Origin of the sequence: Streptomyces turgidiscabies Car8 (assembly GCF_000331005.1) — a bacterium.
GTDB lineage: Bacteria > Actinomycetota > Actinomycetes > Streptomycetales > Streptomycetaceae > Streptomyces > Streptomyces turgidiscabies.
The window spans coordinates 1-46546 of record NZ_AEJB01000266.1 but is presented as its reverse complement, the minus strand read 5'-3'; the positions used below and the strand labels follow the sequence as shown (position 1 = coordinate 46546).

Below are 46546 nucleotides of genomic sequence, written 5' to 3'. Positions count from 1 at the left end.
AGGCGATCTCCTGCTGCCACTCGGCGGACGCCTGCGCAACCTCCTTGCCGCACCGATCCGGCAGGAGAGATCGTCAGCCGCTTCGGGCGAACGCCGCTGGAACGCGCTTCTTGCTGGGCGGGCTGGTACGACTGTCGGGGTCCGCAGCCGTCCCGCCCCCGTAACACCCCCTGCGATACCCCTTCCGCGGTCATTCGCCCAGCAGACGGCGCAGCCAGCGTACGCGGGCGGCGCAGGCGTCCGCCGAGAGTGCTGCCTGCGGAACGAGACCGTCGAACCCGTGAAAGCCGCCGGGCCACACGTGCAGTTCGGCGCTGCCGCCTGCCTGCCAGATACGGGAGGCGTAGGTGACGTCCTCGTCGCGGAAGGTCTCCGCGGAGCCGACGTCGATGAAGGCCGGCGGCAGACCGGAGAGGTCGTCAGCGCGGGCCGGAGCGGCGTACGGCGATACGTCGTCGGTGCCGTGTGCCTCACCCAGCAGCGCGTGCCAGCCGGTTTCGTTCGCGGTGCGGTCCCACACGCCTCGGCCTGCCATCTGATGGGCGGACGGTGTGTCGTTGCGGTCGTCGAGCATCGGGCACATCAGCAGCTGGCCGAGGATGCGTGGTCCTCCTCGGTCACGTGCGAGGAGGGCGAGCGCCGCTGCCAGCCCGCCGCCGGCGCTGCCGCCTGCCAGGATGATGCGGTCCGGGTCGCCGCCGATCTCCTTGGCGTGTCCGGCCATCCACGACAGTCCGGCGTAGCAGTCCTCCACCGGAGCCGGGTGCGGATACTCGGGGGCGAGCCGGTACTCCACCGACACCACCACCAGGCCCAGCTCTTCGGCCAGGTCGAGTGGGAGCGCGAGCCGGTTCGTGCCCACGACCATGCCGCCCGGGTGCGTGAAGTAGACGATCGGGCGCCGGTCCGGTACGCCGGTGGGGCGGCAGATCAGCAGGGACACCTCCGGCGCGCCCGGTGGGCCGGGTACCAGGCGCTCCCGTACGTCGAAGATCCCGTCGCGGCTCAGTTCCTCGTTCGTCATGAGCGCGAGCATGTTGTTGATCTGTTCCCGCGCGGCGGGGATGCCCTCCCGAGTGGCCGTGGTCGGCGCCAGGTCGCCGAGTGCCACGAGCGCGGCGGCCAGTTCCGGATCGAAGGGCGGAGGGGTTCCGGTCATCGACTACTCCTTGGGGATCGGTCGCGAAGGTGGGTGCGGGCACTTCACGACTCGTGGCGGACTCACGAAATGGTGGAGCGGTGTCGGCTCGTCGAGGATCGAGCCCGAGACGGGTGCGGGCACGGGAGCCTGCCGGGTGAACACACCATGTACGGCGATCGGAGCGACGCTTCGGTGGGCCGTCGAAACGGCCACCGCCTCGGCGCTCGAGTCACCGCCGACGGCCTTGGCCTGGAAGGTCGTTCACGGCCGCCGAGCCGGATACGGCCCGGGGGTGCTTCGCACCGAGGGAAAGTGAGCGGCACGCTAACCGGACTTCCCGGTCGCCGTCCAGTGCAGCTCTCTCGCCGCCGAGGTTTTCGGGGACGTTACCCAATGCGCGCCCGCCTCTTGTCGACGCCCGGTCAGGAGCGCCGACGCCCGGTCAGGCCGACTCCCTGAAGCGGACGCGCAGCGAATCCTGGAGGGGATCGACCGGGACCGGCTTGCCCTCCAGGGTGTCGACGACGCAGCGGACCTAGCCCCGGGCCATTGCCTCGGTGTCGCGGACAACAGTGGTCAGCGGCGGTTGGGCCAGAGCCGCGCCCGGGATGTCGTCGACTCCGATCACCGCCCGGTCCTGCGGGGCACGCAGCCCGAGGGAGCGCGGAGCGGCCAGTACGGCCATCGCGGCTTCGTCGTTGAACGCGCAGACAGCCGTCACCGGCGGGTCCGCGGCGAGCCATGCCTTCACCGCTGCCGCGGCACCGTCCGTCTCCAGAGGAACGGTTCGGACGTCCGGTTCCGGAAGGCCGAGTTCGTCGCAGACCTTGCGGACGCCGTTCAGCCGGGGCCGGACCAGGACATCGAGTCTTGTCAGGTCCGGGACGGCGTAGCCGAGCCGGACGTGAGCGGGGACGAGATGGCGTGCCTGCAACACGCCGATCGGTTCCTCGACACCGTGGGAAACCGCCGCTCCCCCTGTGCCGAGCCGTGCGCCGCCATGACCACCTCGATGCCCGCCGCCCGCATGGCGTCCGCTTCGACCTCGCCCTCGGGAAATCCGTCCAGGGCCAGTACCGCCGCCGGGGTCACCGCCTTCCAGATCTCCCGCAGAGGTCGAGCCGGAGGAGCCGACGAGTGCACCGGGAACGTGAGCTCGTGTTCGGCGAAGGCACTGGTCAACTGCTGGATGAGGCGCCCGAGTACGTGCTCGATCGGCCAGTTGGGCAGCAGGCCGAGCACAATGCTCGAGCGCCCCGTCCGCCCTTCGCTCCCGCCATGCGCCCCGCCCTCTGAGACACCTCTTGTCAAAGCCCACAGTCGCGGGCTAGCTTACGCACTCAGTCAACATACACGTTATAGTGACGCGATTAAGTAACTATGCGTAATCAGGATCCTCGCGGCGGTCCTCGCCGGCATGTCCGTTTCCCTGCTCGGCTCGGCGCTGACCGGCCTGGTCCGGGTCCCGCGGCTCCTTAGGGCCTTCCCGTTCGAACAGCCCCATGTACGTGCCGCGTCGGGCGACGCCACCGCCGCCCCCGCGATGACCGGAAAGGTCTTCCTGTGATCCGCCATCACGACTTCCAGCACGATGGACTGACACTGCGCTCCACGCTCCACATTCCCGACGGGCCGGCGGGGACCCGCCGGCCGACCGCGGTGTTCGTGCACGGCTTCGCCTCCAACCGGCTGGAACTGCCGGACTTCGTCGCCATGTCACGGCTGCTGGAGTCGCACGGCATCGCCTCGGTCCGCTTCGACCTCTCCGGACACGGAGAGAGCGACGGCGACTTCTTCGACGTCACCATCACCGGAGAGATCGCCGAGACCCGCGCCGTCCTGGGCATGGTCCGGACCTTCGACTTCGTCGACCCCGAGCGCATCGGCCTGGTCGGCATGAGCATGGGCGGCGTGGTCGCCGGCATCGTGGCGGGTGAAGAGCCCGAGATCAGCGCCCTGTGTCTGTGGTCCCCGGCCGCCGTCGCCCCCTTCGAGATCGGTGCCGGCCGGCTCAAGGGCCGCAGCCTCGCCCCCGAGATCGAGGCGAACGGCTACTTCGACACCGGCGGCCACCGGATGAGCCCCGCTCTCATCGCGGACATCGCCGGCCTCGACGTCTACGGACGCTCCGCCGCTTACCCCGGGCCCGTCCACATCCTGCACGGCGACAAGGACGACATCGCTCCCGTCGAGTACGCGCGTCGCTACCTGGACCACTACAAGGGCAGCGCGCAGCTGGAGGTCGTCGAGGGCGCGGACCACTCCTGGGGCTCGATCCCGCACCGCACCACGCTGCATCAGTCCACGCTGCGTTTTCTCCGGAGGCACCTCCAGCGATGAACACGTCGAGCATCGAGGCACCCGACGCGACGGACACCACCACGTCGGTCATCGGGTTGCGCACCTCGGACGACTCCGGTCTCGTGGCCACCCCGTATCCCGAACCACGCCTGTCATGGTCGCTGGCGAGCGAACGGCCGGACGTCCTGCAGCAGGCCTACGAGATCCAGGTGTCGACCGATCCGTCCTTCGGCGACAACCCGCCCCGCGAAGTGGTCAAGACCGACCTGGTGACCGATCACCCCTGGCCGGCCCCGCCGCTGCGCAGCCGTGAGGTCCGGTACTGGCGGGTCCGGGCCCACACCGACCTCGGGTGGACGGCGTGGAGCCGACCCGCCCGGGTGGAGGCCGCGCTCCTCGACGAGACGGACTGGACCGCCCGTCCCGTCCATCTCCCCAGTGACCGGGGCCGCACCTCCCCCGGCCCGGTGCCGTTGCTCCGCCGGGAGTTCGACCTCCCGGCGGAGCCGGTGTCCGCCCGCCTGTACGTCACCTCGCTCGGCGTCCACCACACCACCCTCAACGGCCGGCCCGTCTCCGACGACCTGCTGGAACCGGGCTGGACCAGCTACCCCAACCGGCTGCTCTACGCCACCTACGACGTCACCGACCTGCTCGTCCCCGGCCCCAACGCCCTTGCCGCAGCGGTCGGCGACGGCTGGTACCGAGGCCATCTCACCTGGCACAAGAACCGCGACGTCTACGGCGACACCACGGCTGTCCTGGCCCAGCTCGAAGTCACCCTGGCCGACGGCACCACCGTCACCGTCGACACCGACGACCGCTGGAGAGGTGGCTACGGCGCTCTGCTTGCGACCGACCTGTACGACGGCTGCGAGCGGGACGACCGCCACGAACCCGAAGGCTGGGAACTGGCCGGCTTCGACGACCACGGCTGGGAACGGGCAGCTCCACTCCCCCTGCCCACCGGACTGGCCCAGCGGGCCCACCCGGCCGTACGCGTCGTTCAGGTCATCCAGCCCGAGCGACGGACACTGCCCGACGGCACGATCGCCGTCGACGCGGGCGAGAACAACACCGGCTGGCTCCACATCCGCGCCGACGGCCCGCCAGGAAGCACGGTGACCGTCCGCCATGCCGAGGTCCTCGACGGCGATGGCCGCCTGCTGACCAGCATCCTGCGCGGCGCCCGCGCCACCGACCGGTACACCCTGGCGGGCGGCACCGTCGAGCTGGAACCCGAGTTCACCTTCCACGGCTTCCGGTACGCCGAGATCGACGCCTCCCCCGACGTCACCATCGAGTCGGTCGAAGTCCTCGTCGTGGCCAGCGACCTGCGCCGCATCGGCGACTTCCACTGCTCCGACGAACGCGTCAACTCCCTGTACGCCAACGTCGCGCGCTCCCAGCGCGGCAACTTCCTCGCCGTCCCCACCGACTGCCCGCAGCGCGACGAACGCCTCGGCTGGACCGGGGATCTCATGGCCTTCGCCCCGACGGCGTGCGCCACGTTCGACAGCGGCGCCTTCCTGGACAGCTGGCTCACCGATCTCCGTATCGAGCAACGCGACGACGGCGCGGTCCCCCTGGTGATCCCCGACGTCCCGCTCGGCGAACTGCCACCGACCGAGTTGCCGAAAGCCGGTGGCTCAGCGGGCTGGGGCGACGCCGCCACCGTCGTACCGGCCGCCCTCTTCGACGCCTACGGCCGGCAGAGCCAACTGGGCCGTCACTACACGGCGATGCGCGCCTGGGTCGAGTTCACCGTCGCCCACCTGGACGACGACGGGACCTGGACCGGCAACGCGCAACTCGGTGACTGGCTGGACCCGGCCGCACCACCGGAGGACCCGGCGCGGGCCACCACCGACTCCGGCTATGTCGCCACCGTGTTCGTCGCGCACAGCGCCCGGCTGCTCTCCGACGCGGCCAGGGAACTGGGACATGCCGACGACACCGACCGGTACGCCGACCTGCACCGTCGTACCGCCGAGGCGGCCTGGCGCAAGTGGGGCGACCACGCCCGCACCACCCAGACCGGGTGCGCGCTCGCGCTCGAATTCGGCATCGCACCCGACGCCGAGCGCGCCGCGGTGGGCGACGACCTCGCCGCACTGGTGCGTGCCCGCGACGGACGCATCGCCACCGGCTTCCTGGGCACGCCGTTCGTGCTGCCCGCCCTCACCCACACCGGCCATGTGGCCGAGGCCTACCAGCTCCTCCTCAACACCGCGTGTCCGGGCTGGCTCTACCAGGTCGAACGCGGCGCCACCACCATGTGGGAGCGGTGGGACGCCATCCAGCCCGACGGCACCATCGACGTCGAGAACGCGGGCATGATGCTGTCGTTCAACCACTACGCCTACGGTGCGGTCGCCGCCTGGCTCTATCAGTCCGTCGCCGGACTACGACCCACCACCCCGGGCTACCGGACGATCGAGATCGCGCCGCACCCCGGCGGCACGATCACCTCCGCCGACACGTCGATCATCACCCCGTACGGCATGGCGTCCGTGGCCTGGGCGATCAGCGGTGGCAGCCTCACGGTGGACGCCGTACTGCCGCCCGGCACGACAGGGCGGTTCCTCCCACCCGAGGGCTGGCACTCCGCACAGGCAACCAACCGGCTCGGGTCGGGAAACCACCGTCTGGTCCTGCGCGCCCGGACCAGTCCCTGAGTCACCCTTCCAGGAACGGCTCATGAAGATGAGCGAGGCGGCTCCGGAGCCCGTCGACGCCTGAACTCCCCTGCCCGGCCCTGATGACCGGGCTCACCGGCCGCGGCCCGCTGTGCCCTGACACACAGTGGGCCGCTCAGGCATGTCGGCCTGCGGCCGTATGCGCGCTACTTCAGCGCAGCGCGTCGGCGAAGAAGTCGAGTGACCGATGCACCTCGGTGAGCCCCGGGGTCCTGTTGAGGTGGCCGTGCGGCATACCGGCGGCCAGGTAGGTGCTGGCCTTGACCCCGGATGCGGTCAACTGCCGCCCCAGGAGCTCACCCGAAGGACGGAGGTCGTCGTATTCGGACACCAGCAGGTGAACGGGCGGGAGGTCGTGCAGCGCAGCCGCCCCGGGCAGTGCGTCGCGGGGAAGGTCGGTGAGGCGGCCGACGTAGTTCTCCACCATGAACTCGATGTCGGTCACGGAGAAGCGCATCATCGGTGGGAGGGCCGCCATCTCCGTTGCCGTGGCGCTGTCCAGGGCCGGGACGGGGAAGTGCGCGAACGGGTAGGCGAGCAGGAGGAGATCGGCCGGCCGCAGTGCTTCGTCGCGGTCCCGGAGGGCTGAGGCCAGGGCCAGGGCCGCGCCCGCGCTCGCTCCGCCGAGGGCCGTCAGGTCGGCATCGGCGGCGTACTCCGTCCTGAGCCACCGCCACGCGGCGTGCACGTCGTCCAGGGGTACCGGGTAGCGGACCCCGTCCGTCGCCAGCCGGTAGTCGACGGAGACCACCACCGCCCCGGCCCGCGCCGCCAGTTCGGCCGCGACGACATGCGCCTCCGGCATGTCGAGGTCGCCACCGCGGAAGCCGCCGCCGTGCACCCACAGCACGGCCGCGGAGCCCGGGTTCCGTGGGGTGTAGGTCCTGACGGGCACCGCGCCGTGCGGGCCGGCGATCTCGCGGTTGTCGACACTGACGTCCGGTGGTGTCCATTCCGCCGGATCCCGGGCGAACTCGATGAACCGCGCGAGGGCGTCCGGGTCGCCCAGATCGGCGAACGTCATACCGGCGAGGAGGTGCAGTCGATCCGCGAGACAGGGGTCGAGGGGCACGGAGTCACCTTTCTGTGGTGTCTGGGCATGGGGCCGTCGGGGCGTACGCCGACTCCGTCAAACCACGCCGGCCGACCGCGGGCCAAGCCGGTGTCGCCGCCCCGTCCGGCAGGGGGTTCGCGGCGTCGTCAGGCCGACTCGCGGGCCGCGAGCCGGATCTGCGGTTCGAACAGGTCGCGCGAGGCCTGTTCACCGTCGAGCGCGGCCATCACCGTGTTCGCGTACAGCTCGGCGACGGTGGGGAGGTCTTCGACGACGGTGGTCAGGGGCGGATGGGCCAGCGCTGCGGCGGGGGTGTCGTCGACGCCGATCACCGCCATGTCCCGAGGGGCTTCGAGGCCGAGCCGCCGCAGACCGGCGAGGACGGTCATGGCCACCTCGTCGTTGAAGGCGCAGATACCGGTCACGGGGGAATCGGCCGCGAGCCAGGTCCGGATCGCGTCCGCGGCCGCGTCCGCAGTCAGCGGGATGGTCCGGACGTCGGGCTCGGGCAGGCCCAGGTCGGCGCAGACGGCTCGTACGCCTTCCAGTCGCGGTCTGGCGAACACGGCGACCCGCTCGTCGTCGGGGTACGCGTAGCCGAGGCGCCGATGGGAGGCGGCCAGGTGACGGGCCTGCGCGGCACCGATCGCGTTCGCACTCGTGACGCTCGCCTCCGCCCCGAGCCCGCTGGATTCGTACAGGGCGACGATCACCTCGATGCCGGCGGACCGCATCGCCGCCGAGTCCGAGTCGGAGAACGGCTCGAAGGCCAGCACGGCGGCCGGCGTGAGCGCCTTCCAGATGTCGCTCAGCGAGCGGGCGCCCCGGACGCTGGAGTGGACGACGAAGGTGAGATTGCGCTTCGCGAACGCGAGTGTCAGCTCCTGTATGAGGTTCCCGACCGCGTGGCCGAGGGGCCAGTCGGGCAAGAGGCCCAGCACGATGTCGGAACGCCCGTAGCGCAGGGCTCTTGCCGCCGGCGAGGGTGCGTAGCCGAGCGTGGCGGCCGCGGCCAGGACGCGCTGACGAGTCGCGTCGGTGATCTTCTGATGCGCCGAGTTGTTGAGGACGAAGCTCACCGTCGCCCGGGACACACCGGCCTCACGGGCCACGTCAGCACTCGTCACCCTGCTGCTTCGCGGTGCCATCGATGACCACCTTCCACGAACCTCTTGCGCAACGCGCGAGACACAGTTAATTTACGGGCACTCACTATAACGTGTTAACGACACGTTATAGCTAACCTGGTCAGCCACGATGTGAGGTGGTTCGATGGGGCGGTTCCGCCGATTCGTCCCATCGCCGCCATTGAAGCAGACGACCTGTGTCGCGCACGAGACGGAGTGACCCTCCGAGCACGACGGCTGGTCATACCTGCACGAAACGGTTCGGCCTCTCCACGACCGCTCATGCGGCCCCTCCGGTCCGGCCACCACATCAGCGGAGAAGTCCACTTCGGCCGTCCCTCGCGCCGAGATTCCCATCTGAAGAGCCGCAAGCCCGCATAGCGGGCCATCCGCGTCGGTGGCTTCCACGCGAGCCCGCCCCGACCTCCCTTTCGCCCCTCCCCGGCACCCGTGCAACGGAGACCCTCAATGAAGAGCAGAACCGCAGTCCAGGCCTCGATCGGCGTCGTCGCAGCGCTCACACTCGCCGCTTGCGGCGGCGGAAACAGCAGCAGCAGCGCGGGCCCGGTGAACCTGACCATCGCCCTGTCGTCCGCGCCCAACAGCCTGGACCCCGCGCAGGTCGCTGTCGGCCCCTTCCTGAACTACATGGACCCTGCCTACGCCTCGCTGCTCGGCCGCAAGGCCGACGGCACCCTGGAGGCCGGTCTCGCCGACAAGTGGGGCTATGTGGGCAGCGGGAACACCAAGTTCCAGCTCAGCCTGCGCAAGGGGGCGAAGTTCTCCGACGGCACACCCATCACCGCCGCCGACGTCGTCAGCTCGTTCAAGTACTTCCAGAAGGGCAGCGGACCCACCGCCTCCTACTTCCGTCCGCTGACCTTCTCCACTCCGGACAGTTCGACCGTGGTGGTCACCAGCCCGACGCCGAACCCCGACATGGGGACGCTGTTCACGCCGTCGTACATGGGCGGCGCCATCATCAGCCCGGCGGGGCTGAAGACCCCGGCCAAGCTGGCCTCCACGACCTTCGGCGCCGGACCGTACGTCCTCAGCGCCCAGCAGTCGGTCTCGGGCGACCACTACGTCTACGTTCCGAACAAGAACTTCTACGACAAGGCCGCCGTCCACTTCAAGAAGATCACCGTGAAGGTGATGCCGAACGTCAACTCCCAGGTCCAGGCCCTGAAGTCCGGCCAGATCGACCTCATGTACGGCACTCCGGACGTGGCGCCGACCATCGCCGGCGACAAGTCACTCACGACGCTCACCAAGCCCAGCACCTGGGCGGGCCTGTACCTCCTGGACCGTTCGGGCACCATCGTCAAGGGACTGGGCGACGTTCGGGTGCGGCAGGCGCTGAACTTCGCCATCGACCGGGCCGCGATCACGAAGGCGGTCTACGGCGAGTTCGGATCACCGGTGTCCCAGCCTGCGATGCCCGGGTACGACGGCTACAGCCCCGAGGCCGAGAAGATGTACCCCTACGACCCGGCCAAGGCGAAGCAGCTGCTCGAGGAAGCGGGATACAGCAAGGGACTCACCATCCCGGTGAACTACGGGTCGTTCGACCCCTCGACGACCAAGATGCTGCAGGCCGTGCAGGACCAGCTCTCCAAGGTGGGCGTCACCCTGAAACTGCAGGCCGCCGCCAACTTCGGCGGCTGGATCAACGACCTCGTGTCGAAGAAGTACCCGGCCACCGTGCTCTCCCCCGGCGCCGGTGGTGAGGAGAACTTCTACGCGCAGCAGGCCGGCTTCACCAAGACGGGCATCATGAACGTCTTCGGCGTGGCCGACCAGGACGTCGATGCCGCGTTCAGCCGGCTCGCCACGGCCGACCCGAAGTCCAGCGGCACGGCGGCGAAGGATCTCACCGATGTGATCGTGCGGAAGGCGCTCGCGCTGCCGGTGTCCGGTACCGAAACCATCGCCATGTACAACAGCAAGCTCCAAGGCGTGCAGTTCCCGAAGAGCAGCGCCCAGCTGACCTCCAACACCACGTGGACCACTCGCTGATGTTCTCCATCGTTCTCCGCAGGCTGGCGCTGTCCATCCCGCTCCTGGTGATCGTCTCGGCGATCACCTCGCTCCTGGAGTCGTTCGTGCCGGGTGACCCGGCACGGACGGTCCTGGGGATCAACGCGACCAAGGAGCAGTACGACGCGCTGAGAGCCGCGCTCCATCTCGACAAGCCGTTCGTCGAGCAGTACTGGCTGTACCTGCGTGACATCCTGCACGGCGACTTCGGTGCCTCGCTGTTCAGCGGTGAATCGGTGGCGGGGACGATCGGTGAACGTCTGCCGGTCACGCTGACGCTGGTGATCGGGGCCACCGTCGTGTCGGCCCTGGTCGGCATCCTGCTCGGGGTGTACAGCGCGACGCGTGGCCGCTTCAGTCGCCGGCTGATCGACGTGGTGTCCCTGCTTGGCAGCGCCCTGCCCAACTTCTGGCTCGCCCTGATGCTCATGTCCCTGTTCGCCGTCAGGTTCACGATCTTCCCGGCCACCGGATACACCCCGTTCGCCGAGTCACCGGGGCAGTGGGCCAACGGCCTCGTACTGCCCGTGATCGCCCTGTCGATCGGGGGTGTCGCGATGGTCTCCAAGGTCACCCGCGACGCGATGCTGTCCACCCTGGCGCTCGACCACATCAGAACGCTGCGGGCCTGCGGTGTCCGGCCCGCGTCCATCATCTGGAAGCACGCCCTGCGCGGGTGCGGGCTGCCGGTGGCGACAGCGGTCGGCCTCTCCGCGATCGCGTTCATCCCCGGCTCGATCCTCGTCGAGAACGTCTTCACCCTGCCCGGTCTGGGGACGACGGTTGTCGACGCGACCAACCAGCACGATCTTCCGGTCGTGCAGGGTGCCGCCATCACCTTCACGTTGCTGGTGATCGCGGTGAACCTTCTCGTCGATGTCGTCTACAGCCTCCTGAACCCGAAGGTGCGTGTGGCATGACCGCAGCTGCTCCGCCCGTGAGCGTGCCGTCGCGGAAGTGGACCCGCTTCCTCGCCGGGATCTGGCACCGCCCTCTGGCCGCCGCGGCTCTGGCCGTGGTGCTGGCGGTCACCGTCGCCGTGATCCTCGCCCCCCTGCTGGCACCGCACCCGCCCCTGGCGCAGGACCTGCTCCACGCGCGCGGCGGTCCGTCGGCAAGCCACCCGCTGGGCACCGACGACCTCGGCCGCGACATGCTGAGCCGGCTGCTCTACGGCGGCCGGCCGGCCCTGCTGGGAGTGGGAGTGGCCGTGAGCGTCTACATCGTCCTGGGCATGTCCCTCGGCATCCTCGCCGGCTATCTGCGCGGCTGGACCGACCGCGTCATCGTGGCCGTCATGGACGTCATGCTCTCCGTTCCCGTGGTCATCCTCATGCTCGCCGTCCTGGCGATCTTCAGCCAGAGCAACGTGGCCGCCATGTTCACGCTCGGCGTGCTGTCCGCCGCGGGCCTCGCGCGGATCATCCGCAGTTCGTGCATCGCCCTGCGGGAGGAACTGTTCGTGGACGCGGCCAAGGTGTCCGGCCTCGGCCCGGCGCGGATCATGGCCCGGCACATCTTTCCCAGCCTGGTCGGTCTGTTGCTGGTGCAGGTGTGCCTGTTCTCGGGCGTCGCCCTCATGGTGCAGACCGGCCTGGGGTTCCTCGGTCTGGCCACGCCGGCGCCCGCCCCCAGCTGGGGCGGCATGGTCGGAGAAGCCTCCCAGGTCATCCAGCAGAACCCGTCCCTGCTGTTCATCACCGGCGGACTCATCGGCCTGATGTCCCTCTCCTTCGGTCTGCTCGGCGACGGACTGCGCGACCTCACCCAGGACCGCAGGCGGGGAACCAGCGGGCGCTCACCGCGTCCGGTTCCCCTGACGGTCGCCAAGGACGCCGTCGAAGGGTCTGAGACACCTCCGGAGACGGGCGTACTCACCGTGCGCGACTACTCCATCTCCTTCGCCACCGCGCAGGGCCCGCGCACCGTCGTCGACTCGGTCGGCTTCAGCGTGAACGCCGGCGAGATCTTCGGGCTCGTGGGCGAGTCCGGCAGCGGGAAGACGGTCACGGGCCTCTCCCTGCTCGGGCTCCTCGCCCCCAACGGGAGGGTGACCGGCGGCTCGGCCTGGCTGTCCGGCAACCGGATCAGCGGGCTGCCGGAGCGGCACCTGCAGCGCATCCGGGGCAGGGAGATGGCTCTGGTGTCGCAGGAACCCATGGTGGCCCTCGACCCCAACTTCACGATCGGCTCCCAGTTGGGCGAGGTCGTCCGCCGTATCGGTGACGTGCCGGGTGGCAAGGACGCCGTACGCGAGCGGATCCGCGAGCTGCTGACCAGCGTCCACCTGCGTGATCCCGACGACGTCGCCCGCCGCCACCCGCACGAACTGTCCGGCGGCATGCTCCAGCGGGTCGCCATCGCGATGGCCCTGGCCGGCTCACCGAAGGTGCTGATCGCCGACGAACCCACCACGGCCCTGGACGTCACCGTGCAGGCCGGCATCCTCGACCTGCTCCGGTCGCTCCGCGACGACCGCGGCATGGCGATCATCCTGATCACACACGACCTGGGAGTGGTCGCCGACACCTGCGACCGCGCCATCGTGATGGAGAAGGGCCGGATCGTGGAAGAAGGCTCGGTCGAGGACATCTTCTACCGGCCCCAGCACCCGTACACGAAGAAACTCATCGAGAGCACACCCAGCATCGCGACAACCGAGGGCAGGCTCGCGTGACCGGCACACCCATACTCCAGGTCGACGGGCTCGCCGTCCGCTATCCGTCCCGTGGCTGGCGCAAGCCGCCGACCACGGTCATCGAGGACGTGTCGTTCGAGGTCGGCCGGGCCGAGACGGTCGCCCTCGTGGGCGAGTCCGGCTCGGGCAAGACCACCATCGGCCGAGCCGTCCTGGGACTGACCCCGGTCAGCGGTGGACACGTGCTGCTCGACGGGCGGGACATCACCAGCCTCTCCGGTCACACCCGGCGTGCGCTGTCCACCGACATCCAGGCGATCTTCCAGAACCCGTACGGCTCACTCAACCCGGCCCTGCCGGTGGGCCGTACGCTGGCCGAGCCCCTGCTCACCGGTTCGACCCACTCCCGCGGCGAGGTCCGTGAACACATCACCGACCTGCTGCGTCGCGTGGGCCTCCCCGAGGACGCGGCCGACCGGTACCCGGCCCAGTTCAGCGGTGGCCAGCGCCAGCGCATCGCCATCGCCCGGGCGGTCGCCAGACAACCGAAGCTCATCATCTGCGACGAACCCACCAGCGCCCTCGACGTCACCACCCAGGCCGCCGCCCTGGATCTCCTCTCCGAGCTCCAGCAGTCCCTCGGATGCGCCTACCTGTTCATCACCCACGACCTCGCCGTCGTCAAGGAGTTCGCCGCGCGCACCCTGGTCCTGCAGAACGGGCGCATCGTCGAAGAAGGACGCAGCACCGATGTCTGTGACCAGCCGCAGCACGAGTACACACAGCGCCTGGTGGCGGCCGCGCCCGTCCCCGACCCGGTCCTGCAACGCCAGCGCCGTCAGCGGCGGATGAGTATGGAGACGGCGGCCTCCTGACCGACGGCACGATCACCGTCGTACCGCCGTCCACCGCTTGGCCGTCCCAGCAGGCAGGGGTGACGACCGAGCCGGCCGGGCGGGCGATTCGACCCACTCCCGCAGTCCCACTCGGGAGCCCGGGCGCGCGCACGGCACCGGCTCCGAGGCCGAAGGCATGCTGAACGGCGCCGAACGCGCCGTAGGCACAGCCTTCAGGCACGGAGCGGGCGCGTCTCACCAGGCGTCCGGCCGAAACGGCTCCGGAAGACCCGGGTGAAATGGGCCTGGCTGGCAAAGCCCCAGCGATGGGCGACTTCCGCGACCGTCAGGTGACGGGAGCCGGCGTCGGCGAGCTGCTCGTGGGCCTTGGCCAGCCGCTGTTCGAGGATGTGACGGGAGGGGCTCACACCGGTCGCCTGGAAGATGCGACTGAGGTGACGGGCCGACACTCCGATCGCCTCGGCGACCCGCCCCGCGCTCAGCCCGGGGTCGGTCAGATGCCGGTCCATGTAGTCCTTGGCCACGGCGAGTTGGGAGATCGCGGCGGGTGTCGCGGAAGCGCCACCCAGTCTCGGCGCGGCCAGCGTGCGGACGATGTCCAGCACGATGGCCTCGGTGCTCGCCCCGTCGTCGCTCCCGTGGCCCTCGGCCCAGTCGCCCAGGACCGCTCCCAGCGCCGACACCAGCGCGCCCTCGGCCGCGGATCCGCGGCCGAACAGCATGGGCGCCGACACCTCGCCGGAGGCGCACAGCGTGGCGAACACGTCGCGGGGGATGTCCACCAGCAACTGGCGCATGGGTGAGGGGAATCCGAACAGGTACGACCGCCGTGTGTCGTAGAGGATCAGGTCGCCCGTCTGCGGGGTGAGGCAGCCGCCCTCGTGGAAGAACACCCCCTGGCCGGCCGTCAGCAACGAGACTAAGACCGAGTCCTTCGGCAGCGCCTGACAGGTTCGCGGAGTCCGTTCTATGACGTGTTCGTTGCCGGCTATGTCGGCCAGTCGCAGGCCACCCAGCTCGACGTTCGTCTGCGTCGCCAGCAGACCCTGCTGGGAGTAGGAGGAGCAGGACAGGCCCACCAGGGCCCGCCGGTTGTACTCCTCCCAGAAGTCGATCCGGTCCTCCGGATCGACCGACTGCGTGGACACGCGCGAGACGACAGGTCGGCCCAACTGAGTGTCCTTTCCAACCCGTGCGGCCGTAGTCGGTGTGACGCGCCGACCCCGAGTCGGCCACCGCGAACGTGAGTCAAGTCCAGCCACCGGCAGGAGGACGAGCGATCGTGCGGCCGTGTCGCGGGCTCTGACGCGGGAGTGGCCCACGGTGTCTGACCCCTCGCCGGGCCACGAGCGTACCCCGTGCCGCAGACAGCGTCACGGGTCCGGCCGAAAGCCCGGCGGCGCACCCACCCGGCGGTGTCAGACGGTCAGGTAGCCGCCGTCGACCGGGAGGACCGCGCCGTTGACGTAGGAGGCGGCCGGCGAGCACGGGAAGGCGATCGCCGTCGCGATCTCCCGGGGTCGGCCGAACCGTCCGAGCGGGACGCGCGAGAGCACCCCTTGGGCGGCCTCCTGGTCGTCGAGCACGCCGCGGGCCAGCGGCGTGGTGACGAAGCCCGGCGCCACCGCGTTCACGCGGATACCCTCGGCGGCGTACTCGGCCGCCAGTGACCGGGTCAGCTGGGAGATACCACCCTTGCTGGCGCTGTAGGCCGGCCGGTCCCGGCTGCCGAAGAAACCGAACATCGACGAGACGGTGACGATGCTGCCGCCCCGGCGTGCGAGAAGCGGGCGTGCCGCCTGGCAGGCGACCATGGCCGAGGTGAGGTTGACCTCCAGCACCTGGTCCCATCGTCCGAGGTCGTATTCGTCGCGGTCCCGGCTGATGCCGGCGCACGCGACGAGGTGGTCGATACGGTCGTACGCCTCGATACGGCCGATGAGGGCACCCCGGTCCGTGACGTCCTGCTCCACGATGTCGACCCGCTCGTGACGGGGCAGTTCGTCGCTGTCGGCCGGGGGCAGGCCCAGGGCGTAGACCTCGGCTCCCAGGTTCGCGAGCAGATCGGCGGTGGCCGCGCCGATGCCGGAGGTTCCCCCGGTCACCAGGACGCTCTGGCCGGCGAACGCGTCGGGGGCGAGTCCGGTGGGCTCCGCGAATCCGCTGGTCATCTTCGCGATTCCGTTCGGTCGGCGGGTGGACAGGGCACCGGCGCCCGGGTGCGGTGTGGCGCCGGAGCGACCAGGACCTTGACCTGATTGCCCGGGCCGTCCGACAGCGCCTCGAATCCGTGGGAGACGAGGTCGTCGAGGTCGATGGTCGAGGTGACGACCGGTGTCAGGTCCAGGCCCTGCTCCGCGACGAGGCGGATGAGTTCCGGGTAGGTGTCGCGGTAGCCGACACTGGCGACGATCGACTGCTCGTTGTTGACCAGCGCGAAGGCGTCCAGGGTCACCTCCTGTGCCAGGCCGACGAGGACGACCCGGCCGCCGCGCCGCGTCGCGGCCAGGCAGGTTCGCAGGGCGGTCCCGGATCCGACCACCTCGAACGCGGCGTCGACGCCCTCCCCGCCGGTCAGCTCATGGATCCGTTTCCCGACGTCCTCTCGCCCGCCGGCGTCGATCAGATCCGTGGCGCCAAGACCGGCCGCGAGTTCCAGACGGGCAGGGGACATGTCGACGGCGACGATCCGCCGCACCTTGCGTTCCGCGGCGAGCAGGACGGTGAACAGGCCGACCGGTCCCAGGCCGACGACGGCCACCGTCTCGGGTGTGGTCCCGGCGCGACGCAGCGCGTGCAGGGCGACCGAGGCCGGTTCGAAGAGCGCGGCCTGCTCCAGGGACACGGTCTCGGGGAGGCGGTGGGCCATGTAGGCGGGGATGGCGGCGTACTCGGCCATGCCTCCGTTCCCCATCAGTCCGGCGAACCCGAAGTGACGGCAGATGTTGTACTCACCGGCCCGGCAGCGCGGGCATGCCCCGCATCGGTAGTTCGGCTCGATCGCCACTCGGTCGCCGACGGCGAGGCCGGCCACAGACGGCCCGAGGGCCGCCACCGTCCCGCAGAACTCATGGCCGAGGACGAGTGGAGCCGTGGCGCCGGAAGCCGGATGGGGCTCGGCGACCGGGATGGCGTGCGGCCCGTCGGCGTACTCGTGCAGGTCACTGCCGCAGATACCGCAGTAGGCAACCTCGATGAGCACCTCGCCCATCCGGGCTTCGGGGACGTCCACGTCGGCGATGCGGACGTCCCTGGCTCCGTACCAGACGGCGGCTTTCACGCGACCGTCCCGGGCCGGACCGCGGGCTCTGGTCCGACCGCCTCCGCCACGACCGCGCTCGAAAGCAGGGCCTCAGCATGTGCAACCCGGCGATCAGGCTCTCCCGGTACGGAGTTCAGCGAGCCGAGACCGGCCCACGACTCGACGGCGGTCACGCCGCCGGAGGAGATGAACCGCACCCCGCCAGGCGCCGTCTCGGCAGGGGACGTGGCCGTGCACAGGGGGAAGCTACTGATACGGGGCGTCGGAACGCCGGCACGCGGAAGCACCGAATGCACCGGGGTCACCGGGGTCACCGGAAGAGCGAGTTGATGTAGTCGGCGCCGATGCCGACCTTCTCGTAGTGCGTTCGGCACAGCTCGATGTAGTCGTGGACGTCGAAGTAGCCGACGGTCTCACCGTTCTCGTCCAGCCAGATCAGCGGCCCCTTGACGATGAAGAACGCCTTCATCGGCTCGTCGCTCTCGTAGGCCACCAGCGTGTGTCCCTCGCCCGGCGACTCGTAGACGAAGTCTCCGGCCTCCGCGGTCCAGGGCCGTTCCAGATACCCCCACTTTCCGGAGATCGTGTAGGCGAACACCTCGTGCGGGTGGTAGTGCCGGTTGACGAGTCCGGCCTCCTTGGCGCGCAGGATGTCGGCCCAGGAGTTGTCCTTGACGTTGATCCACAGTGGCCGCGAGCCGACGGTCTCGCTCAGTGGTGCGTAGTACCGGTCGTCGTCGGTGGCCACCTGGGACAGGTAGACCTCCGGCTGCGCGTCAGGCTTGAGGGAGTCCTGGATGGGCTTGAGGCCCTTCCAGAATTCGGAACTGGCTTCCTCGGGCATGTCTCGGCTCCATTTCCTCAGGGGCGACCGACAGTGAACCCGAACGCGGGTGGCGGGTCTTCCCTCTGGGAGACATCGCGGATTGCCTGTTCGGGACATGCCCGCTTCGCAGCCACATGGTCCCGCCGGCAGCCGCAGAGGACAGCAACTCCCTTGTCCAATAACCGACTTGAAACTTTGTCGCGTCCCTGAACCTGCACACGCTTCCCCACTTCTCCACTATCTTCCCGTGTCCATGACAGAGAAACGGGAAACGTTGCCCACTCAGATCGGTCGCCGCACCGTGCTCATCGCCACGGGTGCCACCGCCGCCGCTCTGGCCGTGACCGCAGCCACCCCCGGAACCCCCACCTCCCCCACACCCGCCCAGGCCGGTGACGCCGCCCCCGTCGCCGCCACAGCCGTCTGCACCCTTACGAGGGAGATGACGGAAGGGCCCTACTACCTCGACGGCCAGTACGTCCGCGCCGACATCCACGAGAACAAGACCGGCATCCCCCTCAAGCTCACCCTCACAGTCGTCGACGACGACACCTGTGCGCCCCTCAAGAACGCCCTGGTCGAGCTGTGGCACTGCGACGCGCTCGGCGAGTACTCCGGCTTCGTCGGCGAGAACGGCCACAACGAACCCGACAACGGCACGTTCCTGCGAGGTGGTGTTCTGACGGACGCCAGTGGCGTCGCGAACATCACCACCGTGTACCCCGGCTGGTACCGGGGCCGCTGCGTCCACATCCACCTCAAGGTGCACACGAACGTCACCCTCACCCCGAACGGCTCGTTCACCGGCGGCCGGGAACTCCACACCGGCCAGCTGTACTTCCAGGAAACGATCACCCGCCGCGTGGCCGCGCTCTCGACCTACGCGGTCAACACCGTCCCCCGTACCACCCTCACCCAGGACTCCATCTACGACGGAGGAGGTGCCGCCTCCGGCCTCCTCACCCTCACCGCGCTGGGGAGTTCCACCTCGGCGGGATACGCGGCGACACTGACCGTCGGAGTGGAGACCGGCTGACGCCGTCGGCACCGCCGCACAACCCGTCACATGGGGAAGTGTCCGCCAAGGCGACACAGTGACCACCGGACGTCGGCCGGCTTCGAGGGTGCCGCGGTCTTCTCCATGAGTTGCTCCGCGGGTCCTGTGGAATCCGTCCAGGGAGGGGCCGCATCAGTCCCTCCCCGGACAGGTCGAGGACGGCTGCGGCAGGAACGTCGTGCGCGGTGCCGGCGAGCTGCACCTGGTACACCACCACCTGGTTCACCCCGGCCGTAACGGTCCAGTCGCGGTGGCGTCCCAGGAGGCGAAGGCCGCGGCACCTACGTGCTCGACACTGACACCAAGGGTCAGTGTCGAGCCGGCCGGCGTTCAGGTGGCCGCAGTTCAGCGGTGCTCGGGACGCGGGTGCGTGAGCAGGCGGCCGAGGCTGATGGTCGCGCGCTGGAGTTTCGCGTCGTGGGGCGCGTCGAGGCCGGCATCGGTGATGTACAGCTGGTTGAGGCGCCCCGCGCGGCGACGTGAACCCTTCCCCGACCTGACGGATCGTCATACGCCGAAGCCGGTTGACCGTCAGGCTCAGTTCCGGTTCTCCCAGAACAGTCTTTCGTTCCTGTCCGGATCGGACACGATGCGGCACCTGGCGTCGAGCCACATCGTGGCACGGTCGGTCAGCGTGTAGGCGGGCCACCTCGGCACGCCCGTCGCCGTGGGGCGGCCCGTGTGGGCGAAGCCCGCCCACAGTTCGCTCATGTGCCGTGCGGTCGCCAGCCGTTCCGGCGACTGATCCACGTTGAGGATGTAGTCGGGGTTCTTGTCGGTGTTGGCGAATTTGAGGTTGATGTCCGAGGCGTGCGGTGAGCCGATGGGGAAATCGGTGCCGGGCACCAGGGTCGGGCTCGGGTAGGCGAGCTGGTACATGAACACGGGCGCGGCGTGCTGTGCCTGTTTGGCCTCCGCGATCTTGATCGCGTCGCGCCAGATGGGCGAGGTGGTGATCGCGAAGTAGAGCTGTGCCGGCGTCGCGCCGGGCCTCGTCGCCTGGAAGGTCCGGATGATCCGGTCGAGGTCGGTGCCCTGATATGTGCCGCTCAGCCGGGAACGCAGTCCGGCCTCGTCGATGCTGAAGATGTCGCGTGGCCCGAAAAGACTGAAGAACACCGTCTCGTCGCGGCAGGTGCCGCACATCAGCGGCTTGTCGGCCGAGAAGGGAGCGGCGCCGTCGGCGAAGGGGTGCCGCGGGATGACGGTGCCGTCGACGAAGGCCCCGAAGCCGGGGAGCGGGGCGGGCTCACCCCACGGAGGGACGCCGTTCGCGGCTTCGGACTGCTGGATCTCCAGCAGCCTCGCGACCGGAATGTCATGGAGCCGGGGAATGTCCGTCGTGGTCAGTCCCAGTAACTCCAGTGTGCGCCTGGCCCGGGCGGTGGCACCGTCGCGGGTGGGGAAGCGCAGTGGCGCGGCGCTTTCGATCGACGCCTTGTGGAACAGTGGCGCGGCGGCCGGCATGGTGTGGACAGCCGCGGTCTTGGCGCCGCCGCCGCTCTCGCCCCAGACCATGATGTTGTCGGGGTCGCCGCCGAAGTTCTCGATGTTCTCGCTGGTCCAGCGCAGCGCGGCGAGAATGTCCAGCATCCCCTGGTTGGCCGCGTGGTCGCCGTCGGCGAGATCACCCAGGAACAGGTAACCCAGCAGGCCCAGCCGGTGGTTGGACTCGACCACCACCACGTCGTAGAGCCGCGCCAGATGGCTGCCGTCCTGTCCGGTGGCGGAGCCGGAGCCGATCATGTAGCCGCCGCCGTGGTTGTAGAACATCACCGGCCGCCGACGGCCGTCGGCGGCCGGGGTCCAGATGTTGAGGTACAGGCAGTCCTCGGAGGGAGCCGGCATCCGGCCGTTGCCGCCCGGCCCCATCTCCCCACCCGCTACCTGGAACGCGGGGTTGGGAAACCTCACCGCGTCGCGTACGCCGGACCACCTCTCGGGCGGCTTCGGCGCTTTGAACCGGAGTTCGCCGAGCGGCGGCGTGGCATAGGGCACGCCGAGAAACTTGGCGATGCCGTCCTCGCGCCTCCCCCGTACCTTGCCGTAACAGGTTGCCGCCATGACCGTGCTCCCAGCGGGTCGCGCATACGCCGGGACGGGCATGCTCATCGCGGCGACCGCGGACAGCGAACTGCCGATCACCGCCCTGCGGTTCAGTTCCGAGCCCACCATCAGACCTCCTCCTTCGGAGAACGCAGCCGCCGAAGTCCCGGCCGAGTCCTCACACACGTTTTGTAACGTTTCAATTTGTGCTCTTGGCTTGCCGCTTCGAGACGGTGAGTGACGAGGCACGAGAGACCGTCCGTTGCGTATGAGTCTCCCCGCACCTGGGGCCGCAGCCGAGGCGTTCGGAGCATTGCCCCGCTTTCGGATCAGGCTCTGCGAACGTTTCACGCCAGTGCGCGGAGACGGGGGTCGAGACGTCGCTGACGGTCGGGCACCGGCGTGCGGACGGGCCGTGTACGCAGAGATGCCGACCACGCCTCTGCGGTGGGTGCGACCTACACGGATGGGGCGGCGTCGGGGAGGCTGCCGGGCCGCCGAAGCTTTTTCGCGGAAGCTTTCCCGATGAGTTTTCGGCGGTCGTGCCGTCTACCCATCGACGAAGGGAGCGCACCATGCGCAAGATCATCATTTGCACGTTTCTGACGCTGGACGGCGTCATGCAGGCACCGGGTGGTCCGGACGAGGACGCGGAGAGCGGCTTCGAGTACGGCGGCTGGCAGAAACCGGTGTCCGACGACGAGGTGGGCGCGGCCATCTCCGGTTGGTACGAGCCTTCCGACGCGATGCTGCTCGGCCGCAAGACGTACGAGATCTTCGCGTCGTACTGGCCGACCGCTGACCCCGACAACCCGTTCACCCAGCGGATGAACAGCATGCACAAGTACGTGGCGTCCCGAACCCTGACGTCCGTCGAATGGCAGAACTCCACGCTGCTGGAGGGCGACATCGCCGATGCCGTGCGCACCGTCAAAGCGTCCGGCGGCGGCAACATCAACGTCGTCGGCAGCGGCGACCTCGCCCAGACCCTCATGCGGCACGACCTCGTCGACGAGTACCGGCTGACCATCCATCCGGTGATCATCGGCACCGGCAAACGGCTGTTCGCCGACGGAGCGATCCCCACCGCGCTGGAGCCGGTCAGCGTCTCGACGACGAAGGGCGGCACAGTCGTCGGCGTCTACCGGCCGAACGGCAGGCCCAGCTACGACAGTTACTAGGAGAACTCCGCAACACGCGCCCAGGACTACGCCACCCACCTGGAGAACGACGCCGACGACTTCGAGGTCGAACCCGTCCCGGTCAAGTCATCCGAAGGAGACGGGGAGCAACTGGTTCACTCAGGTCACCTTCCGCAGCGAGGTGACGTAGGCCGTCGGCGGCGTTGTCAACGATCTGGCCGCCAAGGCAAAGCAGCAACTGGAAAACGTTCCCCGGGACGCAACCGACGGACCTGGACGATCGTCTTCAGTGGGGAGTCCAACGCCAAGCGGCAGAGGCGAAATCGGGCTGGGGTCCCCCACCCCGGGACAGAGTACGACGCCAATCCGAAGATCAATCTGTGGAGCGCACCGTGAACAGCTTGCTGACCCTGGTGGTCATAGTGGCCCTTGCCGTGCTCTACCTGCTGCCGTCGTACATGGCGTTCGCTCGGGGCGCGAAGGACCGGTGGCTGATCCTCGTCATCAACGTGTTCCTCGGCGGATCGATCATCGGGTGGGGCGTGGCCTTCTACATGGCGACCCGTACGCCGAAGAAGGCCAGAAACTCGGCGGAGAGGCTCGCCTGACGAGCCCGCGCAGGGTTGGCCTTCCAGCCTCGCCGCAGCCAATCGCCGGCCTCTCCGATCGGGAGGAGAAAGGCGGACGACTCGGCGCGGTGCGCAAAGGACGCAGACTGGTCCATCGCCCTGCCCACGAGCCAGGGGCCAAGGGTGATCAGCATCGTGCAACCCCCTGAAGCCACGGCGCCCCACGACCGCAGTGGCGATCTGGCCGCCGGCCAAAGCGAGCACGGCCGGGAGCCCGGCGACGGAGGGCTGTGTACCGGTGGCTCACTCCCCCGCCCGGCCCTCTCATCTGTCACGAGATGTCACATCGCCGGGGTGGACCTGGTGGGCCGACGCCCCTGCTCATTGATCAGGGCCTCCGGCCCGCTCAGGTCGCGGCACCGAGGCTCCTGACCGTGTCGCGGATGGTGGGGTGGCGGTACAGCTCCCGCCCCCTTGACGACGGCAGGCCCTGGGCGCGCATGACAGCCCCGATACGGACTGCGAACAGGGAGTTGCGAGTCGCAGCCCAGTTCGAGGAAGTCGTCGTCCGGGCCGACAGGCGTGCCGAGTACCTCGTCCCAGATCTGGCGCAGCCGGTCGGTGAGTTCGTCCTCGGCAGTGACCGGCTCGGCGCCCGGGGCCGGCGCGGCGGGCGCTGTGGGTGCGGGGAGCCGGGCCATGTCGAGTTTGCCGCTGGCTGTCAGTGGCGGCGTGTCCATGGCGGTCACCGCGGTGGGGAGCATGTAGTCGGGGAGGATGCCTGCGGCCCGCTTGCGGACCGCCGCCGGATCGCCGCCCGAGAGGACCACGTAGGCGTCGATCCGGGCGGTGGCCGCGTCGTCCGGGTCGTCGCGCCGCACGACCACGGCCGCCGCCCGGACATCCGGGTCTTCCAACAGCACCGAGCGGATCTCGTCCAGTTCGATCCGGAAGTCGCGGATCTTGACCTGGCTGTCGATGCGTCCCAGGTGTTCGAGCCGGTCGTCCGGGCGCAGGCCTCCCAGGTCGCCGCGCTGTCTGAGGGTGCGGTGCCCGCGGTCCGGCAGACCGCCGCCGAAGAACCGCTCGAAGAGTCTTCGGTCCGTGGCCAGGGTCGTGAACAGGACAAGCGGGTCGCCGGTCGGCAACGAGAGACGTTCCAGCCGCTCGCGGGCGAACTCGGGATAGGGCGCGGACGCGGGATCGGTACGAGTGGTCGCTTCTCACCCCGCGCTTCTGTTTCCGAATCGGACACTCATGTCATGCTAACGTTTCGGAAATCGAAGCGACAGGGTGGAGGCGGTCGGCGACATGACAGAGACACCCCGACCGGGGCACCCGGTCCGCGGCTCCACCACCGGTCGTCCGATCATGGCGGCGCTCGACCTGTTCGGGCGGCGCTGGAGCCTGCGCGTCATCTGGGAACTGCACCAGGGCCGCACCGGCTTTCGCCCTCTGCAGCAGCGTTGCGACGGCATGTCCTCCAGCGTCCTGCGCCAGCGCCTCGTCGAACTGGTCGAGGCGGGTCTCGTCGCCCAACGGGACAACAGCGACTACGTCCTCACCGCCCTGGGTGAGGACGCCTGCCGGGCCCTCCTCCCGCTCACCCGCTGGGCCGAGGACTGGGCCACCACCCTCCCGGAGCGGGCCGCCGCCCCCCGGGTGACCACCGAGGACGAGGTGTGACGTGACCGATGCTCCGGACCTGGCCCTGGCACAGAAGATCCTGGCGAGCCAGCCGTTCAGCGCACTGCTCGGTGCCCGCCTCACGGCCTTCGGCGAGGGCGAGGCGAGGCTGGAGGTGGACATCCGTGACGACCTGCGCCAGCAGAACGGCTTCCTCCACGGCGGTGTACTCGCCTACGCGGCGGACAACACGCTGACGATCGCGGCCGCCACCGTCGCCGGCGCGCGGCTGCTCACCGCCGGCTTCTCCATCGACTACCTGCGTCCCGCCGAGGGCGAACTGCTGCGCGCGCACGCCTGGGTGGTGCGGGCGGGCCGCTCCCGCGTCGTGTGCCGCTGCGACCTGGTGGTCGTGGACGGCGAGGGGGCGGAGAAACTGTGCGCGGTGGCGCAGGGGACCGTCGCGATTCCCTGACCGTCACGAGTGGACCGGGGCCGGGCTGTCAGCGACGGCACGTCCCCGGCTCCCCGATCCCCACGTGGCCGGGCGGGACGGCGAGTAACTCGCATGGCCCGCCGTCGGTCAGTCGGGCGTCTCGCCCGAGTCGGCGGGCTGGGAGTCGCTGGTCTGCGCGGACCGCTCGATGTCGTCGTTGGTCGCCGCCCAGCTGGCCAGCAGGTTCAGGGCGTCCTGCGAGCGCGAGTCGGGCTCGGGGGTGTAGGTGAGGAGGAACTGGCTGGGGCCGCCGGGGAGCGGAAAGGTTTCGAAGGGCAGGTCGAGGTCGCCGACGACCGGGTGATGGAGGAGCTTCACGCCGGTGGTGTGCATCCGGACGTTGTGGGCGGCCCAGCGGTGACGGAACTCCTCGCTGCGGGTGGACAGTTCGCCGATCAGGTCTGTCAGCCGCCGGTCGTAGAGGTCGCGGCCTGCTTCGGCTCGCAGCATGGCGACCGTGTCATTGGCGACTTCGTCCCAGTGCCGGAAGAACGCGGTCGCGTGTGGGCTGAGGAAGACGAACCGGGCGTTGTTCGGCGGCCGTACCGGGTCGGCGTAGACGGGGGAGAACAGGGCGCGCCCGAGGTAGTTGGTGGCCAGGATGTCCCCGCGTCCGCCGAGGATGAACGCGGGTGTGCCGGCCATCGAGTCGAGGACACGCTGCACGGCGGGTCGTACGCGCTGCTGGGCCGGTCGGCGGCGTGGCGGGCGGGTGGTGCCGGCGCCGCGCAGGAGGTCGAGGAGGTGCGTGCGCTCGGCCTCGTCGAGCTGAAGCGCTTGTGCGATGCCTTCGATGACGCTCTCGGAGACGCCGGTGGCGTTGCCACGCTCCAGCCGGGTGTAGTACTCGCTGGAGATGCCCGCGAGAAGGGCGACCTCCTCGCGGCGCAGCCCGGTGACCCGTCGGCGCTCTCCGCCGTACAGGGGCAGCCCGGCCTGCTCGGGGGTGACCTTGGCCCGTCGCGTGCCCAGGAATTCCCGGATCTCCGCGCGGAAATCATCGCGGATATCGCGGTTTGCGCCGTTTGGGTCGTTTGGGTCGTTTCTGCCTGCCATGCCCTTCACTCTACGAGCGCGTCCGCCGGGTTGGGGGTCCCTGTGAGTGACCCCCTCATCAGGGACTCCCACCGTCGCGTGACAGCCGGTTCTGTTGGTGGTGCACCGCCCACGGCGGTGTGAACCGTCCAGGCGGACGCCGCTCGTGCCGCCGGTCCCGGTTCCCACCGCGGTGCTGCCGTTGCTGCACGGATCACCCCCGCACACAGCGGGTGCCGGATCACGGCGCCTGAAAGGAAACCCCATGAGCAAGGTCATTCTCGTCACCGGTGCCGGACGCGGTCTGGGCACGGACATCGCCCGCGAGGCCCTCGCCGTCGGCCATCAGGTCGTCGCCACCGGCCGCCGCCCCGAAGAGGTCGAGAAGACCCTGGGCGGGCCGCAGGACGATCTGCTGGTCACCAAGCTGGACGTCACCAGCCTGGAGGACGCCGAGGCCGCCGCACAGGCAGCCGTCGACCGCTTCGGCCGTATCGACGTCCTGATCAACAACGCCGGGAACCTGTTCACCGGCTACTTCGAGGAGATCTCTCCCGCGCAGATGCGCCGGCAGTTCGAGACCAACCTCTTCGGCCCGATGAACGTCACCCGCGCCGTCCTGCCCATCATGCGCAGGCAGCGTGCCGGCCACGTCATCACCATCACCTCGACCGCCGGCCTGGTCGGCATGGAGTTCACCTCCGCCTACGCCGCCTCCAAGTTCGCGGAAGAGGGCTGGATGGAGTCCCTGCGCTACGACGTCGAGCCGTACGACATCCACACCACGATCGTGGAGCCCGGTTACTTCCGCACCGAACTCCTCGTGGACGGCTCCACCAACTGGCCGGAACTGTCCCTCGACGACTACGCCCCGCGCACCGCCCCGAGGATCGAGGGCATGAAGAGCATGAACGGCAAGCAGCCGGGCGACCCCGCCAAGCTCGCCCGCGCCCTGCTCAGCGTCGCCGGCCAGGACAAGCCCCTGCAACGCTTCGTCGCCGGCGCGGACGCCATCGAGGCAGCCGAGGCCAAGGCGAAGGAGCTCCTCGCCCAGGCAGAAGCCTCCCGCGAACTGGGCGACAGCCTCGCCCACGACGACACCCACGCCTGAGCACCACACTCCCACGCCCGCACGCCCCGGCCGGTGCGCAGGACGCGCCAGGTACGTTTTCGACAGCACGGAGAGAGTCACCATGCCCCTCAAAGGCGAGTACGAGCCGAGCAAGGCGCAGTTTGTGCGTGACCAGGTGGATCTGTACGAAAGCTCGGGCGGCACGCAGGGAACGACGCTGAGTGTCCTGGTCGCACGGGAAGAGGACGAGAGGCTCCGGAATCTGCCCGTCGTCATCCTGACCACCCTGGGCGCGAAGAGCGGCAAGATCCGCAAGACGCCGGTCATGCGGGTGGAACACGACGGCTCCTACGCCGCCATCGCCTCCATGGCGGGAGCCCCCAACCACCCGGTCTGGTACCACAACGCGGTGGCCGACCCCCGGGTCGAGCTGCAGGACGGCCCGGTGCGCCAGGACATGCCGGCACGCGAGGTGACCGGGGACGAGAAGGCCCTGTGGTGGGCCCGAGCCGTCTAGGCGTTCCCCGACTACGCCACGTACCAGAAGGACACGGACCGTGAGATCCCGGTCCTCGTTCTGGAACCGGCGACTCACGAGCACTGACCCGCCGCAGCCGGTTCGGCCCGCGGATCACTTCGCCGCCTGGCCCTCGTCCTTGGAAGCCAGACCTGCGACGTCTCCCGCGCCTGCGGCACGCGGACCACCCAAGCACGGCCCATCAGTTGGCCGCGCCCCCTCACGACCACCGGCCGGCCTGACGGCCGTCACGACAAGGAGTAACTGATGAAGCACGTCTCACTGGGCGGGCTCGACGTCTCGCGCATCGGCCTGGGCGCCATGACCATGGCCGGCACCTACACCACCGGCGGGGGCCTCGACGACGCCGAGTCGATCCGCACCATCCACCGTGCGCTGGACCTCGGCGTCACCCACATCGACACCGCCGAGATCTACGGCCCCTTCCACAGCGAGAAACTCGTCGGCAAGGCCGTCAAGGGCCGTCGCGACGACGTCGTCATCGCGACGAAGTTCGGTCTCGTCTCCCACGCCGGCGGCGGCCCCGGTGTCATCGACAGCAGCCCGGCCAACGTGAAGACCGCCGTCGAAGGCTCACTCCTGCGGCTCGGCACCGACCACATCGACCTCTACTACCAGCACCGCGTCGACCCCAACACACCCATCGAGGAAACCGTCGGCGCGCTGGCCGAGCTGGTCATCGAGGGCAAGGTGCGCCACATCGGGCTCTCCGAAGCCGGGCCCGACACGATCCGCCGCGCCCACACCGTGCACCCGGTGGCCGCGCTGCAGACCGAATACTCCCTGTGGACCCGCGACGTCGAGGCCGAGATCCTCCCGCTGCTGCGGGAGTTGGGCATCGGGTTCGTGCCCTACTCCCCGCTCGGCCACGGCCTGCTGACCGGGCAGATCCGTACCGTCGACGACTTCACCGACGACGACTGGCGCAAGACCAACCCGCGCTTCACCGGCGAGAACTTCCAGCGCAACCTGCGCATCGTCGACGAAGTGCGGGGCATCGGCGCCGAGATCGGAGCCACCCCGGCCCAGACCGCACTGGCCTGGCTGCTGACCCGCGGCGCCGACATCGCCCCCATCCCCGGGACCCGCCGGGTCACCCGAGTCGAAGAGAACACCGCCGCCGACGGCATCGAACTCAGCGCGGCCCAGCTCGACCGCCTCAACAACCTCACACCGGCCGCGGGCGAACGCCACAACGAGGCGAGCATGGCCACGATCGAACAGTGATCTGACGCCCTGGCGATTTGCCGACCCGTCGCACTCGACCGACCCGCATCCGTTCACCTGTTTCTCTGATCACTGAAGAGGTTTCTCATCATGCCCAAGGTTCTCCTTGTCGTAGGTCACCCCGACCTCTCCCGGTCGAAGGCCAACAAGGCCCTGGTGGACGCCGTCCGCGACCTGGCCCACGTCACCGTGCACGACCTCTACGCCACCTACCCCGACTTCCAGGTCGACGCCGCCGCCGAGCAGGCGCTGCTGGCCGAACACGACGTGATCGTCTTCCAGCACCCGGTGTTCTGGTACAACACCACCCCTTTGTTCAAGCAGTGGCAGGACACGGTCTTCACTCTCGGCTGGGCCTTCACCATCGACGGCTCCGCCTCGCAGCTGGCCGGCAAGAAGGCCGTCGTCGCCGTCACCACCGGCGTCCCCGCCGACCACTACACCCCCGAAGGCCCGAACCAGGCCACCATCGAGACCCTCCTCAGCAACTGGCACGCCACCCTGCGGCTCTGCCAGTTCGACATCCAGCAGCCGATGGTCAAGGTGTACGGCACCGCCTTCGGCCTCTCCGACGAAGAGCTGGCCAGCGCCGCCAAGCAGTACAACGAACTGCTCGCCTCCTACGCCGCCTGACCGCACTCTCACGACGAGAGCCACCCCCGTGACACCGGGCCGCGCCATGACTCGCGGGGCCCGGAACCAGCGGGGGCAATGCGATGATGCCGGGCAGCGACAGCAAGAAGCCGGCCGCGGCAGCGCACACCGGGGATCCTGTCGCGACCCATGGAGGGGCCTTGGACTTGTTTTCGGTACTCGATGAGGCAGTGGCCGCCCTCAAGGCGCCCCTCGGGGAAGTCGACCGGAGCCAGGGCTGGACCGATGATCTCCGACGGGAAATCCAGGAGGAGATTTCGGTCAGTCGCTCAGTACTGCGTCGCCACGGACCAGGCATGGTGCGGCACTTGCGTCCACGCCTGGACGAGTGGATGGAGAGCGAGCAGCTGCGGCCGGGACGGCTACAACAGCTGGTGAAAGACGTACAGCAGCGCCTCCTGGACGCTCGCGTCGCTGCGCAGTAACACCACTGCTGAGCTGCCGCCTCAAGCTGACAGTCATCCGGGAAAGGTCGACCGGCTCGTTCTTGGGAAGACCGCTGAACCCGATCTCCTGAGCGGCACGCGACCCGGCCCGCGGGTTACACGTGCACAGTCGCCGTCCGGGTGGAAGAACGACTGACGGTCGGCCGGTGCGCGAGCCGAACGAGAACCAACTCCCCCTTCCTTGACGGGTGTACGTCATCCGCAAAGTCTGGTAGGAAACCTTCCTAACAGTTTGCTCGAACGACCGAGCACCTGACTGAGCGCACGACTGAAACCCCTGGAGGGACCCCCGTGCACACCCCCCACATACGCACGTCACGCCGCACGCTGCTCACCCTGATCGGAGCCTCCCTGGTGGCAGGCCCCCTCATCGTGAGCCAGTCCGCGAGCGCCGTGGCCGTCGGCCTGGACGACCCGGCGAAGAAGGAGATCGCCATGAAGCTGGTGTCCAGCGCGGAGAACTCGTCGCTGGACTGGAAGGCGCAGTACAAGTACATCGAAGACATCGGCGACGGCCGCGGTTACACCGCCGGGATCATCGGCTTCTGCTCCGGCACCGGCGACATGCTCGACCTCGTGGAGCTCTACACCCGGCGCAAGCCGGGCAACGTGCTGGCCAAGTACCTGCCGGCCCTGCGCGACGTCGACGGCACCGACTCGCACCAGGGCCTGGACCCGGGTTACCCCGCCGACTGGCGGCGCGCGGCCCAGGACTCGGCGTTCCAGCAGGCGCAGAACGACGAGCGCGACCGTGTCTACTTCAACCCGTCGGTCAAGCAGGGCAAGGCCGACGGCATCGGCGTACTCGGACAGTTCGCGTACTACGACGCCATCGTCATGCACGGCAACGGCGGCGACAGCACCAGCTTCGGCAACATTCGCAAGCGGGCGCTGGCCAAGGCCAAGCCGCCGGCGCAGGGCGGCAACGAGGTGACGTATCTGAACGCCTTCCTCGACGCCCGGATCTGGGCGATGAAGCAGGAGGAGGCCCACTCGGACACCAGCCGGGTCGACACCGCGCAGCGGGTCTTCCTCCGCAAGGGGAACCTGAACCTGGATCCGCCGCTGGACTGGAAGGTCTACGGGGACAGTTTCCACATCGGCTGACGGGTGCCCGGGCCCGTCCCGCTCAACCGGGACGGGCCCGGGGTGCCTCCGGCGGACATCCGGTGCCCGCCGGACGGTCCATCGGGCCCTCGTCTGCGACGTACCACGTACCAGTTGCTCGGTCGCACTCGCTGCTCGCGCACCACGCCGAACCCTGCCGCGTGATCCATGCCACACGGTCAGGGTGCATAGCCAGAGGTGGCCCAGTGTCTTAGTGAAGGTGTAGGGCGTCCGCGGTCACGCGGCGGCGTATGTGGTCGACGAACGTGTCCGCCGCTCCGCGCCACGAAGACACGGTAGGGGCCGGCGAGTCCGGCAGGGGGCGAGGGGCGACACCGATGGGGCAGTTGCGGGCCGACGAGTTCGACCGCTTCGTGGCGGCTCGGTGGTCGGTGCTGCTTCATCTGGCGCGGCTGCTGACGGGCGGGGACCGGCACCGGGCCGAGGATCTGCTGCAAGAGGCTCTGGTCAAGCTCTGGTTCGCCTGGCCGAAGGTGGCCGAGCAGGCGCCAGAGGCGTACGTGCGCAAGGTTCTGGCCCGTGCCGCGGCCCGTTCGGCACGGCGCCGTTGGTGGGGTGAGCGCCCTGTGGACCAGCTGCCTGATCCGCCCGAGGTGTCCGACGCGACCGCCGCCGTGGACGAACGGACCCGGCTGGAGGCCATGTTGGCGTTGTTGCCGGCGCGGCAGCGCACCGCGGTCGTGCTGCGTTACTACCAGGATCTGCCCGAGCGTCAGGTCGCCGAGGTGCTGGGCTGTCCGGTGGGCACCGCCCGTTCTCTGACGGCGCGCGGTGTCGCGCGGTTGAGACGGCTCATGTCGGACGCGGTCGAACCGGTGGAGTGAAGAAGGAGCCATGGATCACTTCGAGCAGGAGTTGTCGCGGATGCTTCGTGACAGCAGGCAGGACACGCCGTACGAAGACCGTCACCGACTCCGTCTGCGCGCTGCCGTGCGCGCCCGGCAACGCTTCCGGACGGCATGGGTGGCCACCGGTTCCGCGCTGGCGGTCGCCGGGTGCGGAGTCGCGCTGATGGCTCTGTCGGACACTGTCGCCAACGGCGGTACTGCGCCCCTCCCGCGCCCCGTCACCTCCGCCGGGTCGGTCCCGGGGCCTCCGGTGGTCCGCCCCGCGTCGAGTGCCGAGGAGAGTGCGAAGCCCGCCTCCACGCGGACCACTCGGCCACGGTCGATGCCGTACCGACGCGTCACGAGCGGAAAACCCACCACGTGATCCAGAAGAACGCCCCCGCGCCCGCCTCCGTGACCGGCAGGGCGGCGGATCCCCCGTCGATCTCCTGGCGACGGCGGCTGCGCGGTTTCGGGTACGTCGGGCACGCGCACACGTCCGTGCACGACCGCCTCGTCGCGCCCTTCCCCGCACCACGACCACGGCCACAGCCACAGCCACAGCCATTGAGACGGGTCCGCAACCCGCTCTGGCTGTCACCGGTCAGCGCGCGCTGGTCGGGGTGGGGCTGGCCGCTGCTGGTGACGTTGTTCGCCGGGCTGCCACGCTTCTGGCGTCTGGGCAGCCCACGGGCGGTGGTGTTCGACGAGACGTACTACGCCAAGGACGGCTGGTCCTTGCTGCGGCTCGGTTACGAGGGCACCTGGCCGGACCGCAAGATCGCCGACCCGCAGATCCTGGCCGATCCGCAGGTGATCCCGCTCTCCGGCACCGGCTCCTTCGTCGCGCACCCGCCCACGGGCAAGTGGGTGATAGCCGTAGGCGAGTGGATGTTCGGTCTCACCCCGTTCGGCTGGCGCTTCATGACGGCGGTACTCGGCACGCTTTCGGTGCTGATGCTGTGCCGGGCAGGGCGCCGGCTGTTCCGTTCGACACTGCTGGGCTGCCTCGCCGGGGCACTGATGGCGGTGGACGGCCTGCACTACGTGATGAGCCGCACCGCCCTGCTCGACCTCGTCGTCATGTTCTTCGTACTGGCGGCGTTCGCGAGCCTGCTCATCGACCGGGACCACGCGCGTGCCCGGCTCGCGGCGGCGCTGCCGGTCGCCGAGGACGGCCGGGTACGCCCCGACGCGCACACCGGTGATCACGCCGGAACGGGACTGCGGCCCTGGCGAGCGGCAGCGGGCCTCTTCCTGGGGCTGGCGGCCTCGACCAAGTGGAACGGTCTCTACTTCCTCGTCTTCTTCGTGGTCCTGACCCTGCTGTGGGATGTCGGCTCGCGCCGCGTGGCGGGAGCGCGCCACCCCTACCGCTCGGTACTGCGCAAGGACCTCGGCAGGTCGGTGCTGACCGTCGTTCCGGTCGCCGTGACGACCTATCTGGCGGCATGGACCGGCTGGTTCCTCTCCGACGACGGCTACGGACGCCACTGGGCGGACGACCGCGGCGGCGTCTGGTCGTGGATTCCGGCGCCGTTGCGCAGCCTGTGGCACTACGAGTCAGGGGTGTACCGGTTCAACATCGGCCTGCACATTCCGCACAAGTACGAATCGAATCCCTGGAGTTGGACGATCCAGGGCCGGCCTGTGCTGTTCCACTACCAGTCACCGAAACCCGGCACCGACGGCTGCCGCACGGCGACCGACTGTTCACAGGCGGTCCTCGCCCTGGGGACACCACTGTTGTGGTGGGCGGCGTGCTGCGCGCTCGTGTACCTGCTCTACCGGTGGGCGCTGCGCCGCGACTGGCGTGCCGGCGCCGTCCTGTGTGCGGTGGGTGCCGGATATCTTCCGTGGTTCCTTTACCAGGACCGCACGATCTTCTCCTTCTACGCGATCGTCTTCGTGCCGTACCTGTGCCTGGCCGTCACCATGATGCTGGGAGCCCTGCTGGGTCCGCCGGGCGCGGCTGACGGGCGCCGGGGGCGTGGCGCGGTGGCCGCGGGCGTACTCGTCCTGCTCATCGCCTGGAACTTCGTCTATTTCTTCCCGGTCTACTCCGGGCAGACGATCCCGTACGCCGACTGGCACGCCAGGATGTGGCTCGACACCTGGATCTGAGCCCTGCAGCGAGATGAGGCCGTGAACGGGCGTCTTCAGCGGGCGACCGACATCCTTGCCCGGCGGTGTCCACGCCGGGCAAGTCCGTCACTCGTCCTGGCCGGAGACATCCGTGGAACTACGTGGACCGGCACACGTTCTTCTCGGCCCGGGTCAGCTCGTCACGCGGAAGGTGGCGTCGGCGCGGCCCGTCGCGGTGGTGATCGGGTCGAGGCGCAGCTCGTAGGCGTAGTGGCGGATGTACCGGTCGGGGTGGTTGTAGGACTGGAACGACGACCAGGTCGAGTCGGCGAGCCCCGCGACCTGGTTGAAGGTGGCGTCCTGGGCGAACTGGCTGGTGCCGTCGTTGTAGGCGAGCTGGAAGTCGAAGTTCGAGTGCCGCAGGAAGTACCCGGGGAAGTTCACCGACTCGAAGGAGACGGTCCCGGAGCCCGCGAGGCCCGTCCGCAGCCGGAACCTGGAATCCTCGGCGGGGCTGACGTTCGGGTCGATTCGCACGTCGAAGTTGGTGTGCCGGACGTACCGGTCCTGGAAGTTGTACGACTGGAGACGCTGAACCGCGGTGTCGGGCCAGCGGGCGAGGACGCGGTTCTCCTCGGCGGCCGTAAGGTTCAGGATCCAGCCGTGGCGCTTCTTGGTGCCGCCCATGTCGTAGCTTCCCGACGTCTGCTTCTGGTAGGCGGCGGGATTGGACGGGTCGGTCGTCAGGACCGGCATGTAACCGCCGCTGGTGGCGTACTGGTCGAGGTAGAGGGCCCATTTGTTTGTGCCGTTGAACTTCATCCACATCGGGCCTTCCACCTGGGAGCCGGTGAGGCCGATGCCGGAGAGGTTTCCGAGGTTGGTCCACGTCCCGAGGATCGAGTTGCTGCCTTCGAGGGTGATCTGCCCGTCGCCGGAGGCCCGAACGTAGCGGTAGTTGCCGACGCCGGACGGTGTCTCGATGATCTGGGTGTCGATGATGCCCTGGGTGCCGGGGCGGTCGATGTACAGCTGCGGGGTGGTGATGGTGCGGAAGTCCGACGTGCGGGCGTAGTAGATACGGTGCTTCAGCACACCGTTGAGGGTCGCGTTCGTCGCCCAGTACAGGACGTAGTCGTTGGTCGCCGGGTCCCAGATGGCCTCCGGAGCCCAGGCGTTGCGGCCGTCGGGGATCGCGCCGGCGACGTTGAGCAGCCACGGCTGCGACCAGGTGACCAGGTCCGAGGACTCCCACACCACGAGGTTGCGGCTGGCGTTGTTCTGCGCGGTGTCCCAGTTCTGCCCGCAGCCGATGCACAGGTCGGTCGCGACGATCCAGTACTTGCTGCCGTCGGGAGAGCGCACCAGCGCGGGGTCACGCACGCCCTTCGTGCCCACGGTGGAGCGCAGGACCATCCCTCCCCCGTTGAGGTCGTCCCAGTGCACGCCGTCCGTGCTGTGCGAGAGGTACATCTGCTGGTTGGTCGCCCCCTCCCCGGTGAAGTGCACCATCAGGTAGCCCGGCTCGGCGGCGGCGGCCCGCTGCGGTGCTGTCAGGGCCTGGGAGGTGAGGAGCAGGCAGGCGGCGACCAATATCGTCGCCAGCCGGGAGAGAACCGCACGCATGTACATCCCCTGTCGTTCTCCGGTGTCGTTCTCCGGATGCCTCGGCCGGACGGCACTTCTGGTTCAGCGCGACAATCGAATCCACAAACGTGGTCGATATACCGAACGGTGCACGTTCCGTCGAACCGCTCGGCGCTGAAGCTAGGGCCCACGCCATACGGAAGTCAACGGTGGCGACCGTATTCGATTTCCGCAGGCCTCGACGCCGCGAGGCCGGTCACGACTGGACGGGAGCGCCGACGGGACTTCCCGACAGGGTCCGGGGCGACCGATCGACGACGGACGCGGGGAAAAAGCGCGGGATTGGCACGGCCCCGACGACCCGCGGGGGAACAGAACGCCAGCTGACCTCACAGCAGGTGACGATCCGTCAACTCACTTGTACACGCGGGAAGTTCACCGGCCGGGAGCTGGCGGGCGGGGCACGCAGGAGGCCTCGGCCGTCACTCGCGCGGGGCCGCCCGGGCGCGACCCGGGCTGGTGGTGGAGGTCTGCCTCGACACCACCCGGGACAGGGCCGGGCGCCCACGGCACACGGCCCTGTCCCCCGTCGATGTCGCGCCCTCCGGCAGCCCCGGACACTTGCCGTGTCCAGTAGCCGCAGGCGCGACCCGGACGATGATCAGGCGGGGGAAACGACGCCGCTCTCCTCGATGACGAGCTTCTTCGAGGTGGCACCGGAGCGGTTACCGAGCGCCTCGATCGTCTTGACGATGTCCGCACCCTCGACGACCTCGCCGAAGACGACGTGCTTGCCGTCGAGCCACGGGGTCACCACGGTGGTGATGAAGAACTGCGAGCCGTTGGAGTTCGGACCCGCGTTGGCCATGCTCAGCAGGAACGGCCGGTCGTGCTTGAGCTGGAAGTTCTCGTCGGCGAACTTCTCACCGTAGATGCTCTTGCCGCCCGTGCCGTTGCCGTTGGTGAAGTCACCGCCCTGCAGCATGAACTCGGGGATGACGCGGTGGAAGGGGGCACCCTTGTAGCCGTAACCGTTCTGGCCGGTGGCCAGCTCGCGGAAGTTGCGGGCGGTCTTCGGCACGACATCGTCGAACAGCCGGAAGACGATGCGCCCGAGGTCCTCGCCGTTCGCGGAAACCTGGAAATAGACGTTCTCACTCATGGCAATGATTCTCCACCATGGGAGCGGACCTGCGGGACCCGACCCCGCCTCCGTCACTCCCTGTCACGTCTCCGTCGCCATCCGAGCCTGCCCGCCCGGCCCCTGCGGTGCCCCCGGGCAGGCGGTCACCGCGCCCCGCGGACCCATGTCTGCCTGCGGTCGGATCCCTGGCCGGCCCGGCCACTGCCGTCAGGATCCCGGCTGCGCCCGGGGGCCCACCAGGCCTTCGTACAGAGCCCGCCGTTCCTTCGAGCCGTCCTCGGTCTCCGCCAGCGCGGCGTCCCACTGCTGCTTGATCTCGTCCAGGAAGGTACGCCAGTCGCCACTGGCATGGGACCTGCCCATCTCTCCCAGTTCGACCAGGCGTTCGTTCTTGCCCAGTCCGCCCGAGCCGACCTTGTCGCCCTTGTGGCCGTGCATGACCGACTCCGGGTTGGCGGTGGCCTCGGTGGAGCGGAAGTCGTGCTCGTAGCCCACCGGACTGCTGGCGTGCGGCGCCAGGGTCTCGATGCCGATCTGCAGCGAACCGTCCTTCTTCCGGGTCGGCCGGTGGTGGACCAGCAGCATGTGGCCGTACGACCCGTTCGGCAGCACCACATCGCCGTTCCAGTCCTTGGAGCCGAGACCACCGCCGGAGATGTCCTGTCCCCACAGGTCCGGACGGTCCGCACCGAGGGACACCACGTTGGTGGCCGACGCCAAGAGGCCTCCTTTCTCCTTGAACGCGCCCGGCCTGCCCTCCTTGTTGGCTCCGATGGAGGTCCGGTGCGTGGCGAAGCCACGGTCGACGACGTCCCCCGCGCGAGTGTTCGAACTGTCGTCCTGAGTCACGCCCAGGAACTCCGGCAGCGAGTAGGCCGGGGCGTCGGCGGAGCTCAGAGCGGGGATGCGGATGTTGACCCGGCCGCCGTGGGCGAGGGCGCGGATGACGTCCTTCTCGTAGTCGGCCACGTGCGCCCCGGCCTCCGGGTCGTACAGCTTCAGCCCGTGCTGCAGGACGAGCAGGACCTTGGTGAGCATCTCGCGGGCCCGCGCGTCCTTCGCCTCGTGGGTCGGCGTCTCCTTCGGCGTCTCCTTCTTGGCTCTGCCCTTGCCCGGCGTGGGACCCGTCTCGGGGACGCCGGCCGGGTGTCGGCGCTCGGGTGCCATCCCGGCCGGGTGCAGGGTGTCGATGGCCGTCTCCCGGATCTGCTGGTCGCGCTCCCGCTCCAGGTCCTGCTTCTCCCGCGGCTCGATACCGGGCGCGTTGGTGAGCATGAACCGGCCGAGCGTGTAGTCCGGCGAGATCGGCGCGTCCTGGCCCGCCTCGCGGACGGCCGGGTGACTGGCGCGGACGGCCAGGGTGGCCGTGAGGACGCGCTTGCCCGCGGGGAGCGTCAGCCAGTCCTTGAACCCGCCCTCACTGTATTTCTCGGCCTGCTCGTAGGTGCCGATGCCCACCTTCTGGAGCCACTCCGCATTCACCTCGGAGAGGTGCTTGATGTCGTCCAGGTCCTGGTCGTTGAACGCCTCACCGCGCATCACCCGCCGGTCGAGGGTCTTCCTGAGCCGGGCCGGTCCTTCGCTCATCCACTGTTCGGGCCACCAGGTACCCGGCGCGAAGACGTTCTTCTTGGTCTTCTTCTGGACCGTGTGCAGTTCGATCGACTGGCTCAGGCGGGCGATGACTTCCGCCCCCATGGCCTGCTTCCCTGCCCCTTCGGCCGCCGAACTCTGCTCGGCCTGCTCTGGCTCGGTGGAACCCCCGGTCACGGCACTCTGACCCACCCGCTGGACGGACGCCGGACCGGCGTGCGGATGTACGTGACCGTGCTCCGTATGCCCGGACGGCTGCCCGTGCTCGGCGGGCAGACGCTGGACAGGGGCGGGTGCGGGGGCGCCCATCACCTGGTCGGCCAACGAGACCGCCCGGCGTTCGCCTTCGTCGCCCTCGCTCGAGATGCTCAGGCCCGCGCCGTTGTCGGTACCCGGTACAGGTCCCGCCGCCTGGTCGAGGGTGTGCGCCAGCTCGTGCGCCCAGTCCTTCTTGGACATCCCGCCGCCATCGACGATGTGCGTGCCGCTGGTGAACGCCCTGGCCTCGACCGCGGCGGCCGCCCGCTGCGCCGCCGGCCCGTCATGGACCTGCACACCGCTGAAGTCGGCGCCCCCGAACCGCTCCTGCATCTCGCCGAGCAGCGCGGTGTCGAGAGGCCGCGACGACGACCGCAGACCCTCGTCCACCGCGGCCCGCTGGATCTGGGGCCGGTCGGCGTTCCCCGTCTCCCGGCCGGCCCCGCCCGCGGCCACGCGCTGCAGATGCCGTACCCACGCACTGCTCATCGCCGTCGGCGCCTTCGTCCGACGCGTCGCGTCCGATGCCCGCCCGCCGGCCTCGCGGTGCTCCCGATCAACGGAGTGCACAGGTGATCCTCCTTGGTCACTTGGGTGCCCTGTCCACCCGTTGTAGACGAAGCCCTCCCCACGGTGGAAGGACCAAAGGGGCAGCATCCGAGGGCCGCAGCGCCCGGGACCACGCAGTTGATGTCCGGCACCGACCAGCACCTCACCGTCTGGTCACCCGCCCCCAGTTCCCCGAGTGAGGAGGAGCTGCGGATCCTCAGCTCCTGGACCCAGGAGTCCGGCATCGCCGAGAACGCCACCGCAAGGCGAAGTTGATCGGGACAGGAGTCCCTACGACGATTCGGTGGCCCACTCCCGGATGAGCCGTACCGTCCGCTGGAGCCGCTCCTCGTGCAGGTAGTGGCCTGTGTCGGGCCAGTGCTCCACCCGGGACCGAGGGCCGGCGGGGAGGCCACGCTCCCAGGCGGCCGCCGCCTCCGAGGTGCAGACGGTCAGCGCCGGCTGGACGCGGCGGCGCAGATACGCCTCGCTCCGGGGCCGGATACCGACCGCGTCCGGGTCGGTGTACATGCCGGCGTACGACTGGGCGATGACGTGGTCCGGAGTGCCGAGCATGGTGCGGACGTGGGCGGTACGCAGGCCGGGCGCGGCGTTCGGGGAGAACGCGCCGGCCACGAACTCGGCGCCTGCCCGGGCCCCGCGTGTCCGGTAGTCGGCCAGGCGCGCGGGGATCCCGTCCACTTCGGCGCCGTGGGCACCGTGGGCGGGGTCGAGGGCGATGACCGACCGGACGAGTTCCGGATGCCGTACGGCGAGCAGGTTGACGACCTGCCCGCCCATGGAGTGGCCTACGGCGAACACCGGTCCGGTGCCGAGGGTCTCGATCAGTGCGGCCAGGTCGTCCGCCGTCTCCACCGGTGTGTTGCCCCGGTCCGGTACCTCGGAGCGGCCGTGACCACGCAGGTCCGGGACTACCACGCGGAACAGCTCGGCGAGCTCCTCGGCATGCGGAGACCACTCCCGGCCGTCGCCGCCCCAGCCGTGCACCAGGAGCAGCGCCGAGGCGCCGACGGGGCCCGTGTCCGTGCAGAACAGGCGGATGCGGCCGGTGTCGATCATGCGGGGCTCTCCTCGTAGGTCGCGTAGGCGAAGTCCGCGTGCACGCCGGCGCCGTCGAGGTCCTGCACCCACAGGCCCAGCATCGCGCCGGTGAAGCCGAGGACCCGCAGTTGCCCGTCGTGGAACTCGTCCGCGTGCTCGTCGGACAGGACGGTGGCGTCGAGGTCGAGGGGCAGCGGGTACGGGCCGTCGTTGTCGTCGGGGTCGCAGGAGTAGGACAGGCGCAGGGCGGGGCCGTCCAGTTCGGCGCGCAGGACGACGGGGAGCCCGGGGCGGAGCGGGATCCGTACCGGGTGCGCGGTGAGCTGCCCGGCCACGCAGCTCAGGGCGGTCAGTACCGGCGTTCCGTCGTCCTCGGCGGTCACGTACAGATAGTGCCAGTTCCGGGTGTTGTAGTACGCGGTCAGGCCGGCCAGGTGGTCGGAGGTGCGGGGGGCGAACGTCACCCGCGTCTCGAACGTGCAGCGGGCCGCGGTGACCCGGCGGGCGACCAGACTGGGGGCTCTGCGGCCGACCGGGGACTGTCCGCCGTGCAGGCGCAGTCGCCCCGGTGCGGGTTCGGCCCAGTCCGGGGTGGGCGGTCGGCGCAGGGTGGACCACTGCGGTCCGAGCGTGTCGAAGCGGTCGGTGACGGGCTCCGGTGGGAGCGGGGCGGGCTGGAGGGTGGGTGCGGGCACGGTGGTGGCGGGTACTCCTCCGGCGATCCGTGGCCAGCCGTCCTCGGTCCAGCTGACCGGCTGGAGCGCGGTCTCGCGGCCGAGTACACACCGGCCGCGCTCGGTGTACGGGCGGGCGACGATGTGGGCGGCGTACCACTCCCCCGTCGCCGTCCGTACGAGCGAGCAGTGGCCGGCTTTCTGCAGTTCCAGGGACGGGTCGTGACGCGACGTCAGAAGCGGTCCCGAGGGGTCGGGTTCGTACGGGCCGAGGAGGTCGCGGGAGCGGGCCACCGCGGCTCCGTGCTCGTAGCCGGTCCCGCCCTCCGCGTGCACGAGGTAGTACCAGCCGTGCCTCTTGTACAGGTGCGGTCCTTCCGCGACTCCCGCCGCGGTGCCGACGGAGATGGTCCGTGGTTCGCCCACCAGGGTCCGCGTCGTGCGGTCGTATTCCTGCAGTTCGATCCCGGCGAACGACTCCCGGTCCGGGCGCCAGTCGAAACGCATGTTGAGGAGCCAGCTGCGGCCGCCGCCGTCACCCCCGTCCACGTCACCGTCGTCGTGGAAGAGGGAGACGTCGAAGCCCCTGGCGTGCAGGGGCACCGGGTCGGACCACGGCCCCTCGATGGAGGCCGCGGTGGTCACGTAGTTGGGCAGGTCCTTCCAGCCCTCGGCGTAGGTGTCGACGACGGTGAAGACGAGGTGGAACAGACCGTCCGCGTACGACAGTCCGGGCGCCCAGATACCACCGGAGTCCGGCACCCCGGTGAGGTCGAGCAGCCGTCGGCTGTCCAGAATCCCGCCCAGCGCGCGCCAGTTCACCAGATCCCGGGAATGGTGCACGCGTACGCCGGGACACCACTCGAAGGTCGAGGTGGCGATGTAGTGGTCGTCGCCGACGCGGAGGATGACGGGGTCGGGTTCGAAGCCACGCAGTACGGGGTTGTGAATCACGTGGGGTCCGTTCGGGGCTCGGAGTGAGCACGGTCAGAGTGAGGAGAGGAAGGTGAGGGGCGGGCCGGCGCGGTTCCCCGTACCGCACCGGCCCGGTGAGGGTCTCAGCCCCGGTAGAGGACGAGGGTGCTGAGCGGGCCGAGCCTGGGCCGGTGGCCCGCGCCTACGGTTCTGCCGGTGGCCAGGTCGCGAGCGGGACCGAAGTCGGTGCGCGACGGGAGGGTCACCGTCTTGTCCGTGCTGGTGTTCATGGCGATCAGGTAGTCGCCGTACTCGCAGAGATAGAAGGGCGCGCGGCCCACCAGCATGGTTTCCACGCCGTCGAAGTGGACGCCCAGGGCGGGGTCCGGGACGTCGTCGGGGACGGGGGCGAGGTGGTAGACGTCGCCGGCCAGAGCCTGGTGGAGGGTGTCGCCGGGGGGCGGGAAGCCGCCGGGCGGGAGGTGGGCGGCGCCGGGGTCGTTGATGGCGTAGTCCCAGAGGATCCAGTCGCGGGCGGTGAACGTGTCGTCCGTCAGACCGGCGGACCGCTCGCGGATGGTGGCCGAGCGCTGGTCGGTGGGGGTGACGTGGTGGATACGGGCGTAGTCGTTGACGCCCTGGCGGGAGCGGAAGTACAGGGAGGCGAACAGCAGTTCCTTGCCGTTCTTGACGGCGACGCAGCCGTTCTCCTCGTCGGTGAGGACGAAGTCGGGCCGGTCGAAGTCGGTGGGTATGCGGCCGGGCCGGGCGGGGAGTGCCTGGAACTCCGGCCAGTCCCGGGAGAGGAATCGCAGGGCGTTGAGGCCGACGCGCGTCCAGGTGTGGGTGGCCTGGAGGTTCAGCTGGGGATAGAGCTGGCCGTCGGCGATCATCTCCTGGGTCCAGCCGACGATCTCGGGGTCCTTGAAGACGGCGGCCGTCATGACGGGGTTGGAGTCCCAGGCGGTACGGGAGGCGTACGCGGTCTCGCCCGGGTAGACCTCGTTGCGCCAGCCGATCACCGTCTCGATACGGGAGACACGGCAGCCGTCCCCGTCGACGTCGACGACCCGGAACGCGCCGCGCGCCTTGGTGATCTTCACCATCTGCTCGCGCAGTTCGGGGGCCTCCTGGCTACCGTGGCCGCGGGTGACGGACTCGTACATCATCACGAGCCAGTCCAGGACCTCGCCGTAGCTGCCCACGTAACCGAGTTCGCGGGTGAGGCCCTTGCGGGTCACCTGGTAGTAGCTCTCGCCGAGCGGCTTGGTGGGATTGCCGTCGGCGTCCTCGGGGCCGAGGTAGGGCTTGCTGCCGATCGACTGGTACAGGTAGTCGCGTGCCTTGTCCTCGGGCAGGGCCAGGTCCGGGGCGAGGAGCTTCAGGCCGCGGTTGGTCTGGTAGAGGCCGATGGCGCAGATCTGCGACTGGTTGCTGTAGTGCGGGAAGTGCCGGCGCCAGTAGTCCCGGCTGGACCTGAGCATGTCGGTGTACGCGGTTCTGCGCACCGGCGGCACGGGTGTGGTGGTGTCGGCGGGCGCGACGAGGGTGATGTCGTCGAACCAGGCGGTGCCCGGGCCCGACAGGCGCAGGTGCAGTTCCATCTGGGTGGCGCCGGCCGGGGTGGCCAGGTCGATGGAGACGTACTCCCAGTCGTGGGTGCCCGTGCTCGCGTACTTCTTGTGGTCGCTGCCGACCAGCTTGCCGTTCGCGTCGTAGAACAGGGGGTCGATGTGGGCGCCGGGGCCGGTGACTCCGTCGGTCCTGATCCACGCGCCGTAGGTGTAGGTGCCGGAACCGACCTTCACCCTGACCGTGGAGTTGACGTAGCTGTAGCCGCTCGTGGTGGCGGCCTGCAGTTTGAGGGAGGCGGAGCCGGAGCGGGCGACGGTGGTGTCGCGGGCCCAGGTGCCGCCACCGCCGGTGGCCCAGCCGGGCATCCCCCAGGACGTGGGAGTGGCGGCGCCGGACTCGAAGCCGGGGTTGGTGACGGTGTACGGCGATCCGGTGACCTGGGTGTCGAGCCGGTCGCCGAGGTTCTCCCACAGCAGGGCGAGCACCAGACCGACGCGGCCGAAGCCCTGCCACTGCTGGTCGGAGCCGGTCATCACGGTGGCGTCGGACTTCCACGCCATATAGCGGCCGTCGATGGCCTGGAGGACGCGGTCGACGGCTTCGGGCTTGCCGTACGCCGGGCTGCCGGACCACAGGTAGCCCTCGGCGAGGGACTGCATGGCCCAGCCGTCCAGAGTGGCCGGGTTGGCGGTGGTGAGGAGGTTGTTCTGGTCCTTGAGCACCCGCGCCCTGATGGCGTCCATGACCTCGTCGCCGCCGGTGCGGGGCTTCGGAGTCGGCGCGGGGCCCTGGACCTCGCCCTTCGGCGGGACGAAGCAGGGGTCGGTATGGGTGTAGAGGCGGTAGATGCCGCGCGAGGGCGTGGTCATCTTGTAGTAGAGCTGGTCCGCGTTCTGACCGTAGGACCAGATGCGGCCCATCGCGCGGATCTCCAGCGTCACCTTCTTCCTGCCTGCGGTCATCTTCTCCGGCAGCGGCAGCGTGTGGAAGAAGAACCGGCCCGGGGTGCGCGGCGCGGTGTCCAGGATGTCGAGGCTGTCGACGGCGCCCTCGTCCTGGTAGCCGACCTGCTCACCCTCGCAGAACAGCTGCAGGCGCCACATGTTGGTGCCGGACGCCGCCACGTCGGAGGAGTCGTCGCGGTCGTCGCCCCACAGGCGCACGGTGACGTAGGTGGTGCCCGTCGGGCTGACCGCCGCGTCGAACTTCAGGGTGCCACCCCAATAGGTGGCCGGCGCGGTCGGGTTGAGGACACGGGCGCTCTGGCCCAGACCGCCGGCGACCGTGTCGGAGAGCGTGGCGGTGACGTTGTGGGCGGTCTCGGAGCCGGTGTCGCCGAAGACAACGATGTCCAGCGGGGCGCATCGCCCCCGTCCGGCAGCGGCGGAGGCGGGGACGGCGGCGCCGAGCGGCAGGCCGGCGCCCGCCGCGACCACGCCGGTGGCTCCGGCGTACTTCAGTACGTCACGTCTCTTGGGTGCGTTGGGCACGGTTGTTCCTTTACTTGAGGCTGCCCATGAGGATTCCGCTGCGCCAGTACTTCTGGAGGGCGAACATGAAGACCGCCAGCGGAATGATCGACAGCAGGGACCCGGTGAGGACGAGGGTGTTCATGTCTCGGGACTGCTGCGCCTGCTGCACCCAGGAGAAGAGACCCAGGGTCACGGGGAAGGAGCGCTCGCCGTTGAGCATGAACAGGGGGAGGAAGAAGTTGTTCCAGATGTTGACGAAGTCGAGCATGAAGATGGTGATGCCGCCGGTGCGCACCAGCCGGAGCGCGATCGAGAAGAACACCCGCGTCTCGCTCGCGCCGTCGATCCGGGCGGCCTCCATCAACTCCGTGGGGACGGCCGTCTCGGCGTAGACCTTGCCGAGATAGACCCCGAAGGGGTTGATGAAGTACGGGATCAGCACCGACCAGACGGTGTTGGTGAGGTGGATGTCCGCGAAGACGAGGTAGAGCGGGAACGCGAGCAGTGTGCTCGGCAGCAGCGAGGCGCCGACGATGACGCCGAACAGGGCGCCCCGGCCCCGGAAGTCGAACTTCGCCAGACCGTAGCCGGCCGCGAGCGAGACGAACGTCGAACCGGCGGCGCCGACCGTGGAGTACAGAACGGAGTTGAGGATCCAGCGGCCGAAGACGCCGTCGTGGTAGTCCCAGATCGCCTGGAAGTTGTCGGTGAGGTGGTTGGAGGAGAACCACAGGCCGAAGGTGGAGTAGAGGTCGGTCTGGTTCTTCGTCGAGGCCACCAGCAGGAACCAGGTGGGGGCGAGGGAGTAGAGCAGGAAGACGATCAGCAGGCCGGTGGTCAGGGCCACCGCTCGGCGGGTCGGGCGCGCACCGCCGCCGGGGGCGGTGACGGCGTTCGTGGCGCGGCTCATGACATCTTCCTGTTCGTGACGCGGTAGAAGACGAAGGCGAGGATGCCGGTGACAACGGCGAGGACGAGCGACTCGGCGGCGGCGTACTGGTAGTCGCCGGTCTTGAACGCCCGGTCGAAGATCTCCAGCATCGGCGTGAAGTCCGTGCTGATGGACTCCGGCGCCACGTACCGCAGGAACAGTGGCTCGGTGAACAGCTGGAGCCGGCCGATGAGGGAGAACATGCCGGTCAGGATGAGGATCCCGGTGATGTTCGGCACCTTGATGGACCAGGCGATCCGCCATTCCTTCGCCCCGTCGATACGGGCCGCCTCGAACAGCTCCCGCGGCAGTGCCTGGAGCGAGGCGGAGATCAGGATCATGTTGAAGCCGATGCCCTGCCAGGTGAGCAGATTGCCCAGTGAGAGGTAGGTGTTGAGCCCGCCGAAGAAGGTGAGGCTCGTGCCGGCCCGGTCGGCGATGTCGATGATCGGGCTGGCGGTCGGGCTGTAGAGGAACAGCCAGATCAGGGTCGAGACCACGCCCGGGATGACGTACGGGATGAGCAGTCCGGCGCGGAAGAAACGGACCGCCCGGGCCGCCACGCCGTCGAGCAGCAGGGCCAGAAGCAGCGAGATGCCCAGCATGACGGTGATCTGCGCTGCTCCGAAGAGCAGGGTGCGCAGCATTCCGGTCCAGAAGGTGCCGTCCGCCAGGATCGCCGCGAAGTTGGCGAATCCCGCGAAGACGACCTTCGTCGGGCCGAAGCCGATCCCGCTGCTCTTCTTCTCGTGCAGGCTCTGGTTCAGGGCGTAGCCGATGGGCACGACGTAGGTGAGGAGGAAGCCGATCAGGAAGGGCAGCATGAACAGCAGGCCCTTGTAGGCTCCCCGCCTCCCGGTCCGACGGGGGGAGGGCCGCCGGACCGGGGAGCC

General features: G+C 69.4%; 38 protein-coding genes and 4 pseudogenes. 21 read left to right on the top strand and 21 right to left on the bottom strand.

All coding sequences use genetic code 11. The features are described 5' to 3' along the window. Nucleotides 1-190 precede the first annotated feature (190 nt). The 3 genes from STRTUCAR8_RS17305 to STRTUCAR8_RS54230 all read right to left on the bottom strand — a co-directional run bounded on the left by STRTUCAR8_RS17305 (nt 191) and on the right by STRTUCAR8_RS54230 (nt 2383). Nucleotides 191-1159, bottom strand: a complete 969-nt coding sequence (locus STRTUCAR8_RS17305) for an alpha/beta hydrolase (protein ID WP_006377094.1) — start codon at nt 1157-1159, stop codon at nt 191-193. Nucleotides 1160-1676: 517 nt separating this feature from the next. Further along, entirely contained in the window at nt 1677-2078 is a 402-nt protein-coding gene (locus STRTUCAR8_RS54235) for a substrate-binding domain-containing protein (RefSeq protein WP_006377076.1), read from the bottom strand. Next, nucleotides 2015-2383, bottom strand: a complete 369-nt coding sequence (locus STRTUCAR8_RS54230) for a hypothetical protein (protein ID WP_234372601.1) — start codon at nt 2381-2383, stop codon at nt 2015-2017. The genes STRTUCAR8_RS54235 and STRTUCAR8_RS54230 overlap by 64 nt, the downstream gene beginning before the upstream one ends. A gap of 175 nt (nt 2384-2558) precedes the next feature. Between STRTUCAR8_RS54230 and STRTUCAR8_RS52530 the strand changes: the two genes are divergently transcribed. From STRTUCAR8_RS52530 to STRTUCAR8_RS17290, 3 genes are read left to right on the top strand one after another with little or no spacing between them, the layout of a single operon-like run. Continuing rightward, nucleotides 2559-2708 (top strand): hypothetical protein, encoded by a 150-nt coding sequence (locus STRTUCAR8_RS52530; RefSeq protein WP_006377084.1) that lies wholly within the window; start codon nt 2559-2561, stop codon nt 2706-2708. Further along, a complete protein-coding gene (locus STRTUCAR8_RS17295; RefSeq protein ID WP_006377087.1) occupies nt 2705-3481 on the top strand; it encodes an alpha/beta hydrolase in 777 nt (258 codons plus the stop codon). Before STRTUCAR8_RS52530 ends, STRTUCAR8_RS17295 begins: the two co-directional genes overlap by 4 nt. Continuing rightward, nucleotides 3478-6120 carry an alpha-L-rhamnosidase gene (locus tag STRTUCAR8_RS17290; RefSeq protein ID WP_006377099.1) on the top strand — a complete coding sequence of 881 codons (2643 nt, stop codon included), beginning with the start codon at nt 3478-3480 and terminating at the stop codon, nt 6118-6120. Before STRTUCAR8_RS17295 ends, STRTUCAR8_RS17290 begins: the two co-directional genes overlap by 4 nt. Nucleotides 6121-6292: 172 nt before the next feature. Here the strand turns inward: STRTUCAR8_RS17290 and STRTUCAR8_RS17285 are convergent, their stop codons facing one another. Next, nucleotides 6293-7213, bottom strand: a complete 921-nt coding sequence (locus STRTUCAR8_RS17285; protein ID WP_006377086.1) for an alpha/beta hydrolase fold domain-containing protein — start codon at nt 7211-7213, stop codon at nt 6293-6295. Nucleotides 7214-7341: 128 nt separating this feature from the next. Then, the gene (locus tag STRTUCAR8_RS17280) at nt 7342-8343 is read right to left on the bottom strand and encodes a LacI family DNA-binding transcriptional regulator (RefSeq protein WP_006377059.1); all 1002 of its coding nucleotides are present in this window, start codon (nt 8341-8343) and stop codon (nt 7342-7344) included. 447 nt (nt 8344-8790) lie between these two features. Between STRTUCAR8_RS17280 and STRTUCAR8_RS17275 the strand changes: the two genes are divergently transcribed. Genes STRTUCAR8_RS17275 through STRTUCAR8_RS17260 form a run of 4 tightly spaced genes read left to right on the top strand, consistent with a single transcriptional unit; the run spans nt 8791 to nt 13875 of the window. Continuing rightward, entirely contained in the window at nt 8791-10341 is a 1551-nt protein-coding gene (locus STRTUCAR8_RS17275; RefSeq protein ID WP_006377104.1) for an ABC transporter substrate-binding protein, read from the top strand. Next, on the top strand, nt 10341-11282 hold the full coding sequence (locus STRTUCAR8_RS17270) for an ABC transporter permease (protein ID WP_044472362.1): 942 nt from the start codon (nt 10341-10343) through the stop codon (nt 11280-11282). Before STRTUCAR8_RS17275 ends, STRTUCAR8_RS17270 begins: the two co-directional genes overlap by 1 nt. Beyond that, nucleotides 11279-13039 (top strand): dipeptide/oligopeptide/nickel ABC transporter permease/ATP-binding protein, encoded by a 1761-nt coding sequence (locus tag STRTUCAR8_RS17265; RefSeq protein ID WP_006377071.1) that lies wholly within the window; start codon nt 11279-11281, stop codon nt 13037-13039. Before STRTUCAR8_RS17270 ends, STRTUCAR8_RS17265 begins: the two co-directional genes overlap by 4 nt. Continuing rightward, the gene (locus STRTUCAR8_RS17260) at nt 13036-13875 is read left to right on the top strand and encodes an ABC transporter ATP-binding protein (RefSeq protein ID WP_006377082.1); all 840 of its coding nucleotides are present in this window, start codon (nt 13036-13038) and stop codon (nt 13873-13875) included. Before STRTUCAR8_RS17265 ends, STRTUCAR8_RS17260 begins: the two co-directional genes overlap by 4 nt. A gap of 194 nt (nt 13876-14069) precedes the next feature. Here the strand turns inward: STRTUCAR8_RS17260 and STRTUCAR8_RS17255 are convergent, their stop codons facing one another. The 4 genes from STRTUCAR8_RS17255 to STRTUCAR8_RS17240 all read right to left on the bottom strand — a co-directional run bounded on the left by STRTUCAR8_RS17255 (nt 14070) and on the right by STRTUCAR8_RS17240 (nt 17963). Beyond that, the gene (locus STRTUCAR8_RS17255) at nt 14070-15005 is read right to left on the bottom strand and encodes an AraC family transcriptional regulator (RefSeq protein WP_100247574.1); all 936 of its coding nucleotides are present in this window, start codon (nt 15003-15005) and stop codon (nt 14070-14072) included. A 270-nt stretch (nt 15006-15275) separates the two neighbouring features. Then, the gene (locus tag STRTUCAR8_RS17250; protein WP_006377088.1) at nt 15276-16028 is read right to left on the bottom strand and encodes an SDR family NAD(P)-dependent oxidoreductase; all 753 of its coding nucleotides are present in this window, start codon (nt 16026-16028) and stop codon (nt 15276-15278) included. Next, complete coding sequence (locus tag STRTUCAR8_RS17245; RefSeq protein WP_006377075.1) at nt 16025-17137, bottom strand: 2,3-butanediol dehydrogenase; 1113 nt, start codon at nt 17135-17137, stop codon at nt 16025-16027. The genes STRTUCAR8_RS17250 and STRTUCAR8_RS17245 overlap by 4 nt, the downstream gene beginning before the upstream one ends. Before the next feature lie 292 nt (nt 17138-17429). Beyond that, nucleotides 17430-17963 (bottom strand): 2,4'-dihydroxyacetophenone dioxygenase family protein, encoded by a 534-nt coding sequence (locus tag STRTUCAR8_RS17240; RefSeq protein ID WP_006377063.1) that lies wholly within the window; start codon nt 17961-17963, stop codon nt 17430-17432. A 235-nt stretch (nt 17964-18198) separates the two neighbouring features. On the opposite strand from STRTUCAR8_RS17240, the gene STRTUCAR8_RS17235 reads away from it, so the two are divergent. Then, entirely contained in the window at nt 18199-18981 is a 783-nt protein-coding gene (locus STRTUCAR8_RS17235) for an intradiol ring-cleavage dioxygenase (RefSeq protein ID WP_044472356.1), read from the top strand. 558 nt (nt 18982-19539) lie between these two features. Here the strand turns inward: STRTUCAR8_RS17235 and STRTUCAR8_RS17230 are convergent. Further along, nucleotides 19540-21177 carry a carboxylesterase/lipase family protein gene (locus STRTUCAR8_RS17230; protein WP_006377093.1) on the bottom strand — a complete coding sequence of 546 codons (1638 nt, stop codon included), beginning with the start codon at nt 21175-21177 and terminating at the stop codon, nt 19540-19542. 446 nt (nt 21178-21623) lie between these two features. On the opposite strand from STRTUCAR8_RS17230, the gene STRTUCAR8_RS17225 reads away from it, so the two are divergent. Together STRTUCAR8_RS17225 and STRTUCAR8_RS17220 are read left to right on the top strand one after the other, a co-directional pair. Then, nucleotides 21624-22229 carry a dihydrofolate reductase family protein gene (locus STRTUCAR8_RS17225; protein WP_006377090.1) on the top strand — a complete coding sequence of 202 codons (606 nt, stop codon included), beginning with the start codon at nt 21624-21626 and terminating at the stop codon, nt 22227-22229. A gap of 353 nt (nt 22230-22582) precedes the next feature. After that, nucleotides 22583-22798 (top strand): superinfection immunity protein, encoded by a 216-nt coding sequence (locus tag STRTUCAR8_RS17220; RefSeq protein ID WP_006377062.1) that lies wholly within the window; start codon nt 22583-22585, stop codon nt 22796-22798. A 367-nt stretch (nt 22799-23165) separates the two neighbouring features. On the opposite strand, the pseudogene STRTUCAR8_RS17215 reads toward STRTUCAR8_RS17220, so the two are convergent. Continuing rightward, nucleotides 23166-23805 (bottom strand): annotated as a pseudogene (locus tag STRTUCAR8_RS17215) (acyl carrier protein); the annotation flags it as partial. Between the two features lie 265 nt (nt 23806-24070). Between STRTUCAR8_RS17215 and STRTUCAR8_RS17210 the strand changes: the two are divergent. Next, nucleotides 24071-24445 (top strand): winged helix-turn-helix transcriptional regulator, encoded by a 375-nt coding sequence (locus tag STRTUCAR8_RS17210; protein WP_044472361.1) that lies wholly within the window; start codon nt 24071-24073, stop codon nt 24443-24445. Nucleotide 24446: 1 nt separating this feature from the next. Further along, the gene (locus tag STRTUCAR8_RS17205; protein WP_006377097.1) at nt 24447-24860 is read left to right on the top strand and encodes a PaaI family thioesterase; all 414 of its coding nucleotides are present in this window, start codon (nt 24447-24449) and stop codon (nt 24858-24860) included. A 108-nt stretch (nt 24861-24968) separates the two neighbouring features. On the opposite strand, the gene STRTUCAR8_RS17200 is transcribed toward STRTUCAR8_RS17205, so the two are convergent. Further along, on the bottom strand, nt 24969-25937 hold the full coding sequence (locus tag STRTUCAR8_RS17200; protein WP_044472355.1) for a helix-turn-helix domain-containing protein: 969 nt from the start codon (nt 25935-25937) through the stop codon (nt 24969-24971). 244 nt (nt 25938-26181) lie between these two features. On the opposite strand from STRTUCAR8_RS17200, the gene STRTUCAR8_RS17195 reads away from it, so the two are divergent. The 8 genes and pseudogenes from STRTUCAR8_RS17195 to STRTUCAR8_RS17155 all read left to right on the top strand — a co-directional run bounded on the left by STRTUCAR8_RS17195 (nt 26182) and on the right by STRTUCAR8_RS17155 (nt 33932). Next, complete coding sequence (locus tag STRTUCAR8_RS17195; RefSeq protein WP_006377070.1) at nt 26182-27027, top strand: SDR family oxidoreductase; 846 nt, start codon at nt 26182-26184, stop codon at nt 27025-27027. Between the two features lie 82 nt (nt 27028-27109). Continuing rightward, nucleotides 27110-27592, top strand: a pseudogene (locus tag STRTUCAR8_RS17190) (nitroreductase family deazaflavin-dependent oxidoreductase). Between the two features lie 180 nt (nt 27593-27772). Beyond that, the gene (locus tag STRTUCAR8_RS17185; protein WP_006377078.1) at nt 27773-28753 is read left to right on the top strand and encodes an aldo/keto reductase; all 981 of its coding nucleotides are present in this window, start codon (nt 27773-27775) and stop codon (nt 28751-28753) included. 90 nt (nt 28754-28843) lie between these two features. Continuing rightward, complete coding sequence (locus STRTUCAR8_RS17180) at nt 28844-29386, top strand: NAD(P)H-dependent oxidoreductase (protein ID WP_006377083.1); 543 nt, start codon at nt 28844-28846, stop codon at nt 29384-29386. Nucleotides 29387-30144: 758 nt separating this feature from the next. Further along, nucleotides 30145-30960 carry a chitosanase gene (locus STRTUCAR8_RS17170; RefSeq protein ID WP_006377102.1) on the top strand — a complete coding sequence of 272 codons (816 nt, stop codon included), beginning with the start codon at nt 30145-30147 and terminating at the stop codon, nt 30958-30960. 338 nt (nt 30961-31298) lie between these two features. Next, a complete protein-coding gene (locus STRTUCAR8_RS17165; RefSeq protein ID WP_006377098.1) occupies nt 31299-31805 on the top strand; it encodes a SigE family RNA polymerase sigma factor in 507 nt (168 codons plus the stop codon). 10 nt (nt 31806-31815) lie between these two features. Next, the gene (locus STRTUCAR8_RS48285) at nt 31816-32193 is read left to right on the top strand and encodes a hypothetical protein (RefSeq protein WP_048818773.1); all 378 of its coding nucleotides are present in this window, start codon (nt 31816-31818) and stop codon (nt 32191-32193) included. Continuing rightward, on the top strand, nt 32190-33932 hold the full coding sequence (locus STRTUCAR8_RS17155) for a dolichyl-phosphate-mannose--protein mannosyltransferase (protein ID WP_006377089.1): 1743 nt from the start codon (nt 32190-32192) through the stop codon (nt 33930-33932). Before STRTUCAR8_RS48285 ends, STRTUCAR8_RS17155 begins: the two co-directional genes overlap by 4 nt. A 153-nt stretch (nt 33933-34085) precedes the next feature. On the opposite strand, the gene STRTUCAR8_RS17150 is transcribed toward STRTUCAR8_RS17155, so the two are convergent. The 4 genes and pseudogenes from STRTUCAR8_RS17150 to STRTUCAR8_RS55980 all read right to left on the bottom strand — a co-directional run. Then, the gene (locus tag STRTUCAR8_RS17150) at nt 34086-35519 is read right to left on the bottom strand and encodes a glycoside hydrolase family 43 protein (protein ID WP_044472357.1); all 1434 of its coding nucleotides are present in this window, start codon (nt 35517-35519) and stop codon (nt 34086-34088) included. Between the two features lie 622 nt (nt 35520-36141). After that, nucleotides 36142-36642 (bottom strand): peptidylprolyl isomerase, encoded by a 501-nt coding sequence (locus tag STRTUCAR8_RS17145; RefSeq protein WP_006377106.1) that lies wholly within the window; start codon nt 36640-36642, stop codon nt 36142-36144. 189 nt (nt 36643-36831) lie between these two features. Continuing rightward, a pseudogene (locus STRTUCAR8_RS55985) lies at nt 36832-37509 on the bottom strand (PE-PGRS family protein); the annotation flags it as partial. Between the two features lie 219 nt (nt 37510-37728). After that, nucleotides 37729-38964 (bottom strand): annotated as a pseudogene (locus STRTUCAR8_RS55980) (eCIS core domain-containing protein); the annotation flags it as partial. A 201-nt stretch (nt 38965-39165) separates the two neighbouring features. Here STRTUCAR8_RS55980 and STRTUCAR8_RS55125 point away from each other — a divergent pair. After that, complete coding sequence (locus STRTUCAR8_RS55125; protein WP_006377060.1) at nt 39166-39300, top strand: hypothetical protein; 135 nt, start codon at nt 39166-39168, stop codon at nt 39298-39300. A gap of 15 nt (nt 39301-39315) precedes the next feature. On the opposite strand, the gene STRTUCAR8_RS17135 is transcribed toward STRTUCAR8_RS55125, so the two are convergent. The 5 genes from STRTUCAR8_RS17135 to STRTUCAR8_RS17115 form a co-directional block, all read right to left on the bottom strand. Continuing rightward, entirely contained in the window at nt 39316-40104 is a 789-nt protein-coding gene (locus STRTUCAR8_RS17135) for an alpha/beta fold hydrolase (RefSeq protein WP_006377061.1), read from the bottom strand. Beyond that, nucleotides 40101-41714: a glycoside hydrolase family 43 protein gene (locus tag STRTUCAR8_RS17130; RefSeq protein WP_006377066.1), complete on the bottom strand. Its 1614-nt coding sequence runs from the start codon at nt 41712-41714 to the stop codon at nt 40101-40103. Before STRTUCAR8_RS17130 ends, STRTUCAR8_RS17135 begins: the two co-directional genes overlap by 4 nt. A 104-nt stretch (nt 41715-41818) precedes the next feature. Beyond that, a complete protein-coding gene (locus STRTUCAR8_RS17125) occupies nt 41819-44740 on the bottom strand; it encodes a hypothetical protein (protein ID WP_006377080.1) in 2922 nt (973 codons plus the stop codon). Between the two features lie 10 nt (nt 44741-44750). Then, on the bottom strand, nt 44751-45632 hold the full coding sequence (locus STRTUCAR8_RS17120) for a carbohydrate ABC transporter permease (protein ID WP_006377095.1): 882 nt from the start codon (nt 45630-45632) through the stop codon (nt 44751-44753). Next, the coding region (locus STRTUCAR8_RS17115) for a carbohydrate ABC transporter permease (protein WP_006377103.1) at nt 45629-46546 on the bottom strand (918 nt) is incomplete at its 5' end. The genes STRTUCAR8_RS17115 and STRTUCAR8_RS17120, both read right to left, overlap by 4 nt.

Coding starts and splice junctions, on each gene's coding strand:
- STRTUCAR8_RS17290 (WP_006377099.1), top strand. CDS start 3,478: ATGAACACGTCGAGCATCGAGGCACCCGACGCGACGGACACCACCACG.
- STRTUCAR8_RS17250 (WP_006377088.1), bottom strand. CDS start 16,028: ATGACCAGCGGATTCGCGGAGCCCACCGGACTCGCCCCCGACGCGTTC.
- STRTUCAR8_RS17200 (WP_044472355.1), bottom strand. CDS start 25,937: ATGGCAGGCAGAAACGACCCAAACGACCCAAACGGCGCAAACCGCGAT.
- STRTUCAR8_RS17135 (WP_006377061.1), bottom strand. CDS start 40,104: ATGATCGACACCGGCCGCATCCGCCTGTTCTGCACGGACACGGGCCCC.
- STRTUCAR8_RS52530 (WP_006377084.1), top strand. CDS start 2,559: ATGTCCGTTTCCCTGCTCGGCTCGGCGCTGACCGGCCTGGTCCGGGTC.
- STRTUCAR8_RS17265 (WP_006377071.1), top strand. CDS start 11,279: ATGACCGCAGCTGCTCCGCCCGTGAGCGTGCCGTCGCGGAAGTGGACC.
- STRTUCAR8_RS17280 (WP_006377059.1), bottom strand. CDS start 8,343: ATGGCACCGCGAAGCAGCAGGGTGACGAGTGCTGACGTGGCCCGTGAG.
- STRTUCAR8_RS17210 (WP_044472361.1), top strand. CDS start 24,071: ATGACAGAGACACCCCGACCGGGGCACCCGGTCCGCGGCTCCACCACC.
- STRTUCAR8_RS17165 (WP_006377098.1), top strand. CDS start 31,299: ATGGGGCAGTTGCGGGCCGACGAGTTCGACCGCTTCGTGGCGGCTCGG.
- STRTUCAR8_RS17230 (WP_006377093.1), bottom strand. CDS start 21,177: ATGGTGGGCTCGGAACTGAACCGCAGGGCGGTGATCGGCAGTTCGCTG.
- STRTUCAR8_RS17145 (WP_006377106.1), bottom strand. CDS start 36,642: ATGAGTGAGAACGTCTATTTCCAGGTTTCCGCGAACGGCGAGGACCTC.
- STRTUCAR8_RS17270 (WP_044472362.1), top strand. CDS start 10,341: ATGTTCTCCATCGTTCTCCGCAGGCTGGCGCTGTCCATCCCGCTCCTG.
- STRTUCAR8_RS55125 (WP_006377060.1), top strand. CDS start 39,166: ATGTCCGGCACCGACCAGCACCTCACCGTCTGGTCACCCGCCCCCAGT.
- STRTUCAR8_RS17120 (WP_006377095.1), bottom strand. CDS start 45,632: ATGAGCCGCGCCACGAACGCCGTCACCGCCCCCGGCGGCGGTGCGCGC.
- STRTUCAR8_RS17275 (WP_006377104.1), top strand. CDS start 8,791: ATGAAGAGCAGAACCGCAGTCCAGGCCTCGATCGGCGTCGTCGCAGCG.
- STRTUCAR8_RS17180 (WP_006377083.1), top strand. CDS start 28,844: ATGCCCAAGGTTCTCCTTGTCGTAGGTCACCCCGACCTCTCCCGGTCG.
- STRTUCAR8_RS17305 (WP_006377094.1), bottom strand. CDS start 1,159: ATGACCGGAACCCCTCCGCCCTTCGATCCGGAACTGGCCGCCGCGCTC.
- STRTUCAR8_RS17225 (WP_006377090.1), top strand. CDS start 21,624: ATGCGCAAGATCATCATTTGCACGTTTCTGACGCTGGACGGCGTCATG.
- STRTUCAR8_RS17235 (WP_044472356.1), top strand. CDS start 18,199: ATGACAGAGAAACGGGAAACGTTGCCCACTCAGATCGGTCGCCGCACC.
- STRTUCAR8_RS17150 (WP_044472357.1), bottom strand. CDS start 35,519: ATGCGTGCGGTTCTCTCCCGGCTGGCGACGATATTGGTCGCCGCCTGC.
- STRTUCAR8_RS17195 (WP_006377070.1), top strand. CDS start 26,182: ATGAGCAAGGTCATTCTCGTCACCGGTGCCGGACGCGGTCTGGGCACG.
- STRTUCAR8_RS17240 (WP_006377063.1), bottom strand. CDS start 17,963: ATGCCCGAGGAAGCCAGTTCCGAATTCTGGAAGGGCCTCAAGCCCATC.
- STRTUCAR8_RS17185 (WP_006377078.1), top strand. CDS start 27,773: ATGAAGCACGTCTCACTGGGCGGGCTCGACGTCTCGCGCATCGGCCTG.
- STRTUCAR8_RS48285 (WP_048818773.1), top strand. CDS start 31,816: ATGGATCACTTCGAGCAGGAGTTGTCGCGGATGCTTCGTGACAGCAGG.